This is a genomic window from Alphaproteobacteria bacterium (genome assembly GCA_004295055.1).
In the GTDB taxonomy this organism is placed as follows: domain Bacteria; phylum Pseudomonadota; class Alphaproteobacteria; order SHNJ01; family SHNJ01; genus SHNJ01.
The window spans coordinates 1-51,940 of record SHNJ01000024.1 but is presented as its reverse complement, the minus strand read 5'-3'; the positions used below and the strand labels follow the sequence as shown (position 1 = coordinate 51,940).

Annotated in this window: 46 protein-coding genes and 1 other RNA gene; 27 read left to right on the top strand and 20 right to left on the bottom strand. The window is 50.2% G+C overall.

Features of this window, described 5'->3' with window-relative positions:
* The 3 genes from EYC62_05930 to EYC62_05920 all read right to left on the bottom strand — a co-directional run.
* Positions 1 to 506 (bottom strand): hypothetical protein (locus EYC62_05930; GenBank protein TAH34041.1); only part of this gene is annotated, 506 nt, incomplete at its 3' end.
* A gap of 59 nt (positions 507 to 565) precedes the next feature.
* Positions 566 to 1,114, bottom strand: coding sequence for a hypothetical protein (locus tag EYC62_05925; protein TAH34040.1), 549 nt, complete (start codon positions 1,112 to 1,114; stop codon positions 566 to 568).
* A 135-nt stretch (positions 1,115 to 1,249) separates the two neighbouring features.
* Positions 1,250 to 3,388, bottom strand: a complete 2,139-nt coding sequence (locus EYC62_05920) for an AsmA family protein (protein ID TAH34039.1) — start codon at positions 3,386 to 3,388, stop codon at positions 1,250 to 1,252.
* Between the two features lie 115 nt (positions 3,389 to 3,503).
* Here EYC62_05920 and EYC62_05915 point away from each other — a divergent pair, with 115 nt between their 5' ends.
* The 3 genes from EYC62_05915 to rnpB all read left to right on the top strand — a co-directional run bounded on the left by EYC62_05915 (position 3,504) and on the right by rnpB (position 5,407).
* The gene (locus EYC62_05915) at positions 3,504 to 3,938 is read left to right on the top strand and encodes a hypothetical protein (GenBank protein ID TAH34038.1); all 435 of its coding nucleotides are present in this window, start codon (positions 3,504 to 3,506) and stop codon (positions 3,936 to 3,938) included.
* Between the two features lie 67 nt (positions 3,939 to 4,005).
* Entirely contained in the window at positions 4,006 to 4,746 is a 741-nt protein-coding gene (locus tag EYC62_05910; protein TAH34037.1) for an N-acetylmuramoyl-L-alanine amidase, read from the top strand.
* Between the two features lie 212 nt (positions 4,747 to 4,958).
* Positions 4,959 to 5,407: RNase P RNA component class A (rnpB, locus tag EYC62_05905), an RNA gene on the top strand.
* A gap of 116 nt (positions 5,408 to 5,523) precedes the next feature.
* Here rnpB and EYC62_05900 read toward each other — a convergent pair.
* Complete coding sequence (locus EYC62_05900; protein TAH34036.1) at positions 5,524 to 6,669, bottom strand: hypothetical protein; 1,146 nt, start codon at positions 6,667 to 6,669, stop codon at positions 5,524 to 5,526.
* 443 nt (positions 6,670 to 7,112) lie between these two features.
* Here EYC62_05900 and mraZ point away from each other — a divergent pair, with 443 nt between their 5' ends.
* The 7 genes from mraZ (at position 7,113) to EYC62_05865 (ending at position 15,019) form a co-directional block, all read left to right on the top strand.
* Positions 7,113 to 7,586, top strand: coding sequence for a transcriptional regulator MraZ (gene mraZ / locus EYC62_05895; GenBank protein TAH34035.1), 474 nt, complete (start codon positions 7,113 to 7,115; stop codon positions 7,584 to 7,586).
* A gap of 56 nt (positions 7,587 to 7,642) precedes the next feature.
* Positions 7,643 to 8,635 carry a 16S rRNA (cytosine(1402)-N(4))-methyltransferase RsmH gene (gene rsmH, locus EYC62_05890; GenBank protein TAH34043.1) on the top strand — a complete coding sequence of 331 codons (993 nt, stop codon included), beginning with the start codon at positions 7,643 to 7,645 and terminating at the stop codon, positions 8,633 to 8,635.
* Positions 8,636 to 8,726: 91 nt separating this feature from the next.
* On the top strand, positions 8,727 to 9,059 hold the full coding sequence (locus EYC62_05885; protein ID TAH34034.1) for a hypothetical protein: 333 nt from the start codon (positions 8,727 to 8,729) through the stop codon (positions 9,057 to 9,059).
* Between the two features lie 3 nt (positions 9,060 to 9,062).
* Positions 9,063 to 10,856, top strand: a complete 1,794-nt coding sequence (locus EYC62_05880) for a penicillin-binding protein 2 (protein TAH34033.1) — start codon at positions 9,063 to 9,065, stop codon at positions 10,854 to 10,856.
* A complete protein-coding gene (locus tag EYC62_05875) occupies positions 10,843 to 12,306 on the top strand; it encodes a UDP-N-acetylmuramoyl-L-alanyl-D-glutamate--2,6-diaminopimelate ligase (GenBank protein TAH34032.1) in 1,464 nt (487 codons plus the stop codon). Before EYC62_05880 ends, EYC62_05875 begins: the two co-directional genes overlap by 14 nt.
* Positions 12,303 to 13,733: a UDP-N-acetylmuramoyl-tripeptide--D-alanyl-D-alanine ligase gene (gene murF / locus EYC62_05870; protein ID TAH34031.1), complete on the top strand. Its 1,431-nt coding sequence runs from the start codon at positions 12,303 to 12,305 to the stop codon at positions 13,731 to 13,733. The genes EYC62_05875 and murF overlap by 4 nt, the downstream gene beginning before the upstream one ends.
* A gap of 197 nt (positions 13,734 to 13,930) precedes the next feature.
* Positions 13,931 to 15,019, top strand: coding sequence for a phospho-N-acetylmuramoyl-pentapeptide-transferase (locus EYC62_05865; protein TAH34030.1), 1,089 nt, complete (start codon positions 13,931 to 13,933; stop codon positions 15,017 to 15,019).
* A gap of 2 nt (positions 15,020 to 15,021) precedes the next feature.
* Here the strand turns inward: EYC62_05865 and EYC62_05860 are convergent, their stop codons facing one another.
* Positions 15,022 to 15,726, bottom strand: a complete 705-nt coding sequence (locus tag EYC62_05860) for a hypothetical protein (GenBank protein ID TAH34029.1) — start codon at positions 15,724 to 15,726, stop codon at positions 15,022 to 15,024.
* A 179-nt stretch (positions 15,727 to 15,905) separates the two neighbouring features.
* On the opposite strand from EYC62_05860, the gene EYC62_05855 reads away from it, so the two are divergent.
* The 4 genes from EYC62_05855 to murG are packed head-to-tail and all read left to right on the top strand — an operon-like array spanning position 15,906 to position 20,806.
* Positions 15,906 to 17,030: an NAD(P)-dependent oxidoreductase gene (locus EYC62_05855; protein TAH34028.1), complete on the top strand. Its 1,125-nt coding sequence runs from the start codon at positions 15,906 to 15,908 to the stop codon at positions 17,028 to 17,030.
* Positions 17,027 to 18,424: a UDP-N-acetylmuramoyl-L-alanine--D-glutamate ligase gene (locus EYC62_05850; protein TAH34027.1), complete on the top strand. Its 1,398-nt coding sequence runs from the start codon at positions 17,027 to 17,029 to the stop codon at positions 18,422 to 18,424. The genes EYC62_05855 and EYC62_05850 overlap by 4 nt, the downstream gene beginning before the upstream one ends.
* A complete protein-coding gene (locus EYC62_05845; protein ID TAH34026.1) occupies positions 18,424 to 19,536 on the top strand; it encodes a cell division protein FtsW in 1,113 nt (370 codons plus the stop codon). The genes EYC62_05850 and EYC62_05845 overlap by 1 nt, the downstream gene beginning before the upstream one ends.
* Positions 19,537 to 19,567: 31 nt before the next feature.
* Positions 19,568 to 20,806: an undecaprenyldiphospho-muramoylpentapeptide beta-N-acetylglucosaminyltransferase gene (murG, locus tag EYC62_05840; GenBank protein TAH34025.1), complete on the top strand. Its 1,239-nt coding sequence runs from the start codon at positions 19,568 to 19,570 to the stop codon at positions 20,804 to 20,806.
* On the opposite strand, the gene EYC62_05835 is transcribed toward murG, so the two are convergent.
* Positions 20,803 to 22,257, bottom strand: coding sequence for a sodium:solute symporter (locus EYC62_05835; GenBank protein ID TAH34024.1), 1,455 nt, complete (start codon positions 22,255 to 22,257; stop codon positions 20,803 to 20,805). The genes murG and EYC62_05835 overlap by 4 nt on opposite strands.
* A gap of 120 nt (positions 22,258 to 22,377) precedes the next feature.
* Here EYC62_05835 and EYC62_05830 point away from each other — a divergent pair, with 120 nt between their 5' ends.
* From EYC62_05830 to EYC62_05800, 7 genes are all read left to right on the top strand, one after another.
* Complete coding sequence (locus EYC62_05830) at positions 22,378 to 23,136, top strand: hypothetical protein (GenBank protein ID TAH34023.1); 759 nt, start codon at positions 22,378 to 22,380, stop codon at positions 23,134 to 23,136.
* A gap of 379 nt (positions 23,137 to 23,515) precedes the next feature.
* Positions 23,516 to 24,949, top strand: a complete 1,434-nt coding sequence (locus EYC62_05825; GenBank protein TAH34022.1) for a UDP-N-acetylmuramate--L-alanine ligase — start codon at positions 23,516 to 23,518, stop codon at positions 24,947 to 24,949.
* 60 nt (positions 24,950 to 25,009) lie between these two features.
* A complete protein-coding gene (locus EYC62_05820; GenBank protein ID TAH34021.1) occupies positions 25,010 to 25,411 on the top strand; it encodes a four helix bundle protein in 402 nt (133 codons plus the stop codon).
* The gene (murB, locus tag EYC62_05815; protein TAH34020.1) at positions 25,408 to 26,331 is read left to right on the top strand and encodes a UDP-N-acetylmuramate dehydrogenase; all 924 of its coding nucleotides are present in this window, start codon (positions 25,408 to 25,410) and stop codon (positions 26,329 to 26,331) included. Before EYC62_05820 ends, murB begins: the two co-directional genes overlap by 4 nt.
* 48 nt (positions 26,332 to 26,379) lie before the next feature.
* Positions 26,380 to 26,718 (top strand): endonuclease domain-containing protein, encoded by a 339-nt coding sequence (locus EYC62_05810; GenBank protein TAH34019.1) that lies wholly within the window; start codon positions 26,380 to 26,382, stop codon positions 26,716 to 26,718.
* A 143-nt stretch (positions 26,719 to 26,861) separates the two neighbouring features.
* Entirely contained in the window at positions 26,862 to 27,791 is a 930-nt protein-coding gene (locus tag EYC62_05805) for a D-alanine--D-alanine ligase (GenBank protein ID TAH34018.1), read from the top strand.
* Entirely contained in the window at positions 27,779 to 28,654 is an 876-nt protein-coding gene (locus tag EYC62_05800) for an FtsQ-type POTRA domain-containing protein (GenBank protein TAH34017.1), read from the top strand. Before EYC62_05805 ends, EYC62_05800 begins: the two co-directional genes overlap by 13 nt.
* A 56-nt stretch (positions 28,655 to 28,710) precedes the next feature.
* Here EYC62_05800 and EYC62_05795 read toward each other — a convergent pair whose 3' ends face one another.
* From EYC62_05795 to EYC62_05785, 3 genes are read right to left on the bottom strand one after another with little or no spacing between them, the layout of a single operon-like run.
* On the bottom strand, positions 28,711 to 29,487 hold the full coding sequence (locus EYC62_05795; GenBank protein TAH34016.1) for a hypothetical protein: 777 nt from the start codon (positions 29,485 to 29,487) through the stop codon (positions 28,711 to 28,713).
* A gap of 18 nt (positions 29,488 to 29,505) precedes the next feature.
* Positions 29,506 to 29,955, bottom strand: a complete 450-nt coding sequence (locus tag EYC62_05790) for a hypothetical protein (GenBank protein TAH34015.1) — start codon at positions 29,953 to 29,955, stop codon at positions 29,506 to 29,508.
* 40 nt (positions 29,956 to 29,995) lie between these two features.
* On the bottom strand, positions 29,996 to 30,340 hold the full coding sequence (locus EYC62_05785; protein ID TAH34014.1) for a hypothetical protein: 345 nt from the start codon (positions 30,338 to 30,340) through the stop codon (positions 29,996 to 29,998).
* A gap of 356 nt (positions 30,341 to 30,696) precedes the next feature.
* On the opposite strand from EYC62_05785, the gene ftsA reads away from it, so the two are divergent.
* From ftsA to EYC62_05765, 4 genes are all read left to right on the top strand, one after another.
* Positions 30,697 to 31,983, top strand: coding sequence for a cell division protein FtsA (ftsA, locus tag EYC62_05780; protein ID TAH34013.1), 1,287 nt, complete (start codon positions 30,697 to 30,699; stop codon positions 31,981 to 31,983).
* A gap of 191 nt (positions 31,984 to 32,174) precedes the next feature.
* Positions 32,175 to 33,974, top strand: coding sequence for a cell division protein FtsZ (gene ftsZ, locus EYC62_05775; GenBank protein ID TAH34012.1), 1,800 nt, complete (start codon positions 32,175 to 32,177; stop codon positions 33,972 to 33,974).
* Positions 33,975 to 34,093: 119 nt separating this feature from the next.
* The gene (locus EYC62_05770; GenBank protein ID TAH34011.1) at positions 34,094 to 34,585 is read left to right on the top strand and encodes a hypothetical protein; all 492 of its coding nucleotides are present in this window, start codon (positions 34,094 to 34,096) and stop codon (positions 34,583 to 34,585) included.
* Between the two features lie 87 nt (positions 34,586 to 34,672).
* A complete protein-coding gene (locus EYC62_05765) occupies positions 34,673 to 35,542 on the top strand; it encodes a hypothetical protein (GenBank protein ID TAH34010.1) in 870 nt (289 codons plus the stop codon).
* A gap of 50 nt (positions 35,543 to 35,592) precedes the next feature.
* On the opposite strand, the gene EYC62_05760 is transcribed toward EYC62_05765, so the two are convergent.
* The 4 genes from EYC62_05760 to rpoB all read right to left on the bottom strand — a co-directional run bounded on the left by EYC62_05760 (position 35,593) and on the right by rpoB (position 45,560).
* Positions 35,593 to 35,982 (bottom strand): rhodanese-like domain-containing protein, encoded by a 390-nt coding sequence (locus EYC62_05760; protein TAH34009.1) that lies wholly within the window; start codon positions 35,980 to 35,982, stop codon positions 35,593 to 35,595.
* A gap of 233 nt (positions 35,983 to 36,215) precedes the next feature.
* Positions 36,216 to 36,998 carry a hypothetical protein gene (locus EYC62_05755; GenBank protein ID TAH34008.1) on the bottom strand — a complete coding sequence of 261 codons (783 nt, stop codon included), beginning with the start codon at positions 36,996 to 36,998 and terminating at the stop codon, positions 36,216 to 36,218.
* A gap of 128 nt (positions 36,999 to 37,126) precedes the next feature.
* Positions 37,127 to 41,335: a DNA-directed RNA polymerase subunit beta' gene (gene rpoC / locus EYC62_05750; protein ID TAH34007.1), complete on the bottom strand. Its 4,209-nt coding sequence runs from the start codon at positions 41,333 to 41,335 to the stop codon at positions 37,127 to 37,129.
* 49 nt (positions 41,336 to 41,384) lie between these two features.
* A complete protein-coding gene (gene rpoB, locus EYC62_05745) occupies positions 41,385 to 45,560 on the bottom strand; it encodes a DNA-directed RNA polymerase subunit beta (protein TAH34042.1) in 4,176 nt (1,391 codons plus the stop codon).
* A 479-nt stretch (positions 45,561 to 46,039) separates the two neighbouring features.
* On the opposite strand from rpoB, the gene EYC62_05740 reads away from it, so the two are divergent.
* A complete protein-coding gene (locus EYC62_05740; GenBank protein TAH34006.1) occupies positions 46,040 to 46,498 on the top strand; it encodes a hypothetical protein in 459 nt (152 codons plus the stop codon).
* A gap of 1 nt (position 46,499) precedes the next feature.
* Here EYC62_05740 and EYC62_05735 read toward each other — a convergent pair whose 3' ends face one another.
* The 7 genes from EYC62_05735 to EYC62_05705 form a co-directional block, all read right to left on the bottom strand.
* Positions 46,500 to 47,264, bottom strand: a complete 765-nt coding sequence (locus EYC62_05735; protein TAH34005.1) for a hypothetical protein — start codon at positions 47,262 to 47,264, stop codon at positions 46,500 to 46,502.
* 60 nt (positions 47,265 to 47,324) lie between these two features.
* Complete coding sequence (locus EYC62_05730; protein TAH34004.1) at positions 47,325 to 48,071, bottom strand: hypothetical protein; 747 nt, start codon at positions 48,069 to 48,071, stop codon at positions 47,325 to 47,327.
* A 202-nt stretch (positions 48,072 to 48,273) separates the two neighbouring features.
* Positions 48,274 to 48,651: a 50S ribosomal protein L7/L12 gene (locus EYC62_05725; protein TAH34003.1), complete on the bottom strand. Its 378-nt coding sequence runs from the start codon at positions 48,649 to 48,651 to the stop codon at positions 48,274 to 48,276.
* 94 nt (positions 48,652 to 48,745) lie between these two features.
* Complete coding sequence (locus tag EYC62_05720) at positions 48,746 to 49,255, bottom strand: 50S ribosomal protein L10 (GenBank protein TAH34002.1); 510 nt, start codon at positions 49,253 to 49,255, stop codon at positions 48,746 to 48,748.
* 312 nt (positions 49,256 to 49,567) lie between these two features.
* Positions 49,568 to 50,311, bottom strand: a complete 744-nt coding sequence (locus EYC62_05715; protein TAH34001.1) for a 50S ribosomal protein L1 — start codon at positions 50,309 to 50,311, stop codon at positions 49,568 to 49,570.
* Between the two features lies 1 nt (position 50,312).
* On the bottom strand, positions 50,313 to 50,744 hold the full coding sequence (gene rplK, locus EYC62_05710; GenBank protein TAH34000.1) for a 50S ribosomal protein L11: 432 nt from the start codon (positions 50,742 to 50,744) through the stop codon (positions 50,313 to 50,315).
* A gap of 149 nt (positions 50,745 to 50,893) precedes the next feature.
* Positions 50,894 to 51,457: a hypothetical protein gene (locus tag EYC62_05705; GenBank protein TAH33999.1), complete on the bottom strand. Its 564-nt coding sequence runs from the start codon at positions 51,455 to 51,457 to the stop codon at positions 50,894 to 50,896.
* A gap of 112 nt (positions 51,458 to 51,569) precedes the next feature.
* Here EYC62_05705 and EYC62_05700 point away from each other — a divergent pair, with 112 nt between their 5' ends.
* Positions 51,570 to 51,893, top strand: coding sequence for a hypothetical protein (locus EYC62_05700; GenBank protein ID TAH33998.1), 324 nt, complete (start codon positions 51,570 to 51,572; stop codon positions 51,891 to 51,893).
* Positions 51,894 to 51,940 lie beyond the last annotated feature (47 nt).

Genomic DNA, 51,940 nt, shown 5'->3' with positions numbered 1-51,940 from the left:
GAAATGTCCTGAACAATATCTGGACGATTCCTATAATCTATTTTAACGAGTTGCTTTGCCTTTGACGATAAATCGGTCCAAGACTCCGCGCACGGAATAAAACCGAATTTGACCCAACTATAGCGGCCTACACTTGTGGCGCGCAAACTCATATCAACAACGCCGAATCCTTTAGCCATCTGAATAAAATGCGGAAACAGTCGCCGCACAGTGCCTTGCCCTTGCTCTTCGGCACGAATATTGCCGATATTCAATGTCCAATTTCCGCCTTGTTGCCGCTGCACAAATGCCAGCGTTCCGTCCACAAGATCGGGCCTGCGTATTTCGACCATTATTGTACGTGAATGCCGGTCTGGATAGACACTTAACATCGAATTAGGCGGCGCACGCCGTAACGCCGCCTCTGCTCGCGCCCAAGGGATATTCATCTTAGCTTCGAAACTATCCCGAATATCGCTCAAGTTTATTTCTGGATCTAATACGATCCCATTGTTGAATGTATGCATTAGTCGCACCAATCCTGCTCCAACATGGTATATCTTTATAGGAAACAAGTAAAGAGTGTTTATAAGCGCGTTATGTACCCGCCCTTGCGGCTAAGGAATTGAAATATATCGGCAATCACCCACATAATTCCGGCGCTTAGCAATTGCGGCTGATCGTTGACAATCGCGCCCCAAATAAAAAATGGGCGGCTAGTCAGGATAACAATCGATACAACTGACAATGGATAGCGCCGCATGAAATACCATGGCAAAGCCAAAATATTTTTTGGCTTTGCGATCGATTGATCCGCGGAAGGCGCAAAAAATTTTAATACCGCGCACAACATTAAGATTACCGCAAAAGTAACTTGGCCAAATGGTTGTGCCAAATCGCGCGATGCCATGATCAAACACAGGCAGCCGCCCATATTAACCAGCGCATGCATTTCAATGCCGCGCGCCAGGCGTCCGAACCAACCCAAAATTATTCCATCCGTAAGCCACAATAATGCAGCGGCGACTTGCCACCAGCTGCCAGACAGGCCGCCATTAAACAACAGGATTAAATTGCCAATGGTATATAAACTGCCGGCCAGGTTGGGAGCGTAATTAAGAATGATATTCTTCATACATACGGTTTATAGATTTTTATACAGGAACTGGCGAGAAAAAACTGTCATCCCGAGCTAATGCGAGGGATCGCCAGATGTAAGACTTTATATCTGTAGATCCCTCACCCCGTATGGGTGATTCGGAATGACAAACTACTGCCCCATCAATTTTTTCAATAATTTTCCGCCTTGCTTGTCGATTTTTTGTTGCAACTTATTCACATCGACGTTTTTCTCGATCGCTTTGTTAATGGCTTTATTGGCGTAATAACTGGCGATCGCGGTTGTATCAAATGCATATTGCGGCGCGGTAACAGCGCCAAAGGTACGCACGCCTAGGGCCGGTACTTTCGGATGATCGTTGAACGTCACGCGGGCGTTGATATCCATTTGCTGATCTTCCAATTTAATATTCCCGCCGCCATTCATTTTAACGACATCGGAATCCAGCGCGATATTATTGCTGGTTGCCACGCCGCGCACCACCGTCCAATCGGATGTTAAGGAACGGAACGGCGTTAACCCGTCTTTCTGCCGTTGCACTTGATCCAGCACGCGCAACAAATCGCGCGGGTCGTTAATTTCCTTCATTTCCAGGCTGACTTTTTTCCAATCGACGCCTTTTAATATGCCGTCATTCAATTCGGCGCGGACCTTGCCTTGCATCGATCCGTAATTCAGCCCTGATCCATTCAAACGGCCGGTTAAATCCGTATTCAAAGCCAGCTTGCTGTCGACCGGCAAATCCGGCTTCGCGAATAATTTTTTAATGCTGGGATGGCTGATCGCGGCGCGAATATCGAATTCGGGATTATCGCCCATGACATAACCTAATTCACCGCTCGATTTCAGATCGCCATTCTGCAAATTATAATTCTTCAAATTAATTTTCTGACCCGCATATTGCACGCCGGATGTAAATTCGACGCGGCTTGGCTGTGCCTTGACCCAGTCATTGCCGCCAAATCCGGCCGCATCGGCCAGTTTCTGCAAATTGCCAATATCGAGACGCGCTTTACCGTCAAAAGAAGACGCCGGCAAATTATAATCGCCGCTGGCTTCGATATTGGTGTCGCCCATCGTTTGCAACGCAAACCGTTGCAGCGCGATGGTGCGGCCATCCATAGTCGCCGCTTGGATTTTGACATTGCTGGCCGTCAGCGCGGTTAAATTCAATTTATCGACGCCAATATTGAAATTGCCGCGAACATTCAATCCGCCGCCGGTTTTTGCGGCTGCGGCCGTTTTAGCATCCGCTTTCACGGCTGGCGCCAAATCCGATTGCCAGGATTTCACCGCCGCCATAAGTTTGGCGACATCGACCGTATCGAAATTCAATTTGGCATCGACGAACGGCGTGTTTTGCATTTTCACCGTTATATCGCCCTGCCCCTTCATGTCGGCCCCGGAAATTTGCAAGCCCACGATTTTAATTTCGTCCGGCGTGTAATTCAATTTGCCCAACGCCTCGATTTTTGGCGTGGCGTTTACCGCGAATTTAAAATTGCCCGCGGAAGTCAGCGGTTTATTCCCGCCCTGCATTGGATCATACATGGTGCCATCGAATGTCAATTCGCCCATGGGAATATTGGCCGATAAATTCGCCGCCAATTGATTTTCTTTGGCTGGTTTGATCGCCAATTTGATTTTAGACTTCTGCCCCTGCCAATCGCCAGTCGCATCGATGCTCGCTTTGCGCGATGGCAGATTCAAATCGGCATCCAAATCCAGATCTGTAACCGTTTGTTTGGTCCCGGTGGTATAATCCGCATAAAATACTTTGCCTTTTTCGATTTTCAGCGAATGAAGCTGCGGGATTGCCGATACGCTTTTATCCGTGGGCGCAGGTTTTTTATCTGCCGCAGGTTGCGATTTCGCAGCGAAATTCCAGTTATTTTTGTCATCGCTGAATTTTTCCAAATGAATTTCCGGCGATTTCAAGTGTACATATCCGATTTCAATGGATCCGGTTAACAGCGATAACGGCGATAACTGCACCTCCAAAGATTCCATTTTAAGGAATTGCGGCGCCTTGCCCCCATCGATATTATCGATAACAATGTTCTCGGCCGTCACTTGGGTCATCGGCAATAACATGCCGCTCATTTTGCCTTGGATATGAACCTTGCGGCCAATCGCGTCGCTGATTTTAGCCTCGATGGTGGGTTTAAATTTTTCCCAGTCCATGAATATGGACACAATGATCCCGCCGCACATAACCAGGGCGATTAAGAAGGCAATGGCGAAAATAAAATTGCTTTTAGGTTTTTGGCGCGTCGATAAAGCTGGCATTACAAATCCTTAGGTTAAGGCCTTGAAATTAAGATCGAATTATGTCATAAAAATGTAAAGAATAACGGTTATTACATAGACCGTAAAAACAATAAAATCAATGGAGTGGGTGAAGATGACATTAGTATCAGCAGAATTATTCGACCTATTACAACCGTTAGGATTGGCGCGAACAGACGCGTTTAGAAAATGGCTGGATTGCGGCCTTAAACAAGCCAGAACTAGTCAGGGACAAAATCGTCAATACAAAAGGCTTAAGGCTGCTTACGAAAAAACGGATAAAACTTTTCGCGACAAATTGCCGCCCGGAACCCAGGGCAATTTAAGCCTGCGTTTACATTTGGCCGATATCGAAACTTTACATGCTGCCGGCAGTCGCTTTAAAGATTTATTGGATTTAGCTATCGAGGCCTATACCAATGAAATGGGCCATACCCCTGCGATCTCTTCTCCCGCGGTCGTTCATCGGGCGGGAAGATACCAACCATCTCGTCCAACACATATTGGCCATACGCGTTTAGTTGGCTGTTTACACATACCTACACGGTAGGTATAAAAGCCATAAGAGACAATAATTTCAATTTTACATTATAAATAAAATCGGCAAGAATCGGCGGATGATCATATCCGCCGATTTTTCTTCGCCCAATTTCGAAGACCGCCGCAACAAGAAAAAGCCGTATATTTTATTGCTGCATTACACCGGCATGAAAAGCGCGGATTTGGCGATGACGCGTTTGTGCGAACCGGCATCGAAAGTCAGCTCGCATTATGTGATCGGCGAAGGCGGCAAGATTTTTCAACTGGTCGACGAATCCAAACGCGCTTTTCACGCCGGTATTTCTTATTGGCGCGGGGAAGAAGATATTAATTCGGTTTCAATCGGTATCGAGATCGTCAATCCCGGCCATGAATTCGGATACCGCGAATTCCCGCAAAGTCAGATGGACGCCGTTGCCGATTTATGCGCCGATATTATAAAGCGCCACAAAATTAAACCGGAATTCGTGCTGGGCCATTCGGATGTTGCGGTAAAACGCAAAATCGATCCGGGCGAATTATTCGATTGGCCGTTTTTGGCCGGCAAGGGAATCGGGCTTTACCCATCCGCGCAGCATGGCGCGCAGAACCGCATGGTCGCAGACGTACAAAAAATGCTGGCCGCGTTTGGATATAAAATTGAAATCACTGGCAAGAATGACGAACAAACACAGGATGTGGTCACCGCCTTCCAACGCCATTACGCGCCGAAACAATTGGGGTCGGGATTGAACCCAATCACCGTCGGCGCGTTGGTGGATATTTGTGGACAATGTAAGATAAATTCCTCCCCCTTTGGGGGAGGCGCAAATGCATAGCATTTGCAGAGGGGGATAGGTGCGGTGCCTGATAAATTCCGACTACCTCACCACCTAACCCTCCCCCTACCCCCTCCCAAAGGGAGGGGAATTTTAGTTATAACTCTCTTTACACTTTCGCCTCCACACTCTACACTCATAAATGCCAGATCGTTGGATGATCGATCTTGATTCGATATCGGCCGCAAACGCCAACAAACCGATTTGCATCGGTAGGTTGGCTGGCGGTCCGATGCAAATCGGAAAAAGGTAGGAAAGTCCGGGCTCCGCAAAAACGAAGGTGGCGGATAACGTCCGCCGGGGGCAACCCCAGGGAAAGTGCCACAGAAAATATACCGCCTAAGCACCCTATCCGCCTACGCCAAGGCTCCGGCGCGACATTAGTCTTAAGACCGCGTCGTAGCGCAGCGAAGACGGGAAGGTGCCGGCAAGGTTGAAAAGGTGCGGTAAGAGCGCACCGCGTTCCTGGCAACAGGAATGGCATGGTAAACCCCACCTGGAGCAAGACCAAATAGGCGTTACACGCCGCGCAAGCGGCAAGTGTGTTTTTGCACCGTAACGCGGGTCGGTCGCTAGAGGTGATGGGCAACCATCATCCCAGATAAATGATCGTCGCCTGGGCAACCAGGTACAAAACCCGGCTTATAGACGATCTGGCGCTTTTATTTTTAAATTTCGATAACTATACATCTCTCCCCCAACGAGGGGAGGGAATAGTAACTATATAAAACTATCGCATTTTTGACCCTCCCTCAAAGGGAGGGTAGCCTATTATATTCACATCACCCGGCTCAATCCGTTCATCGCCAAGGACGAAGACATGATCGGCTCGGAAGTTTTTTTCCAAAGACTGGAAAATTTGACGCTAATGCCGCGCAATTTTACCGGAATTATCCACGCAAATCCAGCGGCGGCGGCAACGCCCATCGCGGCTTCGTCGGCGAATTCCGGCGCATATTTGCGCGCAAGCCCACCGCCAAAATATTTTATGGTTCCCTGTCCAACCACGCCGAAGCCACGTTCCGGTATCGCGGATGCGGCGGTCGCCAATCGCGATAAAAAGCTGTGCGATACCGCCGTTCCTTCCGCTTGCAAGCCGCGCACGGCCATTTGCCGCCCGACTTGTCTTGCGGTCTCGCCGCCCATCTGCCGCACCATGCCGCTTTCCGCCGCTTCGCCGACTTGGGTCAATCCGGCCGATTGCGCAATAGATTCTGCGGAAGCCCGTTGCGGCGCGCGCAAGGCTTGTGTAATCCATTGATTTAAATGCGCGCAGGTCGGCAATAACAACACGCCGCTGGTAACCGTCATGACAATATCCATTATATTAAGGTATGGATTTTTTTGCCCCTTTCCGAACGCCACTTCGCACAAACTGTCGATCGCTGTCCGCGATTTTTCACGCACGGTCAATTTGCGCGGCGGTTTTGTCTTCTCTGCCGGTTTGTTCCGGTTGCGCCATTTTTCAATGCCATGTTTGGCCGCCATAAAAGCATAAGCCGATGTGATTTTTATCGCATAGGCCGCCGCCAAAGTGGTTGGAATCACCATCGGCGCAAATCCAAGCGCCAAAGTAATGCCTGCCAATAATCCGGCGGTGATAACAAATCGCGGCACTGGATGATTGACCGCGAACAAAGCGGAGTTGAAAATAATCCTGCCCATGCGCGTCTGTGATGATTCACGGGCGCGGCGCGCAATTTTTTCCGGCACTGGAATTTCTTGCAAGGCCCAACGTTTGGCCGGACCAACCACTTTGCTTTTCAAAACTTGTTCGATTTTCGCGCCGGTACCGCGTTTAAAAGTAATGGTGTCGATGAGACGGATAGCTTTTTCTTTTACTTTATCCCAGAAATCGACCGTGGCTTCGGACAAAACCTCGTCCACCAATGTATTCGCCAATTCCGCACCAACCCTCGACATGATGCACCCTAGTTGTTTAATTTAGTTACTTTATTTATAAACTATATATTATTTTATGTCAAATAATTATAGTAAATATAAATTTTGTTTCCAATTGTCGCGTTTTAGGCCGAATTGCAAAAGCCTGTAATTACAGGCTTTATTTCACTTTCGTATCTTACAAAGATCACACTTGCTGAAATTATGGCTACAGTTTTTCGATTTGTTATCCACAGATGACACCCAGATTACATAGTATCTTTTCGACATATTCCGGGTGTTTTGGGCATTTTTCCCATTGACTCCCATCTTTTCCCATGGTATCCCATATATAGATACCATCTTCATACTCCTTTTATTCCAACCCCCTCCAATACACTTCGATCCTAATGGGATACTTCCGGTTGCGCGAATAGGGTTTGTGGCAGGTGGTCACAGGGAACCAACTACCGCGGAATTGCTTCATGGCATTGTTCTTGTCTACCCAGGTAAACAAGATTGACAAAAAGGGACGGATCTCCGTCCCCGCCGGTTTCCGCTCGGCTTTGGCCGGACAATCTTTTCAAGGTGTGGTGTTGTTCCGTTCCTTGCGCTTTGGCGCTATCGAAGGCTGTGGCATGGACCGCATGGAAAAATTAAGCCAGGGCCTCGATAATTTCGTTCAATTTTCTTCCGAACAGAGCGACTTGTCCGCGTCGATTTTCGCCGACGCGCAGCCGTTGCCCTTCGACCCCGAAGGCCGGATCATGTTGCCTGAGTTATTGATCGAACACGCCAAGATCAACGATGCCGCCGCCTTTGTGGGTTGCGGCGCTACGTTTCAAATTTGGAATCCTGACCTCTTCAGTAAACACCAACTAGAAGCGCGGAACCGCGTGCAGAAGCAGGAATTGGGAATCCGGATCCATTCGGCAACCAAACAGGAGGATAAGCCATGATCGCTGTTGAATCGTTTTCTACTCCCATTGCTGCGGCCAACGACAACTTTATAGCCATGAAATTAGTCCACTCCCCCCACTCTCACGTTCCAGTCATGTTGTCCGAAGTTTTGGATTACATGCAAATTCGCGATGGCGGCATTTATGTCGATGCGACATTCGGCCATGGCGGTTACACCCGCGCGATTCTGGATACCGCCGATTGCATGGTGTACGCGCTCGATCGCGACCCAGAAGCCGAGGAACGCGCCAGCGATATGATGGCCGAATATGACGGCCGCCTGCGGTTTATCCGCGGCAATTTCGGCGATCTCGAATTATTGTTGAACCGCATTGGCGTCGAACATGTCGATGGGGTTTGTTTTGATTTGGGCGTCGCCTCGTCCCAACTGGATGATAGCGGCCGCGGATTTTCGTTCCGTCATGACGGCCCATTAAATATGCGCATGGATGGCGGACGGCCAAATGCGGCGGACATTATTGCAGCGATGGATGCCGAACAGCTGGCCGACATTATCGAAAATTACGGCGAAGAAAAAATGGCCGCCCGCGTCGCGCGCGCCATTGTCGACGCCCGTAAGATTACGCCAATCACCACCACTTCCCAACTTGCCGATGTCGTGCGCCGCGTGGTTCCACGCAGCCGCGATGGTCTGGACCCCGCGACCCGTACCTTCCAAGCCCTGCGCATTTATGTGAATGATGAAATGGGCGAATTGGAACGCGGCCTGATCCAAGCGGAAAAATTATTATCGGTCGGTGGACGGTTGGTGACGGTTGCTTACCATTCGCTCGAAGACCGGATGGTCAAAGAATTTTTAAAAACACGGGCTGGCAACACGCCGAACTCTTCGCGCCATATGCCAGCGGTTACCCCTCTTCATAAGCCCTCCTTCAACTTGATTACGCGGAAATCGGTCGCGCCTTCTAACGAAGAAACGATCACCAATCCGCGTGCATCATCGGCCAAATTACGGGCGGCGGAACGCACTTCCGCCACCGTATGGCCGAATTTTGTTGGGGTCAAACGTAACATGCTGAACTCGTAAGAAAGGTTGCCTCCTCATGCGCCGCTCCCTTCTCCTACTGCTGATCTTCTGTATTGTGTACGGCGTTGGTATTTACTAGCTAAAGTATCGAGTGGCGCATTTGGAGTCCCGCCTGGGCGATGTCCAGCGGGATTTGATCGCGGAAAAAGAATCGATCCATGTTTTGGACGCGGAAATCAGCTATATCAGCCGCCCGGAACATATCGCCAAATTGTCTGAAAAATACCTGCCTTTATCCCCAGTCAAAGTGGCCCAAATCTATCAATTGGCAGACATTATGCCTGGTGTCGCCTATAGTAACTGGGCCAAGGCCGGTGGCAGCAGCCGCGAGGCTCAGATGGCAAACAACGAGATACCGGTTAATAACGATGCCCTGCAAAACGACGACATTGCCCAAAAACCGGTATCCTACGAAGTGCAATGACGCATGCTAACGCCAAATGGTTCTTCCGGCCGTAATTCCGCCCGCTTTGGCAAAGCGGATTATGCATCGCTGAACCGTCCGTTTGATTCATCAATATCCCACAAAGTAGAACGCGCCCAAAATAAACGCATATATACCGCGCAGATCCGGTTGATCTATGCATCCGCCGTTTTCGCCGCCGCGTTTCTGGCGATTGCCTTGCGCCTGGTGGATTTGACCATTTTCCAAGAAAGCAGCGAGATTGACCTGCGCACGTCCGTTTCCGCCCCTATTACTTATGGCCGGTCGAACATCACCGACCGCAACGGACAAATTCTGGCGACCAGCCTTTCGACCGCTTCGCTTTATACCAATCCCAAAGAAATTTTGGATGTCGATGAAACCGCCACCAAACTGGCGCAAGTTTTGCCGGATCTAAACCGTCAGGCGTTAAAAGCCAAACTAAGCGAACCGAAATCTTTCATCTGGATCAAACGCAACCTGACGCCGGAACAACATTACAAAGTGCATATGCTGGGCCTGCCAGGCCTTAATTTTCAACGTGAAGAACGCCGCGTCTATCCGCTTGGGTCTATGTATAGCCATGTGGTGGGTCTGACGGACCTGGACAGCAAGGGCGTATCCGGCATTGAAAAAACATTCGATGGAAATTTGCGCAAGGGCGGCGATGATCTGCAATTGTCGCTGGATACGCGCGTGCAAAGCATTCTGCACGAAGAATTGCGCCGTACCGTGCGGGAATTTAACGCGCGCGGCGCGGCTGGCCTGGTACTGGACGCCAATACCGGCGAGGTGATCGCCATGGTGTCTCTGCCCGATTTCGACCCTCATGAATTCAGCAAATCGTCCCAAGATGCGCGTTTCAATCGCATCACGCTGGGCGTTTATGAAATGGGATCGACCTTTAAAATTTTCAACACCGCCATGGCGCTGGATTCCGGCAAAGTGAAAATTTCCGATTCATTCGATGCGACCCATCCCATCAAAATCGGCCGGTTCGAAATTTCCGATTTTCATCCCGAAAATCGCTGGCTGAATGTCGCCGAAGTATTTGAACATTCGTCCAACATCGGTTCTGCCAAAATGGCATTGACCGCCGGCATCAACGAACAAAAATCATTCTTGCAACGTCTTGGCCTGTTTAACCCCGCCACCATCGAATTGCCGGAAATTGGCAAGCCCATGCTGCCGCGCCAATGGACCGAAGTCACCGCAATGACCGTTTCCTATGGCTATGGAATTTCGGTGACGCCATTGCAATTGGCGCGCGCGGTCGCGGGCGTCGTCAATGGCGGCGTATTGCCGGAATTGACCTTGTTAAAACGCCCGGCCAATGCGCCATTGCCCGGCGTGCGGGTAATGTCGGAAACGACGTCCAAACAAATGCGCGAATTACTGCGTTTGGTTGTGATGAAAGGCACCGGACAAAAAGCCGATGTCGGCGGATATTATGTCGGCGGCAAAACCGGCACCGCGGAAAAAAGCGGCGCCGGCGGCTATGCCGAGAAAAAATTATTGTCGTCTTTCATCGGCACATTCCCGACCGTCGATCCGAAATACGTCATTCTGGCCATGATCGACGAACCGGTTGCCAACAAAGCGTCGTTCGGATTTGCTACCGGCGGCTGGGTTGCCGCGCCTGCGGTAAACCGCGTAATTGCGCGCATGGCGCCGTTGCTGGGTTATCCGCCATTAGACCGCAAGGAAGATTTCATGGCCAAAGACCGTCTGGTCAACAATTCGCCGCAAAATAATGCGAATTCTTTGCGTAAAGAGGCCGTTTATGAAACTCAGTGAGTTGATCGAAGGAACTGGCGCGCAAATCCAGGGACTGGATGTACACATCAAGGGCCTGGCGCTGAATTCAGCCGGGGTTGAACAAGGATTTTTATTTGCCGCCGTTGCTGGCGTCAAAACCCACGGCATACAATTTCTGGATGATGCCGTATCGCGCGGCGCCGTTGCGGTTTTAACCGATGCCGACAATGCCGCCAAAGTCACTGAAAAAAATATCACCGCCGTGATCAGCGCTAATCCGCGCATCACTCTTGCCAAACTGGCGGCAAAATTTTATCAGCCTGCCCCCGCCACCATCGCCGCGATCACCGGCACCAATGGCAAAACATCCGGCACGGTATTCACCCGCCAGATCTGGCAGCAATTGGGCCGCAAGGCCGCGAGCATGGGCACAATCGGCATTATTGCCCCCGGCTGGACCGAAGATTCCGGCCTGACCACGCCCGATGTGATCAATTTCCATAAATATTTGCAGAAAATGTCCAAACTAGGCATCACCCATGTCGCCTTCGAGGCGGGATCGCATGGTTTGCACCAACATCGCATCGCCGGCGTGCCGGTCGATGTGGCGGCGTTCACCAATTTAACCCGCGATCATCTGGATTATCACGGCACTATGGAAAATTATTTCGATGCGAAATTAATTTTATTCGCCGAAAATTTAAAATCCACTGGCGTTGCGGTAGTGAACAGCGATATTGAATTTTTCCCTAAATTAAAAGAATTATGTAGCGCGCGCAAAGTGCGCTTGATCACATTTGGTTTGGGTAAATCGGATATTCAGATCAAAGAAATGATCCCAAAACATGATCACCAAATGGTCACCTATTCCGTGTTTGGCAAATCTTACAAAGTGCGATTGCCGTTAATCGGCGCGTTCCAAGCCGCCAATATCGCCTGCGCCATCGGCATGGCGAATGGCAGCGGCGAGGATATTGATTCCATTATGCCGTGCCTGGAAACATTAGAAGGCGTTCCCGGCCGCATGGAATTGGTAGCCAAGGCCCCCAGCGGCGCGCCAGTATTCGTCGATTACGCGCACACGCCCGATGCAATCGACAATGTGTTGAAATCGCTGCGCCCCCACACCAAAGGCAAATTGGCGATTATTTTCGGCTGCGGCGGCGACCGCGATCCCGGCAAACGCCCGATCATGGGCAAAATTGCGGTTGAAAATGCGGATTACGTCATCGTCACCGACGATAATCCCCGCACCGAAGAACCCGCCAAAATTCGCGAGCAAATTATGGAAGCCGCCAAGGGTGCCGAAGAAATTGGCGACCGCGCCAAGGCCATTGCGCATGGCATAGCATCCTTGGGCAAGGACGATATTCTGGTAATTGCCGGCAAAGGCCACGAACATGGGCAGATTGTCGGTAAAACCGTGTTGCCGTTCGACGATGCCGATGTCGCGCGCAAAGCCGCGATCCAATTAAAAGGCGTTGCATGAGCGAGATTCTTTGGACCAATTCCGATTTGTCCGAAGCGTTACAAACGCCTGTACAAACACAACTACAAATTACCGGCGTTTCCATTGACAGCCGCAAAATCAAACCAGGCGATTTATTCATCGCGCTGAAAGGCCCGAATTTCGACGGGCATAATTTTTTGGCCGATGCCGCGTCCAAGGGCGCTGTCGCCGCGATCGTCGAAAAACCGGGCGATGCGCCAGCATCATTGACACAAATTTCGGTTCGCAATGCCGAAGCCGCGCTGACCGCGCTGGGCAAATTCGCGCGCAAACGTTTTACTGGAAAAATTATTGGTGTCACCGGCAGTGTTGGCAAAACCGGCACCAAAGAAGCCTTGGCCCATATTTTATCGCGCCAGGGCAAAACATTCGCCAATGAAGGCAATTTGAATAATCATTTGGGCGTACCATTATCCCTGTCGCGCATGCCGCGCGATGCGGCGTTTGCGATTATCGAAATGGGCATGAATCATCCGGGCGAAATCGCGCCATTATCCGAATTATGCGAGCCGTTTGTCGGTATCGTTACCGCCGTATCGCCCGCGCATATCGAATTTTTTCCAAACGGCCTAGAAGGCATCGCCGATGAAAAAGCGCAAATCGTCGCCGGCATGAACAGCCAGAGCGTCGCGATTTTCAATCGCGATACGCCATTGTTTGAACGCATGTCGGGCCACGCCGCCGCCCGTAAAATCGGCCGGGTAATTGGATTTGGCAAAGACCCATTGGCCCAAGCGCGATTGTTGAATTGCAATCTTCACGCCGCCAGCAGCGATATCGAGGCCGATATTCTGGGCCAGAAATTATCTTATACTCTTAATATTCCAGGGCTGCACATCGCCATGAACAGCCTGGCGGTGTTGGCCGCCGCGCAATCGGTTGGCGCGGATATTGCCAAGGCCGCGAAAGATCTGGCCGATTTACGCCCCACATCCGGCCGCGGATTGCGCCGTCAGATTGCGATTCCAGGCGGAGAAATAGAATTGATCGATGAAAGTTACAATGCCAGCCCCGATGCGATGCGCGGCGCGCTGGATGTGTTGTCGCGCGCGCAAATCATGCCCAATGCGCGCCGGATCGCGGTTTTGGGCGATATGCGCGAACTGGGAACGCACAGCGTGGAATTGCACACCGGTCTTGCCCCGGCGATCCTTGCGGCGAATCCCGATCTGGTCATGCTGTGCGGCCCGTATATGGCGCATTTGCACCCACTTATCATGGCCAACATTAAAACCCAATATGCGCCGGATTCCGCAACGCTGGCCGCATTCGTGACGTCCACCGTCAAACCGGGCGATGTGGTAATGGTAAAAGGCTCTCTGGGGACAAAGATGCGGGTGATTATTGAGGCGCTGGATAATTTACGCCCAACTCTTATCCCCCTCCCCCTTGTGGGGAGGGGTTAGGGGTGGGGGTACAGCACAACGTAAACCTACTTCATACCCCCACCAAGAAAATCTAAGCGCAAGCGTGCTAAGATTTTCTAATCCTCCCCACAAGGGGGAGGACAACATGCGAACTTTCCCACTTTTACCTTTATTCCAACCTACTCCCTATATAAACTTGCCCATACCCTAACCTCAAACCCCTAAACCCTTTTCCAATGCTTTATAATCTCCTTTACCCACTCGCCCCCGATTACAACGTTTTCAATTTATTCCAATACATCACATTCCGCAGCGGATGTGCATTGGCGACTGCGTTGATTATTTTCTTTATGTTTGGCCCCGCGTTTATTCGTTGGTTGAAATCGCAACAACCCGAAGGCCAGCCAATTCGCGCCGATGGCCCGCAAAGCCATTTGGTAACAAAAAAAGGCACGCCCACCATGGGTGGTGCATTGATATTGATCGCCATGTCGATCAGCACGTTGTTATGGGCGGATTTATCGAACGCCTATGTTTGGGCGGTATTAATCGTCACATTGGGATTCGGATTCATCGGCGGATGCGACGATTATTTGAAATTGAAAAAACGGCATAATACCGGCCTGACATCGCGCCAGAAATTTTTGGCGCAAATCGTTTTAACATTGGCCGCGACATACATTATTACCAATATCACCCGCGAACCGCTGGCCACCGGCCTTTCCATTCCATTCTTCAAGGATATTTTGATCCCGCTAGGATGGGCGTTTTACATATTTGCGATCTTCGTTGTTGTCGGCGCATCGAACGCAGTGAATTTAACCGATGGTCTTGATGGTTTGGCGATTGTTCCCGTCATGATTGCCGCGATGGCATTCGGCCTGATTGCGTATTTATGCGGCAATATTATTTTCGCCGATTATTTGAAAATTCTGCACGTCCCCGGCGCCGGGGAGCTTGGCGTTTTGTGCGCCGCTTTGGTTGGCGCGGGATTGGGATTTTTATGGTTCAACGCCCCACCAGCGATGGTGTTTATGGGCGATACCGGATCGTTATCGCTTGGCGGCGCGCTAGGTACCGTGGCGCTGGTTACCAAGCATGAAATCGTTTTGGCGATTGTCGGCGGCCTGTTCGTTCTTGAAACCGTGTCGGTGATGATCCAAGTCGGATTTTTTAAAATGACCGGCCGCCGCGTATTCCTGATGGCCCCGATCCACCATCATTTCGAGAAAAAAGGCTGGTCCGAGCCGACCATCGTAATCCGGTTTTGGATCATCGCCGTGGTATTGGCGTTAATCGGCCTATCGACGTTGAAGTTGCGTTGATATTATCTGTCTGCCCGGCCAAGCAGGAATTTCTGTACATATTCCGCTTTTCTAAATCCACAAGGAGCCTTGGATACCACACGGCGCAGATCGCGTTTCACACCTTTTGCGGACTTAGAAGGGTTTAATATATCGTAATCGACGCTCGCCCGTGTTAAGCACTGATTTAAATCATGAAGCAATCTAGCAGGCGATGTGCATCTCACCATCATGGTTGCAAAATCGCCGGCGATTAAAGTCTGGAAAGTTTCATGTGCTTCGCGAAGACAAATACCATTTTCTACTTTCTTAATTTTCCGGTTGATCTCATCAACCGTTGAACCTTTTTCCAATTCTCTCCGACCTGCGTGTACATAATTTAAATTACGATCCATCGCAGTTAACAGTTCATCGAAGACATATCGCGAAAGCGGAGCACCATTATTTTGACCGCTTAATAAAATTTTATATCTTTTTTGGGCCGCGAGAACGCAAATTCGACCTGCCGCATTCTTGATTTTTCGATTGATAGTCTCCAGCGGAACTCCATTTTCCAAGAGAGCGCGGCCATTGTCCCACCCATCTAAAGCCTGATCTATAACAGACAGGGCTCTACTGACTCCCAATTCATTATTGGCAAAGCCTAGTGGGCGCAAATTGCCTTCCAACAATGCCTGGTACAGCACTTTTGCTTGATCAAGTTTCGTTTGTATGGTCGTCGTAGTCACTGCAATGCTTCTTATTGCGCTTAAAAGATATAGTTACAAGTTGTATCTTAAAAAAATACAATAAACAAGCTACTTGTAAGCCTGAATTTTTATAGAATATGCTTTTTACGCTCAAGGATTTACACACAACCCACTGATTTTGCTATATATTATATCTGAAAATTAGGATATAAACAGCCATGACTTCTTCCACTTTAAAACTCGGCATCATTGGTGGCCTCGGCACGATGGCCTCGCCCTCGGCGCGGCATTGGACCACACCCGACAGCACAGTGCGCGTGTTGCGTGTGCATGATCGCGGCACGCCAGGCACAATGCGCGATGCGGCCCGTGCCGCGTGGAAAAATCACGGCGCGATGTTGGTATCGTCTTATACCACTTTGGTTGGTCCCGCCGAAATCGATGGCGTGATTATTTGTTGCGGCAAGAATGGCGAGGACGCAAACATCGTCGCGCAAGTTGCAACTTTGTTGGCCGAACGCGCCAAGGGAAAATTTATCTGTCACCTGTCCACCGTCAGCACCTGTTTTGCAAAATCGGCGCAGGAATTTTGCGCAGAACTTGGCGTTACTTATGTCAATTATCCGCTGACCGGCGGATCCAAGGGCGCGGAATCGGCAAAGATGTTGATTCTGGCCAGCGGCGATGAAAAATTATTTGCCCGACTATCCCCTGCCTTATCGCGCATCGGCGTACCGCAATATTTCGGCGAACGCGCCGAGGCCGGTGCCGAAGTAAAATTCATGAGTCATTTGATGGTGTTCGGCGGTTTGGTTGGAATCACTTCCGCCGTCGCTGTACATACGGATTGTTTTGCGGGTGGAAAAATCGGCGCGGCCGGACAAGGCGAATTTTTCGATTTCCTGAACAATGGGGCCGGCGGGACAAAACAATGGGATCTATCCACCAGCCTTGGTGTGAAACAAAATACCTGGGAAGCGGCATGGGCCATTAAATACGCGGTGATCGATGCGGTTTATGCGGTGAATTTATGCCTGCAACGCGGCACATCGCGCCTTGCGGTGGATTCGGTATTGCGCCTGATTCTGGCGTTTTCTTATGTACTGAACAAAGTCGGCGAAAACTTCGCCACGCAATCCATCGTGCGCGAAATGATCGCATCGCGCGCCGCGGAAATGGATCAATTCATCGCGCAATATTACGATTCAAAATTGCCAGCGGAAAAAATATTGGCGTCATGTATCACATCCTTGCCAAAAAATTTGCAATCGCAAATCGCGCTTGGCCTGACGGCGCGCGATTTTGAAAACGCCGCCGCGCAAAAAATTGGGAAAGCATCATGATTGAAGTCACGCTGTATCGCGGAAAAAAAGTCGCCGTCTTTGGACTTGCCCGTTCCGGCCTGTCGGCGGCAAAATCGCTGATCGGGGGCGGCGCAGAAGTTTTAGCGTGGGACGATGACGAAAAAAATCGCAATATTGCATCGGGCGAAAATATTCCTCTGGTCGATTTGAATTCTGTAGATTGGAAAAATATTTCCGCGCTCGTTCTCAGCCCCGGCATTCCACACACATTTCCCACGCCGCATCCGATTGTGATTGCCGCGCGCGGCGCGAATGTAAAAATTATTTCCGATATTTATTTGCTGATGCATACGCAAACAAAGGCAAAATATATCGGCATCACCGGCACGAATGGCAAATCGACAACCACCAGTTTGATCGCGCATATTTTAAAACAAGCCGGCGAAAATGTTCAAGTCGGCGGCAATCTTGGCCAGGCCGCATTGACATTGGAACCGGTTGGCGATGGCGGATATTATGTTTTGGAATTATCGTCCTATCAATTGGAATTGATGCCGGACTGCAAATTGCACGCGGCAGTGCATTTGAATTTAACGCCGGATCATTTGGATCGTCACGGCGATATGGATGGATATCTGAACGCCAAGAAAAATATTTTCGCAAATCAGCAAAAATCGGACGCGGCGATTATCGGCATCGACGATGCGCCCAGCAAAAAAATGTTCGATGAAATTTCCGCGCGCAATTTGCAGAAAACTTTTGCATTGTCGGTCGGACAAAAAGTCGAACGCGGCGCCTATGTGGCCGACGGAATTTTATACGATGCCATGCCCAGCCGTACCGAGAAAATCATGGATTTGCGCGATGCCGCCGCCCTGCCCGGCGAGCATAATTGGCAAAATGCCGCTGCCGCCTATATGATAACAAAATTTCTAAATGTTCCACGTGGAACAATTTGTGAGTTGATCGCGAATTTTCCTGGGCTTGCGCATCGCCAGCAAAAAATCGCCACGATCGACGGCATCGCCTTTATCAATGACAGCAAGGCCACCAATCCCGAAGCGGCCGCAAAAGCGCTGGCTTGTTACAAGCCGATTTACTGGATCGCCGGCGGCAAACCGAAAGGCGAGGATCTGGATGCCTGCGCGCCGTTCTATCGCAATATCCAACAAGCGTTTTTAATCGGTCAGGCGGCGGAAATGTTCGGCAAAATTCTATCGCCGCACATGCCGTATAAAATTAGCGGCACGCTGGAACAGGCGATTGCGGATGCCGCCGCGCAAGCCAAACAAGATGGCATGTATAATCCAGTTGTGTTGTTGTCCCCCGCCTGCGCCTCATTCGATCAGTTCCGCGATTTCGAGCATCGCGGCGAAGTATTTTGCAAAACGGTTTTGGAACTGGAACAAATCAATAAAAGAAAGACCGCCTAATGATTACCCTCGCCCGTACCAACACAAGCGCGCTTAGCCAATGGTGGTGGACGGTCGACAGGTGGCTGCTCGCGGCATTTCTGATTCTAATTACCATCGGCATTTTATTAAGCCTCGCGGCAAGTCCTGCGGTCGCCGACATGCTGGGCCTCAATAGTTTTTATTTTTTCAAACGCCAGCTATTTTATTTAATCGCCGCGATTTTAATCATGTTCGGCGCATCCATATTGCCGCCAAAACAAATCAAGTTTTTGGCAATTGTGGTGTTGGGCATTGCCATATTATGTTTGATCCTGACATTCTTTGCAGGTACGGAGATCAAAGGGGCGCGGCGCTGGTTATCCTTGCCGGGATTTTCGTTGCAACCGTCGGAATTCATCAAACCAAGCTTTGCCGTCGTTGCGGCTTGGCTGTTCAGCGAACAACACCGCCGCCCGGAATTTCGCGGCACCGCATTTTCCATCGCGCTGTGGCTGTTTATTTTCTCGATGCTGGTATTGCAGCCCGATCTTGGCATGGCGTTCGTCGTTTCCTGCGTGTGGGGATTTCAATTTTTCCTGGCCGGCTTGTCGATGTTCGTCGTCGTCGGCCTTATCATCAGCGCTGGCGGCGCGGCATTCGGCGCGTATTATTTATTCCCGCATTTCGCCAGCCGCATCGACCGGTTCATGGATCCAAGCAGCGGCGATACGTTCCAGGTGCAACGTTCGATGGAGGCATTCATCAACGGCGGATTCATGGGACAAGGCCCGGGCGAAGGCACGGTGAAATCCACCATCCCCGACGTGCATGCCGATTTCGTGTTTGCGGTTGCTGGCGAAGAATTCGGATTGATCCCGTGTCTGTTTATTGTCGCAGTGTTCGCATTTATTGTTCTGCGCGGCTTGAAACGCTTGCGCGGCGAAGGCGATTTGTTTTTAATCTTGGCTATCGCTGGCCTTCTGGTGCAATTCGGATTGCAAGCCGTAATCAACATGGCATCGACGTTGAATTTAATGCCAACCAAGGGAATGACTTTGCCCTTTATCAGTTACGGCGGATCTTCGATGCTGGCGATTTCATTGGGCACCGGCATGTTGTTGGGCCTGACGCGCAAAAGACCGAGAACATAAAGCGGACACAGAGATAAAATAGAATTCACGGATGACCGAAAATAAAAATCAAAACCCGGATCTAGGCCCGGATCTAGGATTGCAAAAGCCGAAATTGGTGGTGCTGGCTGCTGGCGGAACTGGCGGACATATTTTTCCCGCCGCCGCGCTGGCGGAATCCTTGTGCGCGCAAAATATTGGCGTACGCCTGATTACCGACAAACGCGGCCAGGCGTTCAGCGTCAATGGCAGCACCATTGAAACGCACCGCATCGCCGCCGGATCGCCGAATTATCGCGGTATCGGCGTGTTTGGAAAATTATGGACCGTGTGCAAACTGGGCATCGGTTCCATCCAATCGTTTTTACTGATGTTAAAATTAAAACCGGATGTCGTCGTCGGTTTCGGCGGATATGCCGCCGCGCCCACGATTTTCGCCGCTTGGGTTCTGCGCGCGCCGATCATTATTCACGAACAAAACGCGATTCTGGGACGCACCAATCGTTTGTTCAGCCGGTTTGCAAAATTTATCGCTACGTCGTTTCAAAATACCGAAAGCCTGGATCTAAATCAATTCCGCAAAGCGGTATTCACCGGCAATCCGGTGCGTTCCGATATCGCGCGCATCGGCGATGATGGCTATCCGCCCGCATCCACCGATGGCAAAATCCGCATCCTGATTACGGGCGGCAGCCAAGGCGCGCATATTTTTTCCTACGTCATTCCAAAAGCGATTGAATTATTGCCGCAATCGCTGCGCGATAAATTGGTAATCAGCCAACAATGCCGCGAAGAAGACAAGGCAGAGGCCATCGCAGCCTATGCCAAAATGAAAGTACAGGCTGAAGTCGCGACATTTTTTACCGATGTCGGCAAACGCCTGTCCGAATCGCATTTGGTAATCATGCGCGCCGGCGCATCGACGGTGGCGGAATTGACCGCCGCCGGACGGCCCAGCATTTTGGTTCCCTACGCCCATGCGCTCGATAATCATCAGATGATCAATGCCCGCGCGCTCGCCGACAAAAATGCCGCCTGGCTGATGCCGCAGGACGCATTCCAACCCGAAGCCTTGGCGGCGCGTTTAGAATCGTATTTAACCCTGCCCGATACATTGATTCAAACGGCGCGCGCGGCGAAATCGCTGGGCGTGCGCGACGCCGCGCAACGTTTGACACGGCTTGTCATAAAAACGCATGGCATCAATCGCGATTTGCTGAAAAACAAAGACCCTCAAGACGATTACGGCGACAACGTTTTGGGTGGATTGCCGAACGAGCAGGCGGCCTAACGTCCAACTTCTATCAGCCGGTTTTTACTAAGCATCGCTACGCCCCAATACACCACAGCAGAGAAAATTAAAGTGGCAATATAGGCCGCCGGCCATTCCCAATAATATTGGAACACCGCGATGCCAAAAACGCCAGCCGCCATAGCCGACAAGGCCGCTGCGGCGGTTCCCCGCCGCGTCCAAAGACCGAACACCAAACACACCACCAATCCGGCCGATCCGAAACTGGAACTTGATTCTATCAAATCGTAAATGCGCTGGCCGCCCGCGGCGATGCCATAGGTCAGCAATCCCGCGAACATAACCAGGCCGCGCTGCAATCGAACCTTGCTGCCTTCTTTTTCAAACAGATGCGGCCATCCGTGAATGACGATATTGTGGCCAAGCAAACCGCCCACCGAAAGCAATGTGGTGTTGACCGTAGATAAAATCGCCGAAACAAGCGCGCCGATAAACAGCACATAGGCGAATTGCGGCAACACGGTTTCGGCGATGCGCGGCAAAAAACCGTCGCCATAAAAATCCTGCGGCACCAATTGATATCCGGCAAGACCGATAAAGGCCGGGATCAATCCGACCACGAAATACAATCCGGCGGCGATATAACAGGTTTTCCGCGCGACATCGGCGGAACGCGTCGCCAAGATGCGGGAGATCGCTTCTTGCGCGACCAGCGACCCCACAATCGCAATAGTCCATTCGTCGATTTGCGGCCATACCGGTTCGTCCGGCGACAATACATTCAACCGGTCCGCCGTAATCAAGGAAAACGCGGCGTCCCATCCGCCCAATTGCGCCACGATAAAACATGCCGTGACAATAAGACCGATGATAATCACCACGCTTTGGATATTGTCGGTAATGACATCGCCCAAAAATCCGCCGACGGTCGTATAAATCACCACCATTGCCGTACCGATCAACAACGCCGTGTTTAAATCGATATGCCCGACCGCCGATAAAATATGGGCGAACGCCAGCACCTGCGCCGCGGACCAAATCAAGGATGTCGGAACCATCAACAGCACGGCGATTTTTTCGGCCGCAACGCCATACCGCTCGCGGTAAAAATCGGCGGTAGTGATGTAATTGCCTTGCCGCAATTTTCCGGCCAACGCGATGCCCAGCAAAATCAGACACGCCGCATATCCGAATGGTTCCGCCCGTCCACCCGCCAAACCTTCGGCGGCAATCGCGCCGGACGATGCCACCACCGTTTCCGCGCCAAACCAAGTGGCGAATAATGAAAACGAACCCAGCCACAATCCCAAATGCCGCCCGGCCAGCAAGTAATCGGTTTCGGATTTGATTTTGGAATTGGCATAGGCGGATACCGCCAGTTGCAACAGCATATAGGCGATAATCGCAATAAGGGGGAGATAGGTATAAGTCATGGGCGCGGATAATAACGAGATAACAAACGTTAGTCGATCCCTGCCAAATGATGTCATTACAAATGAATAGAAAAACAATATTTTTATTATTGACTTTTAAAAGATTTTAAACAACAATTTATTCTGCAAATAACAAATATTATAATAATATTACCATATATTGCTATGGAGGGGAATATGAGCGCAAATCCAGAAATGGGCCCCCTGTCCGGTGATTCAGGCCAGGAAATCTATTCTGTCGCAGACCAAAATCCGCCGCCAATCGTTGTTCGCAACAAAACCCCTACCTTAATTTTACCGGCCAAACCATCGAAAGATTTAGAAAAACTTTCGGCATCCAAACAGCGGAAACGCGCCTTTAAACCATTTCACGATACCGGCAGCAACAAAGCCCGGGATGAAGCGGAAAGATATTATAGAGACGGTAAAAAAAGTTTCTGGACAGGCGTTGTTTCATCCGTTGTCACGGCTGGCGCATTGACCGCCGGATTTTTATTTTTGGCAACCAGCCCATGGTTGATTGCGGCGGGATTGCCGATATTTGGATTTTTCTACCGCCAATCCCAAAAACATTTCAGGGGCGGCGATATCGCTTTGTTACAGGCGCCTGATCATATCCGGCATGATCATCAAACAGCACAAAAGGCGCTGCAACGATTGCTGCAATTGCCTTTGTATAACAAATTATACGGTCCGAATGGCGCAGGATTGAAAAAAATATTGGAATCCAAGCCGCATTTGAAAATAAAAATGTACCAAGGGCCGCGCGATATCGATTTATACGGCGCGCCAGGCGGCGCGCGGGATCAATTGGTGGAACAGGCCAACAGACGTGAAATTGGCGAAGGTGAGCAAAGATTGACGGAAAGACGGACGGAAACCGGGGTAAGACGCACCAGACGGGATAGCGCAAGGCAACGTGGAGAAAGGGCTTAGTCCATCAACATCTGTGCTCTGGTTATTTTTCTAATCTCCCCAAAGATAGATTATAGGATCGGCCCGAATCCAGGCTTTAAGTTTTTCAATTGATATTTCGCCCCTGGCCTTAATGGTAAAATTGCGGTTTTAACCCGGCAAAATCGGGGTTTATCCCCAATTCCGGGCTCCCTTTGGGGCTTGGGATTTATCGGCGTTTTTGGTAGTTTACTTAAATTCCTCCCCCTTTGGGGGAGGCGTAAATGCGAAGCATTTGCGGGCGGGGGTTAGGCGCGGTGCCGGATAGATTCCGACTTTTTCATCAGCCTTACCCTCCCCCTACCCCCTCCCGAAGGGAGGGGAATATTTGTTATACGATCAGCCGCCGGAGTTTTTAGTCATGCGCATCATCCCCTTTACCATCGGCACATTCCACATTGTGGGCATTGGCGGCATTGGCATGTCCGGCATTGCCGAGGTATTGCACAATCTTGGATACAAGGTTCAGGGCAGCGATGTGGCGGATGGATACAATATCAAACGCCTGCGCGATTTGGGAATCACCGTTCATATCGGCCACCGCGCCGAAAATATCGATGGCGCCGCGGTGGTCGTGGTATCGAGCGCGATTAAAAAAGACAATCCGGAAATTCTAGCGGCGAAGACGAAAATGTTGCCGGTCGTCAAACGCGCCGAAATGCTGGCCGAAATTATGCGGTTGAAATGGTCGGTCGCGGTTTCCGGCACGCATGGCAAAACCACAACCACATCGTTGGTGGCGCATTTATTGGAATCGGCCGGCAAAGATCCAACCGTGATCAATGGCGGCATTATCAATGCGCTTGGCACCAACACGCGACTTGGTGCGGGTGAATGGATGGTGGTGGAGGCCGATGAATCCGATGGCACGTTCGTGAAATTGCCAACCACCATTGCGGTCGTGACCAATATCGACCCGGAACATTTGGATCATTTCGGCACTTTTGCCAATGCGCAGAAATCATACGAATCGTTCATTCAAAACGTGCCGTTTTACGGCTTTGCCATGCTGTGCATCGATCACCCGGTGGTGCAATCCTTGATTCCAAAGGCATCGGATCGACGCATCATCACCTATGGTTTGAATCCCCAAGCCGATGTGCGCGCCGTCAATATCAAAATGGATGCCAAGGGCAGCACGTTCGACGTTATTTTCTCCGCCCGTACTTTGGGTGGCGCACGCAAAATTACCGGCGTGCATTTGCCGATCATCGGCCAGCATAATGTACAGAATTCCCTGGCCGCGCTCGGCATTGGCGGAGAAATGAACATTCCGGATAAAACCTTGCAGACCGCGCTGGCCAATTTTTCCGGCGTAAAACGCCGCTTTACCAAAACCGGCATTGCCAACGGCATTACCGTGATCGACGATTACGGCCACCACCCGGTTGAAATCGCCGCCGTATTAAAGGCCGCGCGCAATGTCACATCGTCCAAGGTTATCGCCGTGATGCAACCGCACCGTTATTCCCGCGTCAATAATTTGTTCGAAGAATTTTGCACCTGTTTCAACGATGCCGACACCGTCATCGTCGCGCCAATTTATGCGGCCGGCGAGGAACCCATTCCAGGCATTTCCAGCGATACGCTGGCGGCCGGAATGATCGAACGCGGCCATCATCATGTGCTGAAAATCGCAGGACCAAAGGATCTGGCCCCCACCATCGCCCAAATCGCTAAGCCCGGCGATTTCGTCATTTGTCTTGGCGCCGGCGATGTAACCACCTGGGCGTATGCCTTGCCGAAGGAATTAACGGATATATTGGGTTCTACCCCCGCCGCCTCTATTGCTTGATTGTGTAAATTCCGGGGTTTGGGTTTTGGGTATTGGGGTTTGAAATTTAAGAAGCAGCAAATGACACAAAAAATTCGAGACCACAAAGATTTAGAAGTTTGGAAAAAAGGCAAAACACTGGTAAAAGAAATTTATCTGATAACAGCCCAATTTCCTCCAACAGAAAAGTACAATCTTTCTTCCCAAATGCAACGTGCCGCTATTTCTATTCCCGCCAATATTGCTGAAGGATATATGCGCGCTAGCCGCAAAGAATATCTGCAATTTCTAGCAATCGCCTCTGGATCTGCCAGCGAATTAGAGACTTTGATCATCATAGCCGCTGAACTGGGATTTATAAAACCAGCACAGACTATTATATTGTCAAAAACTGCGGATGATTTACGCCGTATGTTATTTGGTCTTCGTCAAAAACTTGCCCAAACCCCAAAACCCAATACCCAAAACCCTATAGCCGCATGAGCAATCCCGCCTATTATCCAACCGTTGAACCGTTGATTACTCGCCTGCCCAAAGTGCGCGGGCGGTATACCGAAAACGCTTCGTTACATAAAGTGACTTGGTTCCAAGTTGGCGGACCTGCGGAAGTGTTATTCAAACCCGCCGATCTCGAAGATTTGCAGAATTTTTTAAAAGAAAAACCGCCGCTGGTACCGGTGACCATATTGGGCGTTGGGTCGAACGTGTTGGTGCGCGATGGCGGCATTCGCGGCGTGGTGATCCGCCTGGGCCGCGAATTCGCATCGATCGCCCAAGACGGCACGCATATCGTGGCTGGCGCAGCCGCGCTGGATGTGAATGTGGCACGCGTGGCGGCCGACGCAGGATTGACCGGCATGGAATTTTTGTTCGGCATTCCGGGCACGATTGGCGGCGCGTTGCGCATGAATGCCGGCGCTTATGGATCGGAAATAAAAGATATACTGATATCGGCTCAGGTAATTGATGACGAAGGCAATTTGCATAATCTGGTCGCCGGCCAGCTAGGATTGTCTTATCGCGATTGTGAAGTGCCCAAGGGATGGATTTTCGTTGGCGCCACCTTGGCCGGAACTCCCGCCAGCAAGGCGGATATTGAGCGCCGCATGGACGAAATCGCCGAAAAACGCGAATCGACGCAACCTATACGCTCGCGCACCGGCGGATCGACCTTTGCCAACCCGGATGACCGCCGCGCGTGGGAATTGGTCGATCAGGCCGGCTGCCGCGGATTGAAAATTGGCGGCGCGATGGTTTCGGAAAAACATACGAATTTTTTGATTAATACCGGCGGCGCGACCGCGGCCGATATTGAAAATCTGGGCGACGAAGTGCGCATGCGCGTCTTCCGCCACAGTGGCGTTGAACTGCGCTGGGAAATTGAACGACTGGGGGAAAAGTAAATTAAATTCCCCTCCCTTTGGGAGGGGCAAGGGGAGGGTTAGGCAAAAATGTATGAATTTGCTAAGGCCATGCGTAATGATCCAACCGATGCAGAATATAGATTATGGTATCATCTAAGCAATCGCCAATTACTAAACCACAAATTCCGTCGCCAACATCCTATTCCACCTTATATTGTTGATTTTTGCTGCATTGAGAAGAAAATAATTATTGAATTAGACGGTGGGCAGCATGCTGAAGATGGACATGCAATTTATGATAAAAAGCGAGATGAATTTCTTAAGAATGCAGGCTATGATGTCATTAGATTTTGGAACCAAGAAGTTATGAAAAACATAGATTCAGTAATTGAAACAATTCTATATAAATTGGAACACAAGTATTAATGTAAAAATTCCCCTCCCTTTGGGAGGGGCAAGGGGAAGGTTAAGCCCTTTGGGCTGAGAAATATCAGAAAGACCGAGGCCTTACCCCCTCCCTGCCCTCCCCCGAAGGGGGAGGAATTTAAAAAGAAAGAAAACGAAAACATATGAACCAAAACAAATCCAAAAAAATTATTGTCGTTTATGGCGGCAATTCGTCGGAACGCGAAGTATCGCTGGTCAGCGGCCGTTCTGTGATCCAAGGATTGAAAGACATGGGATACGATGTCCACGGATTCGACTTGAATAACAATATCGCGGAATTTGTAAAAGCCTTAGACCCAAAACCGTTTGCGGTATTCAATGCGCTGCACGGCCCCGGCGGCGAAGATGGCACGATTCAGGGATTGCTGGATTTATTGCAAATTCCATACACCCATTCCGGCGTACAGGCGTCGTCCGTGGCAATGGACAAAGAAATGGCCAAAAAAGTCTTCCGCGAGGCGAAATTGCCCGTCCCACCCGGCGGCATATTTCCAATTTCCGAAATTCTGGCAGGCGATGTGATGCCGCGCCCCTATGTGGTGAAACCGATTCGCGAAGGATCTTCGGTTGGCGTGCGCATTATGAAAGCCGGCGACAACAAACCGGCGATCAACAAAGACACCTGGAAATTCGGCGAATACGCGATTGTCGAAAAATTCATTCCTGGCCGCGAAATCACCGTGGCGGTGATGGGCGACCGCGCGCTGGGCGTGACCGAAATCAAAACCAATTTGGAATTTTACGATTACGAGGCTAAATACGCTTCTGGCGGATCGACCCATGATTGCCCGGCGCAAATTCCAGGCCCCGTGTATGAACAAGCCTGCAAAATCGCCATCGAGGCGCACAACGCGCTGGGCTGCCGTGGCGTTACCCGCGCCGATATTCGGTACGATGACACCCAAAATAAACATGAATTGTTTTTGCTGGAAGTAAATACGCAGCCCGGCATGACGCCAACATCCTTGGTGCCGGAATTGGCGGCATATAACAATATCCCGTTCCCGCAATTGGTCGGCTGGATGGTAGAGAACGCCAAATGGGGCGCATAAAATTAAAATCCGGACGGCCGTCGATCATCGGCGCCGCCACCGCGCGGCAGCGGCGCGGGCTGCACAGTCTTTGGCTGCGCTATCGACTATCCTTACTGACTTATTTTCTGGTGCTGGTGTGCTTGGGCACAATTATTTATCCGCTGTACGATAATTACCGTTCCGGCCGTATCGCCGCGCTGGGCCGCGCCATTCACGCCAAGGTTTTAGGCGTAACCAAGGACCAAGGATTGGTCATCGAAGAAATTCTGGTCGATGGCCGCAATTACACCGACAAACAGCAAATTTTGGACACGTTGCAAATCACCCAAGGCATGCCGATTTTGGGCATCGATTTGGAATCGGCGCAAAGCGCGCTGCTTACCCTGCCCTGGGTGAAAGACGCCAAGGTCGAACGCCGCCTGCCCGGAACGATGTTCATTCATTTGACCGAGCGGCATCCGCTGGCCATTTGGCAGAACAAAGGGGCGCTGAATTTGATCGACGAGACGGGCAGCGTGATTTTGGGCCAGGATCTTTCCCATTTTGCCGGATTGTTGGTGGTGGTCGGGCCAGATGCTCCATCTTTTGCCCGTGAATTGGTCGATATTATTTCCATGTCATCTGATTTTCAATCGCGCGTGCAATCGGCGGTGCGCATTGGCCAGCGCCGTTGGGATCTGCATTTGAAAAACGATATGATCGTCAAATTGCCGGAAAAAAATCCGGAATTGGCGGTGCAAAAATTATTGGAAATGCATAGCGTGAATAAAGTTTTGGATTTGGATTACGCCGCCATCGACATGCGCCTGGCCGACCGGATATTTCTACAGAAAAAAGACGGCGGACAAATCCCGGCTGGCGCGGCGGATAAGAGTACGTAATTTCTTACTTACTACCCTCCCATCGAGGGAGGGCAGCAATAATTTAATTTACAATTTTACTCCACCGGCGGCTTCCGCGTGTGCGAGCGCACGTGTTCCGTGCCGCCTTCGCGGTCATAAGCTTTTACATGCACTGTCCCACCGCTCGATGCCTTGGTACTTGGCGCGCGCGGCGTGTTGGAATTGGCGGCATTCTGATTCGCCACCTCGGCTTTTTGTTTTTCAACGCGGTAATTTTTTTCCAGTTCTTCGCGGACGGATAAGGGTTTTTCATCCGGGTTTTTATGGCCTGAATGACGATGTTCTATACCACCTTTGGAATAACCTTCATCTTCAATATCTGGACGTTTATCTTCATCCCGCCAGGATGGATCGGGCCATCTTAACTCTGTTGTGGGAATTTCCTGTTTATTTTCATCTCTAGGATTGGAAGACCAATGTTCTGAATCCATCCAAATAGGAAGATCGTCACTCTTTCCATTGCCAGAACTCCGAGAAATTTTTTCTTTAGCCATTTCTTTCACTTCTTCCCAAGTTTTAGCTTTTTTACCAATTTCTACACCGAGCTTGTTATTATGATTATCGATTTTATGCTGCTCTTCTTCTTTTGAGCCTTTTTTATAAACAGAAGTTTCATGCAAATTCACGCCTAATACAGCTAAGTTCTCCCCATATCTTCTCGTCAATTCTCCCGCCCAAATCAGATGCCGATAGGCATCTGCTGGACCATTTGCTCTACCTGGCAATTGTGAATTGATAGCCGCCTTTAAGGCTGCATCGCTTACCGATCCAGGTTCTCTTCTATATTCTTTGATCACGTCTTTGATTTCCATGTTTGCTCCTATTTAGTTTTACCAATCTTGCGTTATCATCAAGTAAGTTTCATTTGTCCCACAATGCTTTATTTCATATCCTTGAGGAATAAGCGCCAAACAATAAACGGGCGGTTCGGCAGGCCGTTGTAAATTCACTTTATACTGATAAATTTTATTATCTGCTAAATCACGAATGGAAAAAATTAAATCGTCTTTCGCAGGCCTTGCTTGTAATTCTATTTTTGCTTGTGTACGTTCCGGGCCATTCTGATGAATAATAACAGGTTTTATAATTTCTTCCGATGATGCGAAGGAAAGTTCGATTAGCTCAATCGGCGCGTTACGATGATTAACAACAGAAAATTCTGTGCCGTAATTATACCATTTATTGTGGTACCAGAAAGTATAGACCACAATGATAACCACTAAAATACAAATCCAAATATAATTTTTTTGGCTTATATTCTTTTTAATTTCTTTTTCCATTTCTGCTTCCTTTCTTATTTATTTAAAACTTCATAACATCCTAAATAAATGGCCCAAACAAAATTAGATAAGCGCAACATCCGATACTAAATATGGTCCAAACTTTTCTTTTAAACAAAATACCGGTATTCGTAGGTTTTGTTACCTTGTGACGCACATCCCATCGGTCAGCTAATTGCCAAATGGACGCTATGCCCAAGGATATTGGGATACCGGCAACAACAAAAAGTGCTGCATAGCGGCAAATAATCCAGAAATTATAAATGAAATCTTCCTCAATACCTTGGTCCCGCAATATGCTTTGAATATCAATAATATAAAAAGCCGCCAGAATCAGAGCAACAACACCAGCTACATCGCCAATAATTTTCAAATATTTTTTCATGGTTGGTTTTCTTTCTGTTCGCTTGTGTTCATTCACTTTCCATCCGAAAATCAATACATCTGGAAAATCTTAATAAAATAAATTTTTATCTATTTAATATTGGCGCAGAATTTTTTAGAAAAAACGACAACACCAAATTATAAAGATGCAAATATACGCCTTAAACAACCTATAATTGCATCGCGGCATAATTGCGGCGCACCGTTCCGCTACAAAGATGTCCACAAGCGCGTAAATGGCGGAAAACCGCCGATAAATGAACTTGTATACCGGCCGATAGCGCGCTATTTTTGTTTAAGAAATATGGCCGATGCGCTCAAAACTGCGCCCATAGCACGCCAAGGGATATTACCGCCATGAAACCGCGTTTTCGTAAAAGCACCATCGCCGCGCTGGATATCGGATCTTCCAAGGTCTGTTGTTTTATCGCCAAGGTCGACGATATGGGCCGCGCGCGCGTGCTGGGCATTGGCCACCAAATTTCGGCGGGGATGAAGGCCGGCGTGGTGATGAATGTCGAAGCGGTTGAAAATTCCATTTTGAACGCCGTGCATGCGGCCGAACAAATGGCTGGCGGCGACACGATTCGGTCGGTTTATGTGAATGTGTCCTGCGGCCACCCGGCATCGCAACATTTCGATGTGGAATTGCCGTTGCATGGCCAGCAAGTCCGCGATTTGGACGTGCAAAAATTGTTGGGCCAATGCCGCGTCGCCTATGACCAGCAAATGAACCAATCGACCGGCGCCAACGATAACAGCATGAACCGCTATTTATTGCATGCAATTCCGGTTGGGTACAGTTTGGATGGCAGCCGCGGCATCCGCGATCCGCGCGGCATGTATGGCCAGCGTTTGGGCGCCAGCGTGCATCTGGTTTCGGCGCAAAACGGCGCGTTGCGCAATCTGGCGACTTGCGTCGAACGGTGCCATTTGGATCTGGATGGATTCGTACTGTCGCCTTATGCGTCCGGCCTTGCCACATTGGTCGAAGATGAAATGGATTTGGGCTGCACCCTGATCGATATGGGCGGCGGGACCACATCGGTGGCGGTATTTTTCGACGGCAATTTATTATTCAGCGATATTGTGCCGATCGGCGGCATGCATGTGACCAACGACATCGCGCGCGGACTTTCAACGCCCGTTCTGCAAGCCGAACGGCTGAAAACATTATATGGCGGCGCGCTGGCGACCGCGCAAGACGACGAGGATATGATCGATGTTCCGTTGGTTGGCGAAAACGATTTGAACGATGCGCCGAACCATATTCCGAAATCGTACCTGAATCGAATCATTCAACCGCGCCTCGAAGAAACATTCGAAGCCGTGCGCGCCAAATTGGCCGAAGCCAATGTCGATAAAATCGCCGGCCGCCGCGTGGTATTGACCGGCGGCGCCAGCCAGCTGTCCAATGTGCGCGAATTGGCGGCCAATATCCTCGATAAACAAGTGCGTTTGGGCAAGCCAATCCGCCTGACCGGCCTTGCCGATGCGGCGGGGGGCCCCGCCTTTTCCACCTGCGCCGGATTGCTTACCTTTGCGACCCATCAGGAAGCCCAGGTGGAGGGTAAAAAACCATCCACAGGAAAGGGGCAAAGCCTGTGGAGCCAAGTCAAATCTTGGATTGAAGAGACTTTATAGACCTTATATATTGGCTTTTATGTAGGGTTTAATACTAATAATAGTGCAAACCACTAGATATAGTAGAAATCACTAAATACTGTGTTGCTGGAAGAAAAGCCCGTCGCCTTGTGGATTCATTACGGTAGCGTTTTTTCGGCAAAACATTTAAAGCAAAATATCACACCGCCCACCCAACCGGAGAGTTATTCATGAGCATCAATCTACGCGTTCCAAAAGCCGAAAGTGAATTAAAACCGCGCATCACCGTTGTCGGCGCCGGGGGCGCTGGCGGGAACGCTGTGAACAACATGATCCGCTCGAACTTACAGGGCGTGGAATTCATTTGCGCCAACACCGATGCGCAAGCATTGCAACAAAGTTTGGCGGAACGCAAAATTCAATTGGGCGTGAATATCAATCGCGGTTTGGGCGCCGGCGCCAAACCCGAAGTCGGCAAGGCGGCCGCCGAGGAATCGATCGAAGAAATTATGCAGCACATCGAAGGCAGCAATATGTGCTTTATCACCGCCGGTATGGGTGGCGGCACTGGTTCCGGCGCAGGTCCCGTGATTGCGCGCGCATCGCGTGAATTGGGTATTTTGACCGTGGGCGTTGTAACGAAACCATTCACCTTCGAAGGCGCGCACCGCATGAAATTGGCGGAAAATGCGATCGAAGAAATGCAGCAATATGTCGACACATTGATCGTCATTCCAAACCAAAATCTGTTCCGCATTGCCAATGAACGCACCACATTTGCCGATGCATTTAAAATGGCCGACGACGTATTATATTCCGGCGTGCGCGGCGTGACCGATTTGATCACCATGCCAGGCCTTATCAACCTTGATTTCGCCGACATCCAAACCGTTATGGCGGAAATGGGCAAGGCGATGATGGGCACCGGCGAAGCCGAAGGCGACCGCCGCGCATTGGATGCCGCCGAAGCCGCGATCAACAATCCATTGCTGGACGATGTCAGCATGAAAGGCGCGCGCGCCGTTCTGATCAACATCACCGGCGGTTTGGATATGACCCTGTTCGAAGTGGACGAAGCCGCCAACCGCATCCGCAGCGAAGTCGATCCCGATGCCAACATCATCTTCGGTGCGTTCTTTGACGAAAAACTGGTCGGCCGCATGCGTATTTCGATTGTTGCCGCCGGCATGGATGCCCTGGCGATCCGCGCCAATAACGATGCGCGCCAAAATCCGTTTGGCCCAGGCTTGCGTCCGCAAAAAGTGGTGCCGCATGCCGATATTATCGCCAATGCGCGCAAAACCCCGGCGCCTATTCCATCGGCCCCGGTTTCAACGCCGCCAAGCGCTTCGGCGTACACGGCAAACCGCACTAACCTGAACGAATTGTCGTCGACTTCTTACACGCCGCGCAATACGGCCCCTGCCCCGCGCGCGGAAGTGAAATCGCCGGTCAGCACCACCAGCAATATCGCCACCAATAATTTCACCGGCGATTTGCCCGACAGCGATTTGTTTATCCCGCCAAAACCATCCGTGGCGGAAACCAGCAAAGAAGACATTTCATTGACGGAACGCATTGTTCCAAGCGCGATTGAAACCCAGGACGAACCGCAAACCGTGCGCGTCGATCTGAAACAAGACCGTCCATTGGAAAAGGCGATGCATCGCCCGGCCACAATGCCAAGCGAAACCACACCGGGAAGCGGCACGCAAACTCCGTATAGCCGTACCGGTACTGCCGGCAGTTTCGCGACGGAACGTTCGCCAGAATCGCAGGCCAGCAAATCGGCGGAACGCGCGCAACGACGCGGCCCGGGTTTGTTTGAACGCATGATGGGCGGCGTATTGGGCGGCGCGGCGAATGCGGCCCCATCCACCCCGCCAGCGCGCCAGGAACCGACCTTGCTGAAAACCGAAGCACCGACGGCAAAAGAAACATCCGAACCGGTTCAGGAAAGCCTGACGCCAAAGGCGGAAAACGACGATTTATTGGATATCCCAGCGTTCCTGCGCCGGGGAAACAACTAACACGCCATTCGCGGGGTGTTATCCCGAACGGTAAACGTGAGGGATCTCCTAAAATTAACGAAAACCCACCCTTGCGGTGGGTTTTTTTATGCTTTATTTTATCCTGAATCGGGAATTTCATGCGCACCTTATTATTTCTACTGATTCTAATTTTTGTCACGCCCGCTTTGGCACAAGACCAGGCGGAGGAATGCACGCTGGGAATCGAAGCGATCGAAAGCCACATCGATTTCCAATCGCCCGTTGTTAAATCCGAACTGCCGTCCAAACGCGAAAACCGGCATTTAATCGAATCGGTTGCATTAAAAAATGGCGTTGTGTTCAGCTTTGATATTGGCGGATGCCACCATTACGCGTTCAATTTGCGCTGGGATAACGTGCCGGACGATTTGGAAAAAGATCCTGTTCTGCTTGCCAAAAAACTATTGGCCGAAGCGCCGCTATTGGACAAAGGTTCTGCCGGTCCCCGCCCCGTTATGACCGATGCTTTAAATAAATCCAAAACGCCCGGCGAGTTAGCTTGCGGCCAGGACGCGAATTGCGAATTGATCGTCCATAAAGCCGGACCCTATACGCTTAGTGTTGTGCTGTCCTACGATTTTCCGTTGTAATAATTGCTTCAAACCATTGAATTCAAACTAGATTTTGCTCCTTGCTTTTGTATTTTATAGAGATACAATTTAAATCCAGGAGCAAAAATGGGGCAAAACATCATCCCTCCCATAAAAAAATTGGAATTGCTGTTGAGGGCAACTTTAATGGCTTTTGCGCCTATTAGTGTCATGGACTTTAAGGGCAGAGGCCGCGTTCACCCGGTCCCCATGGCCCGGCAAGTATTTACCTGGCTGGCCCGGAAACACACCGATTATTCTTTTCCCGGGCTTATCAAATTGACGGGGGGCCGCAATCACAGCACGCTTGTCACGCAATACTGGAAAGCGGCAGCGGAATTGCAACGAGAGCCGAACGGACCATTAGCAAAGAAAATAGAAAAGGCGGAAGGGTTCTATCGGACGGCATTGGCCGGGGAAAAGGCGCCCACCAAGCCTGTGACAAATAATTTTCCAGCTCCTGCCGTTACTCCTGTTGCCGGTTCTAAAAATATCATTTTAGACTGGGATACGCTTGCGGTTTGTGTCGGCAATGTATTCCAGATCCAACCCGCGCAAATTTTGCAACCATTGCCTTCGACAGACACGGCTCTGACGAATCCAAACTTACGCAATGTAAAAGTTGTGTTCATACAGATGGCATTGACGTTGGGAGCGTCTTTCGACGAAGCAGCAATACGAGCCGGGGGGGCATGGCCGTTAAATTTTCATTTGGCATGCACGCCGGAGGATATGGCTTATTGCACCGAACGGTTAAGAGGGGTCAAAGATCTTTATCATCTTTGGGTACAAGACCGGTTGCCCGGCCCGGTTACGCCGCCTGAACCCGCCCCTGCTCCGAAACCTCAACCAGTTTCTGCTACGCAGCTTCAACCTGCTCCTGCCACACCCGCTAAATCCGATTTGCGGCCCAGGGAGAGGGCGGTCGACCTTCTGAAAGTACGGAGAACCATGTAAAAATAAAAACCCCGCCGATACAGGCGGGGTTTTTGCAGCATGGCATAAATCTAAGCCGCCTGGGTTTTCCCGGTCTTAGTAGTACCGGTCTTGGTACCAGTGGTCGTTGTGCCAGTGGTGGTGCCCGTGGTTTTCGCGGTCCATTCCTGCATTCCGCCTTCATACACCGAAACTTTGGTGAACCCTTTGGTTTCGAGGGTCTTTGCGGCATCGGCGGATGCGGTGCAAGCAGCGCTGGCGCAATACAGAATGGTCGGCTTATCCTTTCCGCCAGTGGTTTTCTCCACAGTGGTGGCGAAATTGGGATTGTCTTTCCATGGAATATTGGTCGATCCCGGAATGCTGGCTTGCTTGTATTGTTCGGCGGTCAAGACATTAATCACCGTGGTGCCAGGATTGGTCCGGGTTTTGGTAAATTGATCGTAGGTTAGTTTTTGCATGATTTACTCCTTCTCCAATTGGTTGTTGGAACAGCCCGAATGGGCTCTTGGTAGTAGGCATAGTATGGACCCGCCAAATAAAAGCGCAATTCCCTATATTCCATTGGCAAATAACAAAAACCAGGTTTTGTGACAGAATTATGAATGTCGTCGCAAGCCGTTTGCACACTATCGCAAGCAAATACAAAACCCGGCTTTTAGGCCGGGTTTTGTATTATTTCTATTCCTGCGGATTAGCGGGCTGCTTGGCGACCCAATCTGTCTTTTAACCAGCGATGCCGTGTTAGGACTCTTTTACCAACGTGCGACCGATGGTCAACACAACAAGCGACTTGATTCAGAACATCTACCCGCCGTTCGGGTTTAAGCGTGTTGATATTGGCCAAAACAACTTCAGCGCCCATTTCCCCTATCGTTCTGGCGACTAAACTAAAGTCAAATTCAGCTTGGCATGGCCTGCTGACCGTATTTACTGCCACATAGGCAGCAGAAAGCCGGCTTTTAGGGTCGGTGAAAATAGTCGCCAACGCCAATAATTCGCGGGCATATTGATGGCGCAATTCTTCTGTTGGGCAATGACCGGAACCGGCGCACAGCGCACTATATTTTTCTTCACCGGTTTGCAACATCGGCACATTTTCAAGAATTACCCTGCTGGCGGCCCATTTCATATAGGATGATGCGTACCGTACTTTAAAAGCCCGCTTTGCGGCTTCTACTTTGGCTTCCGCAGTAGGCAATTCCGCTACATGTTTTTTCCATGGACCAACAGCGGCTTCCGCAACTTTTCCGGGAATAAGCGGAGATGCGGCAATCGCCTTCTCAATTTCAACCAAGCGGCGCGATGGGTTGGAAAAGTCGCCGGCCCGTTCGACAACACGGATCAATTTCTGTTGTATAGCATCCCATTCAAATGCTTTTTGTAACCTTGCAATATCGAACCACAAACCTTCGATTTGTGCCGCAGTCGCTTTATCGGTCTCTCTCTGCATTCTTAGGTTATTTGCCGCTACCATATCGTCCACTCCATTAATCATTTATATCGATGACGAAATTATAAGGTTCATACCCTGTAAATCAACAAATATATCAGCAATAAAAAACCCCGCCAATGGCGGGGTTTTTCATAGAATCGGATCAATGCTTATCCGGCATTCGCGGCGCGGCGGCGCGGTTTTTTGTCCGCCTTGCCTTCGTCTTCGTTGGCAATCGCGCCCGCTTCGATCACGGCCACCGTGGTGGTATCGGATGGGGCGATTTCCTTGTCGCGGTCTTTCGCCACATGGCGCAGACGGTTGACATAGGCGCCCGTACCGGCCGGAATCAAACGGCCGACGATCACGTTTTCTTTCAAACCTTGCAACGTGTCGATCTTGCCGTTGATCGCCGCATCGGTCAGAACGCGGGTCGTTTCTTGGAACGATGCCGCCGAAATGAACGAACGGGTCTGCAAGCTGGCTTTGGTAATACCCATCAAAACCGCGCGGTATTTCGCGGCGCGGCCGCCATTTTTCATAGCAGTGGTATTTTCCTGTTCGAATTCCTCGCGGTCGACTTGCTCGCCGGTCAGGAAGGTCGTATCGCCCGGATCGGTGATTTCGACTTTTTGCAACATGTTGCGCACGATTACTTCGATATGCTTGTCGTTGATTTTAACGCCTTGCAAACGGTAAACCGCTTGGACTTCCTGTACCAAGTACGCAGCCAAAGCTTCGACGCCCATAACCGCCAAAATATCGTGCGGAACCGGGTTTCCATCGAGCAATAGATCGCCTTTTTGTACGAAATCGCCTTCTTGAACCGCGACGTGACGGCCCTTTGGAACAACATATTCCACCGGATCCGAACCGTCGTTCGGTTGAATCAAAATGCGGCGTTTGGTTTTCGCATCCTTGCCGAACACCACGCGGCCTTCGGTTTCGGAAATGATCGAGTAGTCTTTCGGCTTGCGCGCTTCGAACAATTCGGCAACACGCGGCAAACCGCCGGTAATGTCGCGAGTTTTGATCGTATCGCGCGGAATGCGGGCGATTACATCGCCGGCCCGGACTTCGGAATTGTTGTCCACCGACAGAACCGCATCCACTGGCAAGAAGTAACGCGCTTCGGCGCCGTTCGACATGGTCAGAACTTTGCCTTTCTTATCGCGCAACACTACCATTGGGCGAAGCGAATCGCCTTTTGGAGTCTGGCGCCAGTCAACCACCACTTTGGAAGAAATGCCGGTCGCTTCGTCCACGACTTCGCGGATCGACACGCCTTCTTGCAGGTCGACATAATGCACGACGCCTTCGAGTTCAGTGATAATTGGCAAGGTATATGGATCCCATTCCGCCAATTTTTGACCTTTTTTCACGGATGCGCCGTCTTTGGCCAGCAATTTCGCGCCATAAGGCACTTTGTGGCGGGCGCGTTCGCGGCCATCGGCATCCATCAATACCAATTCGGAATTGCGGGCCATGACGATCGACAAACCATCGCGGTTTTCAACCAGGTTTTTATTGTTGATTTTCAAGGTTGAGTCCACGGTCGCTTCGACGTTCGATTGTTCCGCGCCACGCTGCGCGGCGCCGCCGATGTGGAATGTACGCATGGTCAACTGTGTACCAGGTTCACCGATCGATTGCGCGGCGATAACGCCGACTGCTTCGCCGATATTGACCTTGGTACCACGGGCCAGATCGCGGCCATAACATTTGCCGCAAACTCCGTTTTTGGTTTCGCAGGTCAGAACCGAACGAATCTTAACAGAATCGATCGCGGCTTTTTCAACCGCTTCCACTTGCAATTCCTGGATCATATCGCCGGATTTAACGATCACTTCCTTGGTTTTTGGATGAACGATGTCTTCCGCGGCCGAACGGCCCAGAATACGATCGGCCAAAGGTTCGATCACATCGCCGCCTTCGACAACCGCACGCAAGGTCAAGCCTTTTTCGGTGCCGCAATCGTCTACGGTGATGATCAAATCTTGCGATACGTCGACCAAGCGGCGGGTCAAGTAACCCGAGTTCGCTGTTTTCAATGCGGTATCGGCCAAGCCCTTACGCGCGCCGTGGGTCGAGTTAAAGTATTCAAGAACGGTCAAACCTTCTTTAAAGTTCGAAATAATCGGTGTTTCGATAATTTCGCCCGATGGTTTTGCCATCAAACCGCGCATACCGGCCAACTGCTTAATCTGCGCAGCGGAACCACGCGCACCGGAATGGGCCATCATGTAAACCGCGTTTGGTTCGAGACCTTTTGGCGTGGCGGAGATTTTTTTCATCATTTCTTCCGCGACGCGATCGGTGCAATCCGACCACAAGTCGACCACTTTGTTATATTTCTCACGCTGGGTGATAAAACCGTCCAGATATTGCTGTTCGTATTCTTTAACCTTGGTTTCCGCGTCGGCGATCAATTTTTCTTTCGCTTCTGGGATCACGAGGTCGTCTTTACCGAACGACAAGCCGGCTTTGCACGCATGCTTGAATCCAAGGCCCATCATTTTATCGCAGAAAATGACCGAGGCTTTTTGGCCGCAATAACGGTATACCGTGTCGATAACGCTGGAGATGTCCTTTTTGGTCAACAAGCGGTTGACCAGGCTGAATGGAACATCGACATGTTTCGGCAATAACGATCCGAGCAAAATACGGCCAGCGGTGGTTTCCACGCGCTGAATGATTTTGTTGCCGTCTTTATCGACGGTTTCAAAACGGGTCAAAATTTTGCTGTGCAAGTGAATGACGTTGTGTTCCAACGCATGTTCGATTTCGCCGATATTGACGAAATATTTTCCTTCGCCCGGCAAACCTTCGCGCATCAGCGTCAAATAATAGATACCCAAAACGATATCTTGGGTTGGAACGATGATCGGTTTTCCGTTGGCTGGCGACAACACGTTGTTGGTCGACATCATCAGAACGCGTGATTCCAATTGGGATTCCAGCGATAACGGCACGTGAACCGCCATTTGGTCGCCGTCAAAGTCGGCGTTAAACGCGGTACATACCAATGGGTGCAATTGGATCGCCTTGCCTTCGATCAATACCGGTTCGAACGCCTGTACGCCCAAACGGTGCAAAGTCGGCGCGCGATTCAGCAAAACCGGGTGTTCGCGGATAACTTCTTCCAGAATATCCCAGACTTCGGGACGTTCTTTTTCCACCATGCGTTTTGCCGCCTTGATGGTGGATGCCATGCCGTACAATTCCAATTTCGCGTAAATGAACGGTTTGAACAATTCCAGCGCCATTTTCTTTGGCAAGCCGCATTGATGCAATTTCAATTCCGGACCCACGACGATAACCGAACGGCCGGAATAATCGACGCGTTTTCCAAGCAAGTTTTGGCGGAAACGGCCTTGTTTGCCCTTTAACATGTCGGACAAGGATTTCAATGGACGTTTGTTGGCGCCTTGGATGACGCGGCCACGGCGGCCGTTGTCGAACAACGCGTCCACCGATTCTTGCAACATACGTTTTTCGTTACGCACGATAATGTCTGGCGCGCGCAATTCGATCAGGCGTTTCAAACGGTTGTTCCGGTTGATGACGCGGCGATATAAATCGTTCAAATCGGATGTCGCGAAACGGCCGCCATCCAATGGCACCAATGGGCGCAATTCTGGTGGAATGACCGGAATCACATCCATGACCATCCATTCCGGCTTGGTGTGCGATGCGATGAACGCATCGACGGTTTTCAACCGTTTTACCAATTTCTTGCGTTTGGCTTCGGAATTGGTGTCGCGCAATTCTTCGCGCAATGTGGTTTGCAATTCTTCCAAATTCAGAGCCAGCAACAGCGATTTAATCGCTTCCGCGCCGATTTGCGCGGTGAAATTGTCGCCGAATTCGTCTTGCGCCTTGATATAATCTTCTTCGGACAGCAATTGATTGCGTTTCAAGCTGGTCATGCCAGGTTCGGTGACCAAGTATGATTCGAAATACAAAACTTTTTCCAGTTCCCGCAAGGTCATATCGAGCAACAAGCCGATACGCGATGGAACCGATTTCATGAACCAGATATGCGCAACCGGCGCAGCCAATTCGATATGGCCCATGCGGTCGCGGCGAACTTTGGTCAGCGTAACTTCGACGCCGCATTTTTCGCAAACGATACCGCGATATTTCATGCGCTTATATTTGCCGCACAGACATTCGTAATCCTTGATCGGGCCGAAAATACGGGCGCAGAACAAACCGTCGCGTTCCGGTTTGAAGGTACGGTAATTGATGGTTTCCGGCTTTTTGATTTCGCCGTGCGACCAGGCGCGGATTTGATCCGGCGATGCAATCGAGATCCGCAATTGATCGAAACTTTGCGGGCCGGTGTTTTGATTGAACAGATTCATCAACTGGTTCATTTTGTTCTCCAAAAATCCTGTCCCCTCCCGTCAGTGGGAGGGGTGATAATTATTCATCCGTTTGTTGCAGATCGACGTTGAGGCCCAGAGATTTGATCTCCTTGACCAAAACGTTGAACGATTCCGGAATACCGGCTTCGAAATTGTCGTCGCCACGCACGATCGCTTCGTACACTTTGGTACGGCCCGAAACGTCGTCCGATTTGACGGTGAGCATTTCCTGCAAGGTGTAGGCTGCGCCGTATGCTTGCAAGGCCCAGACTTCCATCTCCCCGAAACGCTGACCGCCGAACTGCGCCTTACCGCCCAGCGGCTGCTGGGTAACAAGCGAGTACGGACCGATCGAACGGGCGTGAATTTTATCGTCGACCAAGTGGTGTAATTTCAACAAGTACATGTAACCGACGGTGACGTTCCGCGCGAATTTTTCGCCGGTGCGGCCATCATACAAGGTGACCTGACCAGACGTGCTTAAGCCCGCTTTGGTCAAAGCATCGGTGATATCGTCTTCGCTGGCGCCATCGAATACCGGCGTTGCCAGCGGTACGCCCGCCTGCAAGTTGCCAGCCAATTCAAGCACTTCGTTTTCGTTCATCTTAGAAATGTTTTTGTACATTTCCTCGCCATAAACGTCTTTCAATTTGTCTTTCAAATTGTTGGTGTTCGCGGCTTTTTGTTGGATCGATTGGATCATTTGACCAATCTGACGGCCAATACCGGCCGATGCCCAACCCAAATGCGTTTCCAAAATCTGACCCACGTTCATCCGCGAAGGAACGCCCAACGGGTTCAGAACGATGTCGACCGACGTGCCGTCTTCCAACATTGGCATGTCTTCGACTGGAACGATATTGGAAATAACACCCTTGTTGCCGTGACGTCCGGCCATTTTATCGCCGGGCTGCAATTTGCGTTTTACCGCCACGAATACTTTGACCATTTTCATGACGCCTGGCGGCAATTCGTCGCCGCGCTGCAATTTTTCAACTTTGTCGTCGAAACGCGCTTGCAATTGGCGTACCGATTCATCGAATTGTTTCTTCAACGCTTCGATGTGATCCATCTGGCCATCGTCACTGATGGTGATTTGGCGCAATAAATGGTTTGGAATATTGGCCAAGATCGATTCGGCCAATTTCTCGCCTTTTTTCACGGGTGCGTCTTTTGGTGCGCTGGAAACATCCTGGTCCGCCATCAACACTTTCAGACGGGCGATGAAGCTGCGTTCCAAAATTGCGCGTTCGTCGTCACGGTCTTTCGCCAATCTTGCGATCTCTTGACGTTCAATCGAAAGCGCGCGTTCGTCTTTGTCAACGCCACGGCGTGAAAACACGCGTACTTCGACGATGGTTCCGGAAATGCCTGGCGGCACGCGCAACGATGTATCGCGCACGTCAGAGGCTTTTTCACCGAAGATCGCGCGGAGCAATTTTTCTTCCGGCGTCATTGGCGATTCACCTTTCGGCGTTACTTTACCGACCAAAATATCGCCCGCTTTTACTTCAGCGCCGATATAAATGATTCCGGCTTCGTCCAGATTGCGCAAAGATTCTTCACCGACGTTTGGAATATCGCGGGTGATTTCTTCTTGGCCCAATTTGGTATCGCGCGCCATAACTTCGAATTCTTCGATATGGATCGAAGTAAATACGTCGTCGCGCACGATGCGTTCGGAAATCAAGATAGAATCTTCGAAATTGTAACCGTTCCAAGGCATGAACGCGACCAGCGCGTTACGGCCGAGCGCCAATTCACCCAAATTGGTGGATGGACCGTCGCCGATCACATCGCCAGCCTTGATCACGTCGCCCACTTTGACGATAGGACGCTGGTTGATGCAGGTCGATTGGTTGGAACGTTGGAATTTCAGCAAATTGTAAATGTCGACGCCTGGGCTGTCGGCTTTGGTTTGATCGGTCACGCGGACAACGATACGGTTGCCTTCGACCTGGTCGACAACGCCGGTACGGCGCGCAACAATGGTCGCACCCGAATCTCTAGCAACGGTTTCTTCCATGCCGGTGCCCACCAGTGGCGCCTCGGAACGCAACAAAGGCACAGCCTGACGTTGCATGTTCGATCCCATCAGCGCACGGTTAGCGTCGTCATTTTCCAAGAATGGAATCAATGCGGCAGCAACCGACACCAATTGTTTTGGCGATACGTCCATCATTTCGATGTCTTGCGGACGGGACAACATAAAGTCGCCACCCTTGCGGCAGGAAATCAAATCGGCAACGAATTCGCCTTTGTCATTCAATTCGGCGTTCGCCTGCGCGACGGTGTATCTTTCTTCCTGGCTGGCGGACAAATAAACCACTTCATTGGTCACGCGGCCATTCACCACTTTGCGGTACGGGCTTTCGATAAAGCCGTATTGGTTGATGCGCGCATAAGTCGCCAGCGAGTTGATCAACCCGATGTTCGGACCTTCCGGCGTTTCGATCGGACAGATACGGCCATAATGGGTTGGGTGAACGTCACGGACTTCGAATCCTGCCCGTTCGCGGGTCAAACCGCCCGGTCCAAGGGCCGATAAACGGCGCTTGTGCGTAATTTCCGACAACGGATTGGTTTGATCCATAAATTGCGACAATTGCGAAGATCCGAAGAATTCGCGAACGGCCGCCGCGGCCGGTTTCGCGTTAATCAGATCGTTCGGCATAACGGTGTCGATTTCAACACTGCTCATACGTTCGCGGATGGCGCGTTCCATACGCAGCAAGCCGATGCGATATTGGTTTTCCAGCAATTCGCCAACCGAACGAACGCGGCGGTTGCCCAAATTGTCGATATCGTCGCCCATGCCGCCCGAATGTTTCAAATCATGCAGGGTTTTCAAGATGGTTAGGATATCTTCTTTGCGCAAGACGCGAACTTGATCTTCGGTTTCAAAGCTGAGGCGCGAGTTCATTTTCACGCGGCCCACCGCCGATAAATCATACCGCTCCAAGTCAAAGAACAGGCTTTGGAACAAGGCATCTGCCGCTTCCAATGTTGGCGGCTCGCCGGGGCGCATAACGCGATAGATATCGAGCAACGCGTCTTCGCGGTTGAAGTTTTTATCAACCGCCAAAGTGTTGCGCAAATATGGACCAACGTTTACGCCGTCGATTGCCAATACTTTTACTTCCTTGATATTCAATTTGTCGAATTGTTTTAGCAAGGCAGAGGTGATTTCATCGCCCGCTTCGCACAATACTTCGCCGGTTTCGTTGTTGATCATATCAACCGCAACGAAATAACCTACCAATTCTTCTTCGGTTACCAAACGGTCTTTCAAACCGTCGGCTTGCAATTTTTTGCCCAAACGCGGCGTCATTTTTGCGCCAGCTTCGGCAACAACTTTGCCGCCATCGGCATTCAATAAATCGAATGCCAATTTATGGCCATACAAAAATTCCGGTTGGAACGGAGTTTTCCAGCCCGATTCGGCGCGTTTGAATGTCAGCTTGCCGTAAAACGCGGCCAGCATTTCTTCTTTCGACATGCCTTGCGCTTCGCTTGGCTCCAGCTTTTCGCCGACATTCGCGGCTTGCGCGCGGCGCTGCGCGGTTTCATCGGAATCCAGCGCCATCAACAAAGTGGTCGCCGGCAATTTGCGTTTGCGGTCGATGCGCACATACATAATGTCTTTGGCATCGAATTCGAAATCCAGCCACGAGCCGCGATAAGGAATAACGCGGGCGTTGTACAGGAATTTTCCGCTGATATGAGTTTTGCCTTTGTCGTGATCGAAGAACACGCCAGGGCTGCGGTGCATTTGCGATACGATAACGCGTTCCGTTCCGTTGATGATGAACGTGCCGTTCGAAGTCATCAATGGCATGTCGCCGAAATACACATCTTGTTCTTTGATGTCGCGAATCGATTTCGCGCCGGTGTCGGCATCGACATCCCACACCACCAAACGCAAGGTTACTTTTAACGGAGCGGCGAAGGTCAAACCGCGTTGACGGCATTCGTCGGTGTCATATTTCGGATCTTCCAATTCGTATTTCACGAATTCCATTTGCGAATTTCCGGCAAAATCGGAAATCGGAAATACCGATTTAAACACGGCCTGCAAGCCGGTGTCGGTGCGCTGCTCAGCGCGGGTATAAATTTGTAAGAAATTATCGTACGAAGTTTTTTGCACCTCGATTAAGTTTGGCATCGCGGCAACTTCGGCGATACGGCCGAAGGATTTGCGAATTCGTTTACGTTGGGCAAATGATAAAGCCAAGTTTGATGCTTTCATTGCGATCTGCTCCTGTCCTTGCAAAAAGGGTTACGCGCAATTCCCGGGTGGGATGCGAAAATTAAAAATTAATTGACCGAGTATTCAAAAAAATCAGAGGGATAATTTACGTTGAAGATAGAAAAAACCTGCCATGGCGAATTTTTTTGCGTCATAATTTCCCTCGTATAAAAAACAGCATGCCACGGAGCGGTACTACCGTCCCGGGCAAAAGAGGTGATTTTATAGCGAATTTATAAGGACTTGGCTAGTATAATCTTTGCGGTCATACCGTAATAATATTTCAATATGATATCAAAAATACACTAACTAATGAAACTAAATTAGTACCGGGTTCGGAATAGTCAAGGTGAATAGTGGGTTTATCCGCTGGTATTATTGGCTTATAAACTTGTGTCTTGATTATTATATCTTAAAAGGATATAAATATTAATGGATAAGCAATTAAAAAGGGGTACAGAGGTATGACGATATCATTAGGTGGTTTAAAACCAGATCAAATTTCGCACGCCATTTGGAATGAAGGAAGAGGACATACAGGTGATGTAGCCGATGGTCATAAAATAACTAAAGCACCCAAAATCCCCGGGCAGCCACAAACTAATGCATTATGGTCAGAATTATTAACCAAACCACCGGCAGAACAAGCCGGAATTTTGGCCGGACATAATGTCGTTACGGCTTTTGCGCGCACCGATAAATTAAATGAAATGACCGCACTAATTGGCGCAATGCCCCCAGAATTGCGCGCACAGATTTTATTGAACGCGGATAACCATGCTGCGTTTGGTTTGCGCAATCGCGGTAAAGGCGCCGAGGTAGATGCGATGATGGCCGGTTTACAAAGACCTGCTCGTCAAACAGTGAGCACTGAAACGGTTCTAAGTCTTGCTGGCGGCAATCAAGGCAATCCGGGTAAATAATTTATCCGCCAAACTGCGCCCATAATAATTTCGCGCTTAGCGCCAACGAAACAACCACCAAAACCGGTTTGATCAATTTGGCGCCATGACGCATGGCCAAATGCGCGCCGCAATACCCGCCGATTATTTGTCCTGGAATCATCACCGCCGCCACAAGCCAGATCACTTTCCCGCCCAGAATAAACATCGCCAACGATCCCATATTGCTGGATAGGTTCAGCAATTTGGTGTTGGCGGTAGCGCGCTGTAAATTCATGCCCAAAAATGCCAGCAAGGATGCGGTGTAAAACGATCCCGCGCCGGGGCCAAAAAACCCGTCATAAAATGCGATGCCGAAGGCGAAAGTCGCGGCGAATGTCATCATGCCGATGCGCGCATGGCTGTCTTGGTCCGACAGGCGGGGCGACAATAAAAAATACAACGCCATCGCCATCAATAAAAACGGCACCAGCGGTTTTAAAAAATCGGCGGATATTTGTTGCACCACAATCGTGCCCAATGCCGAACCCAGCAACGCCGCGATCACCGCCGGGCGAATCGATTTCCAATTGATCAGTCCCTGGCGCGCATATCGCCATGTGGCAACCGACGTGCCGCAAATCGCCTGCATTTTGTTGGTGCCCAGGACCATGTGCGGCGGAATGCCGGTCGTCATCAATACTGGAATTGTGAGCAGCCCGCCCCCACCCGCCATCGCATCGATGGTCGATGCCGCCAAAGCTGTGGCGAATAAAAGCATAAGAATGTCGGTGGTGAGTTCGAACATACCGAACTATAGCAATCAGAAACCTAAAAATAAATTAGCATATAGAAAAGGGGTTAGTATTTATGCCCTTGCACCCCGACCGCCCACATAACCAAGACGCAGAGCGTGACCACGAGCCCCTACCCAATTCCAGAATCTTTGCCTGCGCGTAAGTCCGGTTTCCGCCGTATGAAATTGCACGCGAGTTACCTGATCATAGCTATAGTACCCGCCTGCCGCGACTTGGTCATGGATAATCAGTGCACTGGTTCTCGGCTTTGCGAATGGTAAAATAGCATCGCAAAATTTTCTGCGCCCTTCTTCGCCAAAACGAATCAGGCAAACGCCCAAGCTTTCTAAATTCTTTGCTTGATATCCTTCTATTCCAACAAACATGCACCCATAAGCGCCAACGGAAAAATAAGGATGGTCCATTCCATCTATATCATAAGATCGTGGATGCAAATTTGGATTTGCAAAAATATCCGCCAAACGAAAAGCCAAAGCGCGCGGTTTTTCATGATTAAATTCCGCGCCGAAACAACGGTGGCCGAGTTCCAATAATTTACGTGCTTGGATAATAGTGTTTACTTTTTGATTATTCAGCTGATTTTGAAATTCCGAAGCTTGATTTGGCTGCTGATAAAGAGCATCCAATACATCCTGAACTGTATCAATTCCGGCAAATACTATGTCGCGCAGAGTTTCCCGCGACGCGCCGGCTTGTGCGGCGGAACGGATTAAATCAAAAAATCCTTTGACATTCCCCCCTATCGCGGAATTGATCGATTTGCGATGACACGCTTGCCAAAAATCTGGTGTTCGCATCAGCCCGTACTGGTTTCATATATCACCTTTTTATTTTATTATTTTCAAGCTTGTATCTTTAATGATGATAAAAATCAATACTTATTAAATTACCCTTTTAAATCCATAAAAAAAGGCAGCCGAAGCTGCCTTTTTAAACGATTGCTCCCGTTGCCAGGAGATCCCTCGCGCATAACGCTCGGGATAGTTTGCGAAAGGCAAACTACTTCAATTCGACTTTGGCGCCTGCTGCTTCCAAAGCTTTTTTCGCTTTTTCCGCATCTTCTTTGCCAACGCCTTCTTTGACCACTTTCGGTGCGCCTTCGACCAGGTCTTTGGCTTCTTTCAAGCCAAGGCCGGTGATCGCGCGAACTTCTTTGATCACTTCGATTTTCTTGTCGCCGGAAGCGGCCAAGAAAATGGTGAATTCGGTTTTCTCAGCAGCCGGAGCAGCACCAGCAGCGGCGCCGCCAGCAGCGGCAACAGCAACCGGAGCAGCAGCCGAAACGCCCCATTTTTCTTCGAGCATTTTCGACAATTCAGCAGCTTCCAAAACGGTCAGTTTGGACAATTCGTCTACGATTTTATTCAAGTCAGTCATGTTAGTTCTCCTAGTTAATTACTGGGCATTGGGGTTTGGGGTTTGGGTTTAGGAAAATTTTAATTCCAAAACCCGGAACCCATTACCCAAAACCCTAAGCCTTATTTCCATATGCGCCAAATACCCGCGCCAATTGACCGGCTGGTGCTTGAACCACGCAAGCGATTTTCGTCGCTGGGGCTTGCAACAATCCGACCAACTTGCCACGCAATTCATTAATGCCTGGCAATTTCGATAGCGCCAAAACAGCGTCTTTCGACAATGTTTTGTCACCCATCGCGCCGCCCACGATTTGCAGCTTGTCATTATCGTTGCCGAATTCAGCAACAACTTTGGCAGCAGCAACGGGATCGGCGGAATAAGCGAGTGCCGTCGGGCCCTTCATCAAATCGATCAAGGACTCGTACTGGGTGCCTTTGAAAGCCAATTTGGCGAGGCGGTTTTTCACCACGCGCAGATTCACTTTGTTAGACACGGATTTGCGACGCAAAGAAGCGGTTTCCGATGCGCTCAGGCCGGACATATGTACGACTACCATCAAGGCAGCGTCTTTTGCATCGGCTTGGACGTCTTGAACCAATTGTGCTTTTTGGTCTCTATTCACGGTATTTCTCCGTTTATTGTTAAAACACAGCCCATCATGGCAACACGCCATAACGAACCACCTTAACCCGTCTACGCCCTTACGGGCTTCGACGAGGCATTGCTGTCCAGGAGAAAAGGGAGAGCGGACGCAGCACGTCCAAAATTCTTCTTTCCTGTCTATTGCTAGCGAACCGAAGTTCTTTGAGTCACGCTGGTAAAAACCATTGCAACACTGGCAGTCTTGGACAGTATTTATAGGTTCCAGGTTTCCGGTTCCAGGTTCCAGGTTTTAAACCTGATACCTGACACCCGGCACCTGACACCTAATTCTTTACGCCGCGAGCGACGTTAAATCCACTTTCACGCCAGGTCCCATCGTGGAACTGACGGTCATTTTGGTAACGAACGCGCCTTTGCTGGCTCCGCTCGGTTTCGCTTTGTTGATCGCATCCATGAACGCTTTGATATTGTCCACGATTTGCGCTTCGCTGAAATTCGCCTTGGCAACGCCAGCATGAACGATTCCGGCTTTTTCGGCGCGGAATTCTACTTGACCGGCTTTGGCGGCGGCGACGGCGCCAGCGACATCCATGGTCACGGTGCCCAATTTCGGATTTGGCATCAGGCCTTTTGGACCCAATACTTTACCCAATTTACCGACAACACCCATCATATCCGGAGTTGCGATACAGCGATCAAAATTCATTTCGCCTTTATTGATCAATTCGGCCAAATCATCCGCGCCAACAAATTCGGCGCCGGCTTTTTTGGCTTCTTCGGCTTTCGGGCCTTTGGCGAACACGGCAACGCGGAACGATTTACCGGTGCCATGCGGCAACGATACCATGCCGCGCATGGTTTGATCCGATTGCGCGGTGTCCAAATTGCAATTCAAAGAAACTTCGATGGTTTCGACGAATTTTGCTTTCGCGGCGGCTTTGACCATCTTTACAGCTTCGGTCAATGCAAAGCGTTGTTCGCGGTTGATGCCTTCGTATACTTTACGCAAACGTTTGCCGTAACCTTTTAAGTCTGGGCGAATTGCGGTTTTGGTTGTTTGTTTTTTGTCAGCCATCTTAGCCCTCCACCACTTCGATGCCCATGGAACGGGCCGAGCCTGCGATCATGTTCATGGCGCCTTCGACATCGTTGGCGTTAAGATCCGGCATTTTCGCTTCTGCGATTTTCTTGATTTGCGATTTTTTGATTTTACCAACAAAGCCGCGGCCTGGGGTTTTCGAACCCGATTGCAAACCCGCTTCTTTCAAAACGTAGAAAGATACTGGCGGCAATTTGGTGATGAACGTGAACGAACGATCCGAATAAACGGTGATGATCACGGGAACTGGAGTACCCGGTTCCATTTTTTGCGTCGCGGCGTTAAATGCTTTGCAGAACTCCATAATGTTCACGCCCTTTTGACCGAGCGCCGGACCCACCGGAGGAGATGGGTTCGCTTTGCCTGCAGCGATCTGCAGCTTGATGTAACCATCAATCTTTTTTGCCATTGTTAACTCCTAATATATAATGTTCAGCGGTGCATACGAGGATGGCACTCCCCTCCCGCAATCGAATGGTGTTTATAGGAGTTTTTCCAATCTTTAGCAAGCAAAATGGAAAGGCGAAGATCTAGCAATAACTAGTTGATATATAATGATTATGCTGCGTGTGATAAAGAGCGGCATCTTCCCCCGCCCCGCCTTTTGGCAATTAAAGCGGCAAGATATTGACCCGCGCGTTGATGCAATTGATGATTATAGGCCAAGTCCAGCCGCAGCATAAATTTGCTATAGATTTCGGCATCAGAGGGATTGGCGAATAAAGTCGCTTCCGGCTCTCTTACCTTTAAATCAGCCGGGTATCCTTTTTCGATCATATTCCTGGCGGCGGTGGAGATTTCAAAAATCAGCCGCATGGGCGGCGTTTCAATTTCGTTTGTACCATGTATTAAAATATCGTCGCGTTCTTGCTGGGCTTGCAGTTCCCATAATCCCATCGCCAACATCCGCGCCGCGGCCAGACTGTGGCTGACGATACCATAAAAACGTTCCGATAATAGGATGGGGTGACGGCCGGATTTTAACCCGGCTCTTATTTCCCCGAACAACTCGTCTAAACGTGGTAAAATCTCGTTTTCCCGCAGATCGCGCTCGTCCACTTTCCGCATTTGTTGCATTGCGGTGGTTAATTGAGGGGAATAAGGTCTTCTCTCAGCTACCATTATTATTGCATATAAAAATAAAGAACAAGCACCCGGGACTTTTAAAGTCGTATGATTACGGATATAAGAAACTATCGTTAAAGTTTGATGAAATAAACTCTGTGGAAAAAACATGTGTTGGTCCGGCGAAGCGTCAACAGTATTGGCCGCGGTTGGTTTAGGCACAACCGCATGGGCGGCGTATAAAAAAGAGCCGACGGTTTTGTGGATCTGCCTTGGTTATTTTTCGCTGATGGAAGCGTTACAGGCCTATACCTATTCGGTGATCGGACAATGCGGCAATCCCGCCAATCAAGTAGCGACGTTGCTGGGGTACATCCATATCGCCTTTCAGCCGTTTTTCATTAACGCAATCTCGCTGTATTTCATTCCGCATGTCGCGGCGCGTAAAATCGCGCCAGCCGCTTATATTTTATGTTTTTTTCCGCCGTTGTGATGATGCTGCATTTATATCCGTTGCAAGGATTGTCATTGTGCGAAATC

What these genes read in the sequence shown, in the direction of transcription:
- EYC62_05925 (TAH34040.1), bottom strand. Translation starts at nt 1,114, where the DNA reads ATGAAGAATATCATTCTTAATTACGCTCCCAACCTGGCCGGCAGTTTA.
- EYC62_05920 (TAH34039.1), bottom strand. Translation starts at nt 3,388, where the DNA reads ATGCCAGCTTTATCGACGCGCCAAAAACCTAAAAGCAATTTTATTTTC.
- EYC62_05915 (TAH34038.1), top strand. Translation starts at nt 3,504, where the DNA reads ATGACATTAGTATCAGCAGAATTATTCGACCTATTACAACCGTTAGGA.
- EYC62_05910 (TAH34037.1), top strand. Translation starts at nt 4,006, where the DNA reads ATGATCATATCCGCCGATTTTTCTTCGCCCAATTTCGAAGACCGCCGC.
- EYC62_05900 (TAH34036.1), bottom strand. Translation starts at nt 6,669, where the DNA reads ATGTCGAGGGTTGGTGCGGAATTGGCGAATACATTGGTGGACGAGGTT.
- mraZ (TAH34035.1), top strand. Translation starts at nt 7,113, where the DNA reads ATGGCATTGTTCTTGTCTACCCAGGTAAACAAGATTGACAAAAAGGGA.
- rsmH (TAH34043.1), top strand. Translation starts at nt 7,643, where the DNA reads ATGAAATTAGTCCACTCCCCCCACTCTCACGTTCCAGTCATGTTGTCC.
- EYC62_05880 (TAH34033.1), top strand. Translation starts at nt 9,063, where the DNA reads ATGCTAACGCCAAATGGTTCTTCCGGCCGTAATTCCGCCCGCTTTGGC.
- EYC62_05875 (TAH34032.1), top strand. Translation starts at nt 10,843, where the DNA reads ATGAAACTCAGTGAGTTGATCGAAGGAACTGGCGCGCAAATCCAGGGA.
- murF (TAH34031.1), top strand. Translation starts at nt 12,303, where the DNA reads ATGAGCGAGATTCTTTGGACCAATTCCGATTTGTCCGAAGCGTTACAA.
- EYC62_05865 (TAH34030.1), top strand. Translation starts at nt 13,931, where the DNA reads ATGCTTTATAATCTCCTTTACCCACTCGCCCCCGATTACAACGTTTTC.
- EYC62_05855 (TAH34028.1), top strand. Translation starts at nt 15,906, where the DNA reads ATGACTTCTTCCACTTTAAAACTCGGCATCATTGGTGGCCTCGGCACG.
- EYC62_05850 (TAH34027.1), top strand. Translation starts at nt 17,027, where the DNA reads ATGATTGAAGTCACGCTGTATCGCGGAAAAAAAGTCGCCGTCTTTGGA.
- EYC62_05845 (TAH34026.1), top strand. Translation starts at nt 18,424, where the DNA reads ATGATTACCCTCGCCCGTACCAACACAAGCGCGCTTAGCCAATGGTGG.
- murG (TAH34025.1), top strand. Translation starts at nt 19,568, where the DNA reads ATGACCGAAAATAAAAATCAAAACCCGGATCTAGGCCCGGATCTAGGA.
- EYC62_05835 (TAH34024.1), bottom strand. Translation starts at nt 22,257, where the DNA reads ATGACATCATTTGGCAGGGATCGACTAACGTTTGTTATCTCGTTATTA.
- EYC62_05830 (TAH34023.1), top strand. Translation starts at nt 22,378, where the DNA reads ATGAGCGCAAATCCAGAAATGGGCCCCCTGTCCGGTGATTCAGGCCAG.
- EYC62_05825 (TAH34022.1), top strand. Translation starts at nt 23,516, where the DNA reads ATGCGCATCATCCCCTTTACCATCGGCACATTCCACATTGTGGGCATT.
- EYC62_05820 (TAH34021.1), top strand. Translation starts at nt 25,010, where the DNA reads ATGACACAAAAAATTCGAGACCACAAAGATTTAGAAGTTTGGAAAAAA.
- murB (TAH34020.1), top strand. Translation starts at nt 25,408, where the DNA reads ATGAGCAATCCCGCCTATTATCCAACCGTTGAACCGTTGATTACTCGC.
- EYC62_05810 (TAH34019.1), top strand. Translation starts at nt 26,380, where the DNA reads ATGTATGAATTTGCTAAGGCCATGCGTAATGATCCAACCGATGCAGAA.
- EYC62_05805 (TAH34018.1), top strand. Translation starts at nt 26,862, where the DNA reads ATGAACCAAAACAAATCCAAAAAAATTATTGTCGTTTATGGCGGCAAT.
- EYC62_05800 (TAH34017.1), top strand. Translation starts at nt 27,779, where the DNA reads ATGGGGCGCATAAAATTAAAATCCGGACGGCCGTCGATCATCGGCGCC.
- EYC62_05795 (TAH34016.1), bottom strand. Translation starts at nt 29,487, where the DNA reads ATGGAAATCAAAGACGTGATCAAAGAATATAGAAGAGAACCTGGATCG.
- EYC62_05790 (TAH34015.1), bottom strand. Translation starts at nt 29,955, where the DNA reads ATGGAAAAAGAAATTAAAAAGAATATAAGCCAAAAAAATTATATTTGG.
- EYC62_05785 (TAH34014.1), bottom strand. Translation starts at nt 30,340, where the DNA reads ATGAAAAAATATTTGAAAATTATTGGCGATGTAGCTGGTGTTGTTGCT.
- ftsA (TAH34013.1), top strand. Translation starts at nt 30,697, where the DNA reads ATGAAACCGCGTTTTCGTAAAAGCACCATCGCCGCGCTGGATATCGGA.
- ftsZ (TAH34012.1), top strand. Translation starts at nt 32,175, where the DNA reads ATGAGCATCAATCTACGCGTTCCAAAAGCCGAAAGTGAATTAAAACCG.
- EYC62_05770 (TAH34011.1), top strand. Translation starts at nt 34,094, where the DNA reads ATGCGCACCTTATTATTTCTACTGATTCTAATTTTTGTCACGCCCGCT.
- EYC62_05765 (TAH34010.1), top strand. Translation starts at nt 34,673, where the DNA reads ATGGGGCAAAACATCATCCCTCCCATAAAAAAATTGGAATTGCTGTTG.
- EYC62_05760 (TAH34009.1), bottom strand. Translation starts at nt 35,982, where the DNA reads ATGCAAAAACTAACCTACGATCAATTTACCAAAACCCGGACCAATCCT.
- EYC62_05755 (TAH34008.1), bottom strand. Translation starts at nt 36,998, where the DNA reads ATGGTAGCGGCAAATAACCTAAGAATGCAGAGAGAGACCGATAAAGCG.
- rpoC (TAH34007.1), bottom strand. Translation starts at nt 41,335, where the DNA reads ATGAACCAGTTGATGAATCTGTTCAATCAAAACACCGGCCCGCAAAGT.
- EYC62_05740 (TAH34006.1), top strand. Translation starts at nt 46,040, where the DNA reads ATGACGATATCATTAGGTGGTTTAAAACCAGATCAAATTTCGCACGCC.
- EYC62_05735 (TAH34005.1), bottom strand. Translation starts at nt 47,264, where the DNA reads ATGTTCGAACTCACCACCGACATTCTTATGCTTTTATTCGCCACAGCT.
- EYC62_05730 (TAH34004.1), bottom strand. Translation starts at nt 48,071, where the DNA reads ATGCGAACACCAGATTTTTGGCAAGCGTGTCATCGCAAATCGATCAAT.
- EYC62_05725 (TAH34003.1), bottom strand. Translation starts at nt 48,651, where the DNA reads ATGACTGACTTGAATAAAATCGTAGACGAATTGTCCAAACTGACCGTT.
- EYC62_05715 (TAH34001.1), bottom strand. Translation starts at nt 50,311, where the DNA reads ATGGCTGACAAAAAACAAACAACCAAAACCGCAATTCGCCCAGACTTA.
- rplK (TAH34000.1), bottom strand. Translation starts at nt 50,744, where the DNA reads ATGGCAAAAAAGATTGATGGTTACATCAAGCTGCAGATCGCTGCAGGC.
- EYC62_05705 (TAH33999.1), bottom strand. Translation starts at nt 51,457, where the DNA reads ATGGTAGCTGAGAGAAGACCTTATTCCCCTCAATTAACCACCGCAATG.
- EYC62_05700 (TAH33998.1), top strand. Translation starts at nt 51,570, where the DNA reads ATGTGTTGGTCCGGCGAAGCGTCAACAGTATTGGCCGCGGTTGGTTTA.